The 57,671-nt window shown below is 72.2% G+C and carries 47 protein-coding genes, 1 pseudogene and 2 riboswitches (2 of these 50 cut by a window edge); of the genes and pseudogenes, 35 read left to right on the top strand and 13 right to left on the bottom strand.

Annotated features, from left to right (window positions below; genetic code table 11):
• A protein-coding gene (locus HNR16_RS01745; RefSeq protein WP_158039331.1) for an ATP-dependent helicase crosses the window boundary here: on the top strand, positions 1-1,381 show its 3' portion. The gene continues 1,115 nt to the left of window position 1, outside the view; 1,381 of the gene's 2,496 nt are visible here — the last part of the coding sequence; its start codon lies off the left edge, out of view; its stop codon occupies positions 1,379-1,381.
• Entirely contained in the window at positions 1,378-2,505 is a 1,128-nt protein-coding gene (locus HNR16_RS01750) for a trans-sulfuration enzyme family protein (RefSeq protein ID WP_158039332.1), read from the top strand. The genes HNR16_RS01745 and HNR16_RS01750 overlap by 4 nt, the downstream gene beginning before the upstream one ends.
• A gap of 4 nt (positions 2,506-2,509) precedes the next feature.
• On the opposite strand, the gene HNR16_RS01755 is transcribed toward HNR16_RS01750, so the two are convergent.
• Both HNR16_RS01755 and HNR16_RS01760 read right to left on the bottom strand, forming a co-directional pair.
• Positions 2,510-3,226: a DUF1345 domain-containing protein gene (locus tag HNR16_RS01755; RefSeq protein WP_158039333.1), complete on the bottom strand. Its 717-nt coding sequence runs from the start codon at positions 3,224-3,226 to the stop codon at positions 2,510-2,512.
• A gap of 153 nt (positions 3,227-3,379) precedes the next feature.
• Entirely contained in the window at positions 3,380-3,763 is a 384-nt protein-coding gene (locus HNR16_RS01760) for a hypothetical protein (RefSeq protein WP_158039334.1), read from the bottom strand.
• A gap of 248 nt (positions 3,764-4,011) precedes the next feature.
• Between HNR16_RS01760 and sucC the strand changes: the two genes are divergently transcribed.
• The 6 genes and pseudogenes from sucC (at position 4,012) to HNR16_RS01790 (ending at position 11,926) form a co-directional block, all read left to right on the top strand.
• Positions 4,012-5,184, top strand: coding sequence for an ADP-forming succinate--CoA ligase subunit beta (sucC, locus tag HNR16_RS01765; protein WP_158039335.1), 1,173 nt, complete (start codon positions 4,012-4,014; stop codon positions 5,182-5,184).
• Positions 5,185-5,214: 30 nt separating this feature from the next.
• A complete protein-coding gene (gene sucD, locus HNR16_RS01770; RefSeq protein WP_158039336.1) occupies positions 5,215-6,099 on the top strand; it encodes a succinate--CoA ligase subunit alpha in 885 nt (294 codons plus the stop codon).
• 142 nt (positions 6,100-6,241) lie between these two features.
• Positions 6,242-8,095 carry a cell division protein PerM gene (locus tag HNR16_RS18535; RefSeq protein ID WP_158039337.1) on the top strand — a complete coding sequence of 618 codons (1,854 nt, stop codon included), beginning with the start codon at positions 6,242-6,244 and terminating at the stop codon, positions 8,093-8,095.
• Between the two features lie 40 nt (positions 8,096-8,135).
• Positions 8,136-8,735 (top strand): annotated as a pseudogene (gene purN, locus HNR16_RS01780) (phosphoribosylglycinamide formyltransferase); the annotation flags it as partial.
• A gap of 110 nt (positions 8,736-8,845) precedes the next feature.
• Positions 8,846-10,480, top strand: a complete 1,635-nt coding sequence (purH, locus tag HNR16_RS01785; protein ID WP_158039339.1) for a bifunctional phosphoribosylaminoimidazolecarboxamide formyltransferase/IMP cyclohydrolase — start codon at positions 8,846-8,848, stop codon at positions 10,478-10,480.
• A 102-nt stretch (positions 10,481-10,582) separates the two neighbouring features.
• On the top strand, positions 10,583-11,926 hold the full coding sequence (locus HNR16_RS01790; RefSeq protein ID WP_225737744.1) for a dimethylarginine dimethylaminohydrolase family protein: 1,344 nt from the start codon (positions 10,583-10,585) through the stop codon (positions 11,924-11,926).
• A gap of 114 nt (positions 11,927-12,040) precedes the next feature.
• Here the strand turns inward: HNR16_RS01790 and HNR16_RS01795 are convergent, their stop codons facing one another.
• Positions 12,041-12,496, bottom strand: coding sequence for a GNAT family N-acetyltransferase (locus HNR16_RS01795; RefSeq protein ID WP_158039340.1), 456 nt, complete (start codon positions 12,494-12,496; stop codon positions 12,041-12,043).
• 159 nt (positions 12,497-12,655) lie between these two features.
• On the opposite strand from HNR16_RS01795, the gene HNR16_RS01800 reads away from it, so the two are divergent.
• The 11 genes from HNR16_RS01800 to HNR16_RS01850 all read left to right on the top strand — a co-directional run bounded on the left by HNR16_RS01800 (position 12,656) and on the right by HNR16_RS01850 (position 25,650).
• Positions 12,656-13,648, top strand: coding sequence for a malate dehydrogenase (locus HNR16_RS01800; protein WP_158039341.1), 993 nt, complete (start codon positions 12,656-12,658; stop codon positions 13,646-13,648).
• A 59-nt stretch (positions 13,649-13,707) separates the two neighbouring features.
• Positions 13,708-15,720 carry a chromosome partitioning protein gene (locus tag HNR16_RS01805; protein ID WP_158039342.1) on the top strand — a complete coding sequence of 671 codons (2,013 nt, stop codon included), beginning with the start codon at positions 13,708-13,710 and terminating at the stop codon, positions 15,718-15,720.
• 115 nt (positions 15,721-15,835) lie between these two features.
• A complete protein-coding gene (locus tag HNR16_RS01810; protein ID WP_225737745.1) occupies positions 15,836-16,468 on the top strand; it encodes an RNA polymerase sigma factor in 633 nt (210 codons plus the stop codon).
• A complete protein-coding gene (locus HNR16_RS01815) occupies positions 16,456-16,869 on the top strand; it encodes a hypothetical protein (RefSeq protein ID WP_158039344.1) in 414 nt (137 codons plus the stop codon). The genes HNR16_RS01810 and HNR16_RS01815 overlap by 13 nt, the downstream gene beginning before the upstream one ends.
• 60 nt (positions 16,870-16,929) lie before the next feature.
• Positions 16,930-17,517 carry a hypothetical protein gene (locus HNR16_RS01820; protein ID WP_158039345.1) on the top strand — a complete coding sequence of 196 codons (588 nt, stop codon included), beginning with the start codon at positions 16,930-16,932 and terminating at the stop codon, positions 17,515-17,517.
• A 189-nt stretch (positions 17,518-17,706) separates the two neighbouring features.
• A complete protein-coding gene (locus HNR16_RS01825; RefSeq protein WP_158039346.1) occupies positions 17,707-17,907 on the top strand; it encodes a hypothetical protein in 201 nt (66 codons plus the stop codon).
• Positions 17,908-18,155: 248 nt separating this feature from the next.
• Complete coding sequence (locus HNR16_RS01830) at positions 18,156-19,121, top strand: hypothetical protein (RefSeq protein WP_158039347.1); 966 nt, start codon at positions 18,156-18,158, stop codon at positions 19,119-19,121.
• Positions 19,122-19,445: 324 nt separating this feature from the next.
• Positions 19,446-21,647 carry an anthranilate synthase component I gene (locus HNR16_RS01835; protein ID WP_377700765.1) on the top strand — a complete coding sequence of 734 codons (2,202 nt, stop codon included), beginning with the start codon at positions 19,446-19,448 and terminating at the stop codon, positions 21,645-21,647.
• 76 nt (positions 21,648-21,723) lie between these two features.
• Positions 21,724-22,596, top strand: a complete 873-nt coding sequence (locus HNR16_RS01840) for a LysR family transcriptional regulator (protein WP_179558050.1) — start codon at positions 21,724-21,726, stop codon at positions 22,594-22,596.
• A gap of 128 nt (positions 22,597-22,724) precedes the next feature.
• Entirely contained in the window at positions 22,725-24,266 is a 1,542-nt protein-coding gene (locus HNR16_RS01845; RefSeq protein ID WP_158039350.1) for an Hsp70 family protein, read from the top strand.
• A 37-nt stretch (positions 24,267-24,303) separates the two neighbouring features.
• The gene (locus HNR16_RS01850; RefSeq protein ID WP_158039351.1) at positions 24,304-25,650 is read left to right on the top strand and encodes a tetratricopeptide repeat protein; all 1,347 of its coding nucleotides are present in this window, start codon (positions 24,304-24,306) and stop codon (positions 25,648-25,650) included.
• 60 nt (positions 25,651-25,710) lie between these two features.
• On the opposite strand, the gene purU is transcribed toward HNR16_RS01850, so the two are convergent.
• Positions 25,711-26,604, bottom strand: coding sequence for a formyltetrahydrofolate deformylase (purU, locus tag HNR16_RS01855; protein WP_377700768.1), 894 nt, complete (start codon positions 26,602-26,604; stop codon positions 25,711-25,713).
• Positions 26,605-26,714: 110 nt separating this feature from the next.
• On the opposite strand from purU, the gene HNR16_RS01860 reads away from it, so the two are divergent.
• The gene (locus HNR16_RS01860) at positions 26,715-28,094 is read left to right on the top strand and encodes an MFS transporter (protein ID WP_158039352.1); all 1,380 of its coding nucleotides are present in this window, start codon (positions 26,715-26,717) and stop codon (positions 28,092-28,094) included.
• 160 nt (positions 28,095-28,254) lie between these two features.
• Here HNR16_RS01860 and HNR16_RS01865 read toward each other — a convergent pair whose 3' ends face one another.
• Both HNR16_RS01865 and HNR16_RS01870 read right to left on the bottom strand, forming a co-directional pair.
• Positions 28,255-31,818, bottom strand: a complete 3,564-nt coding sequence (locus tag HNR16_RS01865) for a hypothetical protein (RefSeq protein ID WP_179558051.1) — start codon at positions 31,816-31,818, stop codon at positions 28,255-28,257.
• Positions 31,819-32,141: 323 nt separating this feature from the next.
• Complete coding sequence (locus HNR16_RS01870) at positions 32,142-33,047, bottom strand: LysR family transcriptional regulator (protein WP_158039353.1); 906 nt, start codon at positions 33,045-33,047, stop codon at positions 32,142-32,144.
• Between the two features lie 134 nt (positions 33,048-33,181).
• On the opposite strand from HNR16_RS01870, the gene HNR16_RS01875 reads away from it, so the two are divergent.
• Complete coding sequence (locus HNR16_RS01875) at positions 33,182-36,667, top strand: proline dehydrogenase family protein (RefSeq protein ID WP_158039354.1); 3,486 nt, start codon at positions 33,182-33,184, stop codon at positions 36,665-36,667.
• A gap of 30 nt (positions 36,668-36,697) precedes the next feature.
• Here the strand turns inward: HNR16_RS01875 and HNR16_RS01880 are convergent, their stop codons facing one another.
• Both HNR16_RS01880 and HNR16_RS01885 read right to left on the bottom strand, forming a co-directional pair.
• Positions 36,698-37,765: a hypothetical protein gene (locus tag HNR16_RS01880; RefSeq protein ID WP_158039355.1), complete on the bottom strand. Its 1,068-nt coding sequence runs from the start codon at positions 37,763-37,765 to the stop codon at positions 36,698-36,700.
• Positions 37,766-37,808: 43 nt separating this feature from the next.
• Positions 37,809-38,831 (bottom strand): hypothetical protein, encoded by a 1,023-nt coding sequence (locus HNR16_RS01885; protein WP_158039356.1) that lies wholly within the window; start codon positions 38,829-38,831, stop codon positions 37,809-37,811.
• 112 nt (positions 38,832-38,943) lie between these two features.
• A riboswitch (ZMP/ZTP riboswitch) is annotated at positions 38,944-39,026 on the top strand.
• Positions 39,027-39,065: 39 nt separating this feature from the next.
• Between HNR16_RS01885 and glyA the strand changes: the two genes are divergently transcribed.
• The gene (gene glyA, locus HNR16_RS01890; protein ID WP_158039357.1) at positions 39,066-40,340 is read left to right on the top strand and encodes a serine hydroxymethyltransferase; all 1,275 of its coding nucleotides are present in this window, start codon (positions 39,066-39,068) and stop codon (positions 40,338-40,340) included.
• Positions 40,337-41,227, top strand: a complete 891-nt coding sequence (locus tag HNR16_RS01895; protein ID WP_158039358.1) for a bifunctional methylenetetrahydrofolate dehydrogenase/methenyltetrahydrofolate cyclohydrolase — start codon at positions 40,337-40,339, stop codon at positions 41,225-41,227. Before glyA ends, HNR16_RS01895 begins: the two co-directional genes overlap by 4 nt.
• A 223-nt stretch (positions 41,228-41,450) precedes the next feature.
• On the opposite strand, the gene HNR16_RS01900 is transcribed toward HNR16_RS01895, so the two are convergent.
• The gene (locus HNR16_RS01900) at positions 41,451-42,659 is read right to left on the bottom strand and encodes a galactokinase (protein WP_158039359.1); all 1,209 of its coding nucleotides are present in this window, start codon (positions 42,657-42,659) and stop codon (positions 41,451-41,453) included.
• A gap of 206 nt (positions 42,660-42,865) precedes the next feature.
• Here HNR16_RS01900 and HNR16_RS18705 point away from each other — a divergent pair, with 206 nt between their 5' ends.
• The 3 genes from HNR16_RS18705 (at position 42,866) to HNR16_RS01915 (ending at position 45,846) form a co-directional block, all read left to right on the top strand.
• Positions 42,866-43,555 (top strand): TetR/AcrR family transcriptional regulator, encoded by a 690-nt coding sequence (locus HNR16_RS18705; protein ID WP_158039360.1) that lies wholly within the window; start codon positions 42,866-42,868, stop codon positions 43,553-43,555.
• Entirely contained in the window at positions 43,552-43,974 is a 423-nt protein-coding gene (locus HNR16_RS01910; RefSeq protein ID WP_218868360.1) for a hypothetical protein, read from the top strand. The genes HNR16_RS18705 and HNR16_RS01910 overlap by 4 nt, the downstream gene beginning before the upstream one ends.
• A gap of 216 nt (positions 43,975-44,190) precedes the next feature.
• Positions 44,191-45,846, top strand: coding sequence for a DEAD/DEAH box helicase (locus HNR16_RS01915; protein WP_158039361.1), 1,656 nt, complete (start codon positions 44,191-44,193; stop codon positions 45,844-45,846).
• 105 nt (positions 45,847-45,951) lie between these two features.
• On the opposite strand, the gene HNR16_RS01920 is transcribed toward HNR16_RS01915, so the two are convergent.
• Positions 45,952-47,079 (bottom strand): NUDIX domain-containing protein, encoded by a 1,128-nt coding sequence (locus HNR16_RS01920; RefSeq protein WP_179558052.1) that lies wholly within the window; start codon positions 47,077-47,079, stop codon positions 45,952-45,954.
• 104 nt (positions 47,080-47,183) lie between these two features.
• Positions 47,184-47,498: a hypothetical protein gene (locus HNR16_RS01925; protein ID WP_158039362.1), complete on the bottom strand. Its 315-nt coding sequence runs from the start codon at positions 47,496-47,498 to the stop codon at positions 47,184-47,186.
• Positions 47,499-47,731: 233 nt separating this feature from the next.
• Here HNR16_RS01925 and HNR16_RS01930 point away from each other — a divergent pair, with 233 nt between their 5' ends.
• From HNR16_RS01930 to HNR16_RS01950, 5 genes are all read left to right on the top strand, one after another.
• Positions 47,732-48,265 (top strand): methylated-DNA--[protein]-cysteine S-methyltransferase, encoded by a 534-nt coding sequence (locus tag HNR16_RS01930; RefSeq protein WP_158039363.1) that lies wholly within the window; start codon positions 47,732-47,734, stop codon positions 48,263-48,265.
• Between the two features lie 46 nt (positions 48,266-48,311).
• The gene (locus tag HNR16_RS18000; RefSeq protein ID WP_158039364.1) at positions 48,312-48,992 is read left to right on the top strand and encodes an RNA polymerase sigma factor; all 681 of its coding nucleotides are present in this window, start codon (positions 48,312-48,314) and stop codon (positions 48,990-48,992) included.
• Positions 48,989-49,636, top strand: a complete 648-nt coding sequence (locus HNR16_RS01940) for a methylated-DNA--[protein]-cysteine S-methyltransferase (RefSeq protein ID WP_158039365.1) — start codon at positions 48,989-48,991, stop codon at positions 49,634-49,636. The genes HNR16_RS18000 and HNR16_RS01940 overlap by 4 nt, the downstream gene beginning before the upstream one ends.
• A 127-nt stretch (positions 49,637-49,763) precedes the next feature.
• On the top strand, positions 49,764-50,432 hold the full coding sequence (locus tag HNR16_RS01945) for an alpha-ketoglutarate-dependent dioxygenase AlkB family protein (protein WP_158039366.1): 669 nt from the start codon (positions 49,764-49,766) through the stop codon (positions 50,430-50,432).
• A gap of 83 nt (positions 50,433-50,515) precedes the next feature.
• Complete coding sequence (locus HNR16_RS01950; RefSeq protein WP_158039514.1) at positions 50,516-51,151, top strand: DNA-3-methyladenine glycosylase I; 636 nt, start codon at positions 50,516-50,518, stop codon at positions 51,149-51,151.
• Between the two features lie 28 nt (positions 51,152-51,179).
• On the opposite strand, the gene HNR16_RS01955 is transcribed toward HNR16_RS01950, so the two are convergent.
• The gene (locus HNR16_RS01955) at positions 51,180-52,166 is read right to left on the bottom strand and encodes an iron-siderophore ABC transporter substrate-binding protein (RefSeq protein WP_158039367.1); all 987 of its coding nucleotides are present in this window, start codon (positions 52,164-52,166) and stop codon (positions 51,180-51,182) included.
• Between the two features lie 127 nt (positions 52,167-52,293).
• On the opposite strand from HNR16_RS01955, the gene HNR16_RS01960 reads away from it, so the two are divergent.
• Complete coding sequence (locus HNR16_RS01960) at positions 52,294-52,953, top strand: TetR/AcrR family transcriptional regulator (protein ID WP_158039368.1); 660 nt, start codon at positions 52,294-52,296, stop codon at positions 52,951-52,953.
• A 15-nt stretch (positions 52,954-52,968) separates the two neighbouring features.
• On the opposite strand, the gene HNR16_RS01965 is transcribed toward HNR16_RS01960, so the two are convergent.
• The gene (locus tag HNR16_RS01965) at positions 52,969-54,390 is read right to left on the bottom strand and encodes a dihydrolipoyl dehydrogenase family protein (protein ID WP_158039369.1); all 1,422 of its coding nucleotides are present in this window, start codon (positions 54,388-54,390) and stop codon (positions 52,969-52,971) included.
• A 618-nt stretch (positions 54,391-55,008) separates the two neighbouring features.
• A riboswitch (TPP riboswitch) is annotated at positions 55,009-55,101 on the top strand.
• Between HNR16_RS01965 and thiM the strand changes: the two genes are divergently transcribed.
• The 3 genes from thiM to HNR16_RS01980 form a co-directional block, all read left to right on the top strand.
• A complete protein-coding gene (gene thiM / locus HNR16_RS01970) occupies positions 55,093-55,905 on the top strand; it encodes a hydroxyethylthiazole kinase (RefSeq protein ID WP_158039370.1) in 813 nt (270 codons plus the stop codon). Its footprint overlaps the riboswitch before it by 9 nt.
• Positions 55,902-56,555: a thiamine phosphate synthase gene (gene thiE, locus HNR16_RS01975; RefSeq protein ID WP_158039371.1), complete on the top strand. Its 654-nt coding sequence runs from the start codon at positions 55,902-55,904 to the stop codon at positions 56,553-56,555. Before thiM ends, thiE begins: the two co-directional genes overlap by 4 nt.
• A protein-coding gene (locus HNR16_RS01980; RefSeq protein WP_158039372.1) for a bifunctional hydroxymethylpyrimidine kinase/phosphomethylpyrimidine kinase crosses the window boundary here: on the top strand, positions 56,552-57,671 show its 5' portion. It continues 476 nt past the right edge of the window; the window shows 1,120 of its 1,596 coding nt (coding positions 1-1,120); it begins with the start codon at positions 56,552-56,554; its stop codon lies beyond the right edge, outside the window. The genes thiE and HNR16_RS01980 overlap by 4 nt, the downstream gene beginning before the upstream one ends.

The raw sequence follows: 57,671 nt of genomic DNA on the forward strand, positions 1-57,671 counted from the left end.
GCTGCACGACACGGGCGTCGCGTACGGCGAGATGGCCGTGTTCTACCGCACGAACGCGCAGACGCGCGCACTGGAGGAGATCTTCATCCGCTCCGCCGTGCCGTACCGGCTCATCGGGGGCACGAAGTTCTACGAGCGCGCCGAGATCAAGGACGTCGTCGCGTACCTCATGGCCACCGCGAACCCCGCGGACGAGCTCGCGACGCGGCGCATCCTCAATTCGCCCAAGCGCGGCATCGGCCCGGCGACCGAGACGGCGCTGTGGGACTTCGCGCAGAAGCGCGACGTCCCGTTCCGCGAGGCGATGCGACGCGTCGACGAGATCGGCCTCGGCCCGAAGGTGACGCGCGCGATCGTCGAGCTCACGCGGCTGCTCGACGAGACGGCCGCGGCGCTCGATCCCGATCGCCCCACGGGTGCGGCGACGGTCGGCGAGACCGTGCACGCGCTCGTCGCGGGCTCCCGCTACCTCGAGGTGCTCATGGCGAGCGGCAACCCGCAGGACGAGGCGCGGGCCGAGAACGTCGAGGAGTTCGTGAACGTCGCGAAGGAGTACGACAAGAACAACCCCGACGGTTCGCTCGTCGAGTTCCTCACCGAGGTCGCGCTCGTCGCGGCGGCCGACGAGCTCGACGACGAGTCGGGCTCCGTGTCGCTCATGACGCTCCACACCGCGAAGGGACTCGAGTACGACACCGTGTTCCTCACGGGCATCGAGGAGGACCTGATCCCGCACCGCATGGCGGCCCAGGAGCCGGGCGGAGCGGCCGAGGAGCGACGGCTCTTCTACGTCGGCATCACGCGGGCGCGGCGACGCCTGTACCTGACCCTCGCGATGACCCGCGCGCAGTTCGGGGAGTCGGCGGTCGCGATGCCGAGTCGCTACCTCGACGAGATCCCCACCGAGCTCATCGACTGGCGCGTGTCGCCGCTCGACGCGACCTCGCGGGGTGGCACGCAGCCGCGCGCCCTCAACGCGCGGCGGGGCGAGTGGGAGGGGCGGGGCGGACGACGCCCCGTCGGTTCCGAGGCGTACTCGACCGCGGGCGGCTACGGCCGCGTGGGGCCGGGCGACGCCGAGGCCCGGCCGCAGGGCGAGCGCGGCTACTCGTCGGTGCGGTTCCGCGACGCCGACGCGGGACGCGAGACGCGCAACGCATCGAAGCCGAAACAGAAGTGGATCAACGAGGTCACGGGCCAGGTGCGCGACAACTCGGCGATGGAGCTCGAGCGGGGCGACCGCATCCGCCACGTCGACTTCGGCGAGGGCACGATCCGAGCCGTGACGGGCACGGACGCGAAGCGCATCGCGGAGGTCGATTTCGACACGGCGGGGCGCAAGAAGCTGCTCGTGAAGCTCGCCCCGATCGAGAAGCTGTGACAGGCGCGGAGCGCCCCGCGACGCTCGCGGTGACGGCGGGGCGGCCACCCCGTGCGCCGGGCGCGCCCGTGAACCCGCCGATCGTGCTGTCGAGCACGTTCGTCTCGCAGGGTGAGCCCGGCCCGGGCGATCGCTTCTACGGCCGCGGGGGAACACCCGCGTGGGAGCCGTTCGAGGCGGCGCTCGGCGCGCTCGAGGGTGCGGAGCGTCCGGCGGTCGTGTTCTCGTCGGGCATGGCGGCGATCGCCGCGGTGTTCTCGCTCGTCGAGCCCGGCGCGACGATCGTCGTGCCGCGGCACGCCTACCAGACGACCCTCGGGTTCGTCGACGAGCTCGTGGCGCGGACGAGCGGGCAGCTCGTCCGTGTCGACGTCGCGAACACGGCCGAGGTGCTCGCGGCGCTCGACGGTGCATCGCTCGTGCTGCTCGAGTCACCGACGAACCCGATGCTGGAGGTCGCGGAGCTCCCCGAGATCCTCGCCGCGGCGCGTTCGCTCGGCGTTCGGTCGGTCGTCGACAACACGTTCGCGACGCCGCTCGGGCAGCGGCCCCTCGCGCTCGGCGCGGATCTCGTCGTGCACTCCGTCACGAAGTATCTCGCCGGGCACTCGGACGTCGTGCTCGGGGCCGTCGTCGCTGCGGACGACCAACTGGACGGCCTCGTGCGCGCGCACCGCACGCTGCACGGTGCGATCGCGGGGCCGTTCGAGGTGTGGCTCGCGCTGCGCGGGTTGCGGACGCTCGCGCTGCGCGTCGAACGCTCGCAGGCCAACGCCGCCGAGCTCGAGCGACGCCTCTCGACGCATCCGCTCGTCGCCGGGGTGCGCCACCCGAGCCTGCCGGACGATCCCGGGCACGAGCGCGCGTCGCGGCTCATGAACGGGTTCGGCTCGATCCTGGGCGTGCGACCGGTGGGTGGCGCGGCGGCGGCGGACGCCGTCGTGTCGGCGGTCGGGCTGTGGCTGCCCGCGACGAGCCTCGGTGGCGTCGAGTCGAGCATCGAACGACGTCGGCGGTTCGCGACCGAGACGAGCTCGGTGCCCGACGACCTGCTGCGCCTCTCGGTCGGCATCGAGGACGTCGACGACCTGTGGGACGACCTCGACCGCGCGCTGCACGCGTGACGCGTCACTCCACGAGGCCGCCGAACAGGAGCGACACCATCATCGACACGATGACCGTGTTGACGGCGAACGAGAGGAGCACGTTGACGCGGACGAGCGTCCATGCGCGACGCGAGCGGATCGTGGCGGACACGGTCGCGGCCATCGTCGAGAGCAGGATCGCGAGGGTGAGGTAGTCACCGAATCGCGGCTCGTCGGTGAGGGCGAGTTCGATGTGCACGCCGTCCTCGGCGTCGTCCTGCTGTGCGGCGAGGCGGAGGTACTCGAGCGCGAAGGCGTAGACCATGATCGCCCACGAACTCGCGACCGACAGGAGTCCGAGGATCACGAAGAGCAGGTCGTCGCGGAACTGCGGGGTCTGGGCGATGATGATCGTGAGGACGACGGCGACCGATGCGCCGGTCACGGTCCAGGCGAGTGCATCACCGTGGCCGAGCACGCGGACCCACCAGTTGCGGAGGAAGCGCGACTCGGTGCGCGCGGCGACTCGGAGCTCCTGCGGTGTGCGGTTCGAGTACGCGATGTGCGTCCACACGACGTAGCAGGCCATGTAGCACGGCCACCACATGAGGTAGAAGGTGGCGGCGGCTTCGAGTGGCCGCATGATGCCGGCGCGTCCGCCGACGAGGAGCAGCGCGACGAACGCGGCGAACGCGACGACACCACCGATCACCGCGCTCAGGTTCGTCCGCGTGAAGTCGCTCACGTATCGCACAGGCACGCGGCCATGCTCGCACACACGGCCCGCGCGGCCCCGCGCTGTTCCGGGCGATTTCTGGGGTTCCGGGTGCCCCGGAACCCCGGAAACCGCCCGGAACTCGCCCGAGAACTCGGTGCGGAAATCGGTGGGCGGGTGGGTGGGGTGGGGGCGGGGTCAGTTTCCCGTTCGGACGTCGAGCAGGAGACCGTGGGCGCGGAGCTGCTCGTCGAGGGCGCGCGCCGTGTCGTCGAACGCGTTCGACGTCTTCGCGGCGCCGATCGCGCCGCCCTTGAGCGCCCCGCGCGACATCTCGCGGTGGAGCCGCGCGACGAGCGTCCCGTGCTCGTCGACCGAGAACTCGACGACGAACTTCACGTGGAAGTTCTTGCCCGCGAGGCCCCCGAGCAGGAGCGTGGTGCCGAGGCTGCCGCGCTCGATCGCGAGCCCGCCCGCGGGCGTCGACTCGACGCGGAACCCCTGTTGCTGGAGCGCGGCGGCGACGGCACCCTTGCCCGCCACGTGATCGCCCGAGATGAAGTAGTCGGTGTAGCCGGCCATGGTGCTCGCCTTCCGTGCGAAATGTTGCTGCGCCACAGCGTAGGGGAGCGGAGGGCCGGGCGGTGGACGGTCGCCCTGGCGACCTGCATCCGCCGTTCACCGCGGTGAGAGTAGGCTGACCCCGGACGTGGTGCGCCGGCGCAGGGCAGCACTGCCCGACACGGCCATGCTCCGCCACTCTGCAAGTAGTCGAAGCTCATGACGAGCGAACGAACGCGGCCTGGATGAGGTCGCGGATGGGATGAAACGTGGATCTCTTTGAGTACCAGGCGCGAGACGTGTTCGAAGCGCACGGTGTTCCGGTTCTTCAGGGCATCGTCGCGACGACGCCCGAGGCGGCACGCGAAGCCGCCGAGAAGATCGGCGGCGTGACCGTCGTCAAGGCACAGGTGAAGGTCGGTGGCCGCGGCAAGGCCGGCGGCGTCAAGGTCGCGAAGACGCCCGAGGAGGCGTACGAGGCGGCGAAGGCCATCCTCGGTATGGACATCAAGGGCCACACGGTCGAGAAGGTCATGATCGCGCAGGGCGCCCAGATCGACAAGGAGTTCTACTTCTCGGTCCTGCTCGACCGCGCCAACCGCTCCTACCTCGCCATGGCGAGCGTCGAGGGCGGCATGGAGATCGAGCAGCTCGCGGTCGAGAAGCCCGAGGCGCTCGCGCGCATCGAGGTCGACCCCGCGTACGGCATCGACGAGGGCATCGCCGAGGAGATCGCGAAGGTCGCGAACTTCCCCGACGAGCTCGTCGCAAAGGTCGCTCCCGTCTTCGTGAAGCTCTACGAGGTGTACAACCAGGAGGACGCGACGCTCGTCGAGGTGAACCCCCTCGTCCTCACCGAGCAGGGCGACATCATCGCGCTCGACGGCAAGGTGTCGCTCGACGACAACGCCGAGTTCCGTCACGCCGACCACTCCGCGCTCGCGGAGGCCGCCGGCGGCCTCGATCCGCTCGAGCAGAAGGCGAAGGAGCACGACCTCAACTACGTGAAGCTCGACGGCTCGGTCGGCATCATCGGCAACGGTGCGGGCCTCGTCATGTCGACCCTCGACGTCGTCGCGGGCGCGGGCGAGAAGCACGGCGGCCAGAAGCCCGCCAACTTCCTCGACATCGGCGGCGGCGCCTCGGCCGAGGTCATGGCGGCCGGACTCGACGTCATCCTCGGCGACGAGCAGGTCAAGAGCGTCTTCGTCAACGTGTTCGGCGGCATCACGTCGTGCGACGCGGTCGCGAACGGGATCGTCGGCGCGCTCAAGACGCTCGGCGACACCGCCACGAAGCCCCTCGTCGTGCGCATCGACGGCAACAACGTCGAGGAGGGTCGCAAGATCCTCGCCGACTTCGCCCACCCGCTCGTGACGGTCGTCGCGACCATGGACGAGGCCGCCGACAAGGCCGCCGAGCTCGCCGCGGCCGCCGCCTAAGACACGCAGAAGACAGACAAGGACACAAGAATGTCGATTTTCCTCGACGAGAACTCCAAGATCATCGTCCAGGGCATCACGGGTTCCGAGGGCTCGAAGCACGCGACGCGCATGCTCGAGTCGGGCGCGAACGTCGTGGGCGGCACGAACCCCCGCAAGGCCGGTCAGACGATCGAGCTCGCGGGCAAGGAGCTGCCCATCTTCGGCACCGTGAAAGAGGCCATCGAGGCCACCGGCGCCAACGTCACGGTCATCTTCGTGCCGCCGGCCTTCGCGAAGGACGCGATCATCGAGGCCGTCGACGCCGAGATTCCGCTCGCCGTCGCGATCACCGAGGGCATCCCCGTCAAGGACAGCGCCGAGGCGTGGTCGCACGCCGCGGCGTCGGGTGCGACGCGCCTCGTCGGACCGAACTGCCCCGGCATCATCACGCCGGGCGTCTCGCTCGCGGGCATCACGCCCGCGAACATCACGGGCCCCGGCCCGATCGGCCTCGTCTCGAAGTCGGGCACGCTCACCTACCAGATGATGTACGAGCTGCGCGACATCGGTATCTCGACCGCGATCGGTATCGGCGGCGACCCGATCATCGGCACGACCCACATCGACGCGCTCGCCGCGTTCGAGGCCGACCCGCAGACGAAGGCGATCGTCATGATCGGTGAGATCGGCGGTGACGCCGAGGAGCGTGCGGCCGAGTACATCAAGGCGAACGTCACGAAGCCCGTCGTCGGCTACGTCGCGGGCTTCACGGCCCCCGAGGGCAAGACGATGGGCCACGCGGGCGCGATCGTCTCGGGCTCGGCGGGCACGGCGCAGGCCAAGAAGGAGGCCCTCGAGGCCGCCGGTGTGCGTGTTGGCACGACGCCGACCGAGACGGCGAACATCATGAAGGAGATCTACGCCGGCCTGTAGCCGACGACGACCTCCGCGACGGCGGGGCGGCCACCGGGCCGCCCCGCCGTCGGTGTCCGTGCGGGTGCATCGCCGCGAGCCGGTCGGGTGTGCGGGGTGGCGAGCCCGTCCCGTCGCACAGTCGGGATACGCTCGGGGCCGCATGAAGACCCGCGCCCTCGTCCCGCTCATCGCCGCCGCAGACGCCGTGCTGGCGACGCTCGTCGGCGCCGGGATCCCATTCCTCGCCGCCCTCGTGGTGTGGCTCTCGCAGGGCGCGGTCGGCGACGCGAGCACCGTCCTGCGCGCGGGCGCGGCGGTCTGGGCGCTCTCCCTCGGCGGCAGCGTCGACGTGACGCTCGACCCGGTCTGGCTCGGACTCGGGACCGTCGCACCGGTCGTCTTCGCGATCGCGTTCGCGCCGCTCGGCCTCACACTCGTCACCGTCGTCGCCGGCCTGCTCGCGGGATCCCGCCTCCGGGAGGGGACGGGGGCGTGGCTCGCCGCGCTCGTCGGTGTCGTCGCCTTCGCGATCTCGTCGGCCGTCGTCGCGTCGCTCGCCTCGAGCCCGGTCGGCTCCGTCGACGTCGTGCGCACCGCCGCCCTCGGCACGCTCCTCTACGCGCTCGCCGTGCTCGTGGGGGCGCGCGCGTGGGACTGGGAAGAACTCGATCCGCTCCGGGATGCCCTGCGGCCCGGCGGTGCGGCGGTGCTCGGCGGGGTCGTGCACGGCGCGCTCGTGATGCTCCTCGCGCTCGGCGCACTCGCGGTCGTGGTCCTCGCGATCGCGCTCGTGATCGGTCTCGGTCGCGTGCTCGCGGTGTTCGAATCGTTGCACCTCGATGTCGCGGGCGCGATCACGATGGGGGTCGCCCAGTTCGCGGTGCTGCCGAACGCGATCGTGTGGACGGCCGCGTGGCTGCTCGGGCCCGGCTTCGAGATCGGCACCGGCTCGCACGTCGCGCCGACGGGCACCGCGGTCGCACCGATGCCACTCGTCCCGCTCCTCGGCGCGCTCCCGGAACACGTACCGGGCATCGCGATCGCGGTCGTCGCGCTCCCCGTCGCGTGCGGGGTCGCGGGGGCGATCGCGATGCGTCGGCACCCCGCTGCGTCGGCGTACGCCGACGGTTGGACACGGGCCGTCGTGCCGCTGTTCGCGGCGCTCGTCGCCGCGGTCGCGTGCGCGCTGCTCGCCGTCGCCTCGGGCGGTCCGGTCGGGCCGGGCCGGCTCGTGGCGGTCGGACCGAACGCGGCGTGGGTGCTGCTGCTCGCGTTCGTCACCTTCGGGACGGGGGCGCTCGTGGGCGCGTATCTGCCCCTCGCCGAGGACACCGAGGCGGCTGCCGTGGCCGGACGCCGGACCACCGCCGACCGCTCGGGGGGCACGGCCGACACGAACCGGCGCACGGCGAGGACGCCCGCCGAGAGCGGTTCGGGCCGTCCCCGGTCCGGTGCGAGCGGGCGTGGCGAGGCAACGGGCGACACCGGCGAGGGCGTCCGCCGTGGTGCACCGGATCGCGTCCGCGCCGACGACGGCACGGGCACGGGCGGCCGTACGGGCACGGGCGGCCGCACCACCCCGGGAAGCCGGGGCGGGACGAGCAGTCGGAGCGCACCCGGGGGCCGGACCGGGTCGGGAAGCCGGACCGGCGGAACCGACAGGACCGACAGGACCGACAAGAGCGACAGGACCGACAGGACCGACAGGGCCGACAGGACGGGCCGTGCGGGACGATCCGGCCGCGGCGTGACGGACGACCGGACCGCTTCGGCGCCACGAATCGGCTCGCGTGACGGTGCAGGTGCGGCGGGACGCGCGCGTTCGTCGGAGGCCACTCGTCCGTCGCGCGACGGTGACGAGCGCGGCGGGGGGACACGCGATCTCGGCGCGAGCCGGACGGCGGCCGAGCGCGCCACCTCGACGCGCACGAAGCGCCCCCGCCACACGCCGCTCGACGACGGCGAGCCCGACATCTATGCCGGGATCGACCCGCTCGCCGACGATCCGGATTGACCTCACCGCCGCTCCGCGCGCGCCGCGATAGACTCGTCCGGTGCAGAAGCTCGTCGTCCTGATCTCCGGCGCGGGCTCGAACCTCGAAGCCCTCCTCGAGGAACTCGACGCGTCGCGTCGCTCGTCCGAGCCGATCGACGCCGAGGTCGTCGCGATCGGTGCCGACACGCCGTGCGACGGACTCGCGCTCGCCGAGCGCTTCGGGATCCCGAGTTTCGTCGTCCGTCCCCGCGAGTTCGAGGACCGGGCCGCCTGGGGCGACGCCCTGCTCGAGCGCATCCGCTCGTACGAGCCGGACCTCACGATCCTGTCCGGGTTCATGCGCCTCGTGCCGCCGCGCGTCGTCGCGGCGCTCTCGCCCGCGCTGCTCAACACCCACCCCGCGTACCTGCCCGAGTTCCCCGGAGCCCATGCCGTCCGCGACGCGCTCGCGGCGGGCGCGAGCCGCACGGGCGCGTCGCTCATCGTCGTCGACGACGGCGTCGACACGGGGCCCGTCGTCGCCCGCACGCGCATCGATGTGCGCGCCGACGACACCGAGGCCACGCTGCACGCCCGCATCAAGGTCGCGGAACGGCGCCTGCTCGCGGACGCCGTCCGCCGCATCGCCGCGGGTGACCTCGATCTCGCCACGCTCGCCGCCGAGCCCGCCGACGCCGCCGAGCCCGCCGATCGCGAACCGACCGAGCGGGCCGTCACCGACCACGCCGCCCCCGAACCGACCCCGACCGCCGAGGAGCATCCGACCGCATGAGCGCCCCCGCCGCACGCACACCCGATCACGACCGCGACCGGGTCCGCATCCGTCGTGCCCTCGTCTCCGTGAGCGACAAGACCGGCCTCGTCGAACTCGCGGCGGCACTCGCCGGCGACGGGGTCGAGATCGTCTCGACGGGCTCGACAGCCCAGACCATCCGGGACGCGGGCCTCGACGTGACCGACGTGTCGGCCGTCACGGGCTTCCCCGAGTCGCTCGGTGGCCGCGTCAAGACGCTGCACCCCGCCGTGCACGCCGGCATCCTCGCCGATCTGCGCTTCGACGACCACGTCGCCCAGCTCGACGAGCTCGGCATCGCGCCGTTCGAGCTCGTCGTCGTGAACCTCTACCCGTTCGTCGAGACCGTCGCCTCCGGTGCGGCCGCGCCGGACGTCGTCGAGCAGATCGACATCGGTGGGCCCGCGCTCGTGCGTGCCTCGGCGAAGAACCACGCGAACGTCGCGATCGTCGTCGACCCCGCGCGCTACCCGCAGCTCATCGAGTCGCTCACGGCAGGCGGCACGGTGCTCGCCGAGCGTCGCTCGCTCGCGGCCGAGGCGTTCGCGCACACCGCCGCGTACGACACGGCCGTCGCGGCCTGGTTCGCCGACGCGGAGCGGGACGCCGACGCATCCGGCGCCCCCGACCCCGCGACACCGGACCTGCCCGAGCACCTCGAGGTCGCGTTCGAGCGTCTCGCGCAACTGCGGTACGGCGAGAACTCGCACCAGCGGGCGGCACTCTACGGACGCCCCGAGGGGCGCGGCATCGCGCAGGCGACGCAGCTGCACGGCAAGGAGATGTCGTACAACAACTACGTCGACGCCGACGCCGCCGTGCGCGCCGCATTCGATTTCGACGCACCCGCCGTGGCGGTCATCAAGCACGCGAACCCCTGCGGCATCGCGATCGCGCCCGCGGGCTTCACGGGCGGCGCGGCGATCGCCGAGGCACACCGGCGCGCCCACGCGACCGACCCGACGAGCGCGTACGGCGGCGTCATCGCCGCGAACCGCCCCGTGTCGCTCGAGATGGCCGAGACCGTCGCCGACATCTTCACCGAGGTCGTCGTCGCGCCCGCGTTCGAGCCCGCGGCGCTCGAGGTGCTCTCGCGCAAGAAGAACATCCGCCTCCTGCAGCTTCCCGAGGGCTACGAGCGCGAGGCCACCGAGCTGCGACAGGTGTCGGGCGGTGCGCTCCTGCAGACCGGCGACGCGTTCGCGCGCTCGACGGGCATCTCGACCGACTGGACGCTCGTCGCGGGCGAACCGGCCGACGACGACGTGCTGCGCGACCTCGAGTTCGCGTGGGTCGCGTGCCGGTCCGTGAAGTCGAACGCGATCCTCCTCGCGCACGACGGCGCCGCCGTCGGCGTCGGGATGGGGCAGGTCAACCGCGTCGACTCGTGCCACCTCGCCGTCACGCGCGCGGGTGACCGCGCGGCGGGCTCCGTCGCGGCGTCCGACGCGTTCTTCCCCTTCGCCGACGGGCTCCAGGTGCTGCTCGACGCCGGCGTGCGAGCCGTCGTCCAGCCGGGCGGGTCCGTGCGCGACAGCGAGGTCATCGAGGCCGCACAGGCGGCCGGTGTCACGATGTACACGACCGGCGAGCGCCACTTCGCCCACTGAGGGGGCGCGCGTCACACCACGTCGCGCCCACTCCACCCCGCGCGGCCACACATGCTGCCGCGCCAGCGAACCGCACACGACCTCGAAGCGAGAACGAACCGAATGACGAGCGACCAGTCCGCCGAGCCAGCCGCCACCGAGACGACGGACGCCACGACACGGGCGGCGGACACGGGCGGCGGCGAAACGTGGCGCGAGCGCCTCAACGCGACGCTCGTCGCATCCGTCTCCATCGCGGTGCTGACGCTCGTGCTGACGCTCGTGCGCATGAACGAGCGGGACCTCACGTTCACGCTCTCGGCGCTCGACACGTTCCTGCAGGCGCTCGGCATCTACGCGTTGCCCGCGACCGTGCTCATGCTCGTTCTCATCATCGGCGGCACGCTCGGCGCGTTCCGCAACTGGTTCCTCGCGGGCCTCGCGGGCTTCGTCGGTGGCCTCCTCGGCGGCGTGCTCGGCTACGTCCAGCAGATCGTGTCGCAGGGCGGGATCGAGTTCTCCGGCCAGGTGTGGTCGATCATCTTCCTCGAGTTCTTCGGCAACAACTTCGCGTTCCTCGCGATCGCGACGATCCTGAGCGGCGTGCTCGGCCCGATCCTCACGCGTCAGGCCGTTCGACGACTCCTCGGCGGCGACGGCGGGAGCATCGCGCTCGACGACCCGCGCCGCTTCAGCGAGGCCGTCGACAAGGTCGCGCTCGTGCGGATTCCCGCGGCGAACCTCGACGAGGCGCAGCTCACGCACATCGATCGCGAGCCGGTCGACCGCGATCGGGCCGCCGAGCAGTGGGAGAGCTACGTCGAACTGCTCGAGCAGTACGGCTGGGAGACCCGCGAGGTCGCGGCGGCCGAGACGATGGCGGACTCCGTGTTCACCGAGGACCAGGTCGTCATGATCGGTGAGGTCGCCGTCCTGGCACGCTCCGGCTCACCGGAGCGTCGCGCCGAGCAGCCCGGCGTGCGTGCCGCGCTCGCCGACTCCGGTCTCGTGGTCGAGGAGATCGAGGCGCCCGCGACGCTGGACGGTGGCGATGTGCTCCTCGTCGGCGACACCGTGTACGTGGGGTCGTCGTCCCGCACGAACGGCGACGGGATCGCGGCGCTCCGCCGCATCGTCGGCGCGCTCGGCTACCGCGTGGTCGCCGTCCCGGTCGCGGGTGCCCTGCACCTCAAGACGGTCGCGACCGCGCTCCCGGACGGCACGATCCTCGCATGGACCGACGGGGTGCCCGATCTGTCGCTCCTCGGGCGGGTCATCGCGGTGCCCGAGGCCGCCGGCGCATCGGTCCTGCCGCTCGACGGCGAGACGGTGCTCGTGTCGGCCGCCGCCCCGAAGACGCAGCAGCTCGTCGCCCGCCTCGGCTATCGCGTCGAGAGCCTCGACGTGTCCGAGTTCGAGAAGCTCGAGGGCGGGGTCACCTGCCTCTCGGCGCGCGTGTTCGGCTGACCCGTCGACACGTGCCGACCGTCGACACGTGCCGACCGCCGACACGTGCCGACCGCCGACAGCGGCCGCCCATCGGCGTGGGGGAGCTGCAGGCGGGATCGGCCGCGTCGCGCGTCAGGCGAGCGTGCGGGAGCCGATGACCTCGCCGTACTGCGTCTCGCCGACGAGTTCGAAGCCGACCGCACGGAAGAACTCGCCCGGCCCGAGGTCGCCCTCCTCCCAGATGGCGGTGACGCGCTCGAAGCCTCGAGCACGCGCCTCGGTCGCCACCGACTCCACGGCGAACGCGCCGATGCCCTGGCGCTGGTGGTCGGCGTCGACGTTCATGCGCAGGATCGTGGCGTTGTAGAGCGGGTTCTTCGCGTCGGCGTCGAAGTTCCCCATGATGAATCCCACGACCGTGTCCTCGAGAACGACGACGCGCGGCCACATGGTGTCCTGGTTGACGTACGCCTCGGCGATGGATTCCGAGACGGGGGTCACGAAGGCGTCCTGACCGGGCTTGAGGGTCAGGGTGTTCGCGGCGACCACGTTGTTCGCCGACAGCTCTTCAAGTCGCAGCTCGCTCATGCTCCGCACCATAGCGTCTGAACACGCCCATCGGCTGTGATCGATGTATGCGTCCGTGATGGACGTCCGGCGCCGTCCCGGACGCGTGAGCGGTCGCGCCGGTAGGCTTGGGGGAGATCCTGGCGTCAGGTCGTCGGGCGAGCCCGGAAGGCCACCAGATTGAACACGAGTCCCGTTCGCGTCACCGTCACCGGCGCAGCCGGCAACATCAGCTACGCGCTCCTGTTCCGGATCGCGGCCGGTGAGATGCTCGGCCCCGACGTCCCCGTCGAGCTGCGCCTGCTCGAGATCGAGCAGGCCGTCGCGGCGGCCGAGGGGACGGCGATGGAGCTCGACGACGCCGCGTTCCCCCTCCTGCGCGGCATCGACGTGACGGCCGACGCCGATGCGGCATTCGACGGCACCTCGATCGCGATCCTCGTGGGCGCGATGCCCCGCCGCGAGGGGATGGACCGCGCCGATCTCCTCGAGGCGAACGGGCGCATCTTCGGCCCGCAGGGCCGCGCGATCGCAGCGAACGCGGCACCCGATGTGCGCGTGCTCGTCGTCGGGAACCCCGCGAACACGAACGCGCTCATCGCTCGTGCCGCCGCCCCCGACGTTCCCGCCGACCGCTTCACGGCCATGATGCGCCTCGACCACAACCGCGCCCTCGCGCGGCTCGCCGAGCGCACCGGCGCGGGCGTCGACCGCATCGAGCGCCTGCACGTGTGGGGCAACCACTCCGACTCGCAGGTGCCCGACGTGGACCACGCCCTCGTCGACGGACGCCCGTTGCGTGAGGTCGTCGCGGACGACGCGTGGCTCGACGGTCCGTTCCGGGAGGCCGTCGCGACCCGCGGGGCCGCGATCATCAAGGCCCGCGGTGCGTCCTCGGCCGCGTCGGCGGCCTCGGCGGCCGTCGACCACGTGCGCGACTGGGTCCTGGGGACCCGACCGGGCGACTGGACGACCGCGGCGCTCCCGTCGACGGGCGCCTACGGGATCCCCGAGGGGCTCGTCGCCGGGGTACCCGTCACGAGCGACGGCGGCGCGTGGCACGTCGTGGAGGGACTGTCCCGTTCAGCACTCGTGCAGGAACGGATCGACGCCACAGTCGCAGAACTCACCTCGGAACGAGAAGCCGTCGATACGCTCGGACTGTTGCGCTGAGAGGCGCACGTTCCCTCCAGAACCCGAGGCGCCACGGCGCCGGACACCGTGAGGTCAGCATGAACGAGGAGCCCATCCGCCGAAGCCTGGAGGCGGTGATCCGTGACGACGGCCGCGGCGAGATCCGCGACGAGGCGAGACTCGAGCCGCTCGAGGCCGGCGACGCCGACGAGCTGCGTGCGCTCGTCATCCAGCGCACGATGTCGATCGCCGGCGAGGCGGGCGGTCCGGTCCGCCTCCGGACGGTCGATGTCGACGGGGTGTATCCGCTCATCGTGTTCCCCGACGGGGACATCGCCGAGGAGGGCGGCGTCGAACCGCTCCAGGAGGGCGAGCAGGTGCTCCGTTCGGACACGGCCGCGCTCCAGCAGGTGCCCGCGGCGGCCGACGGTGGGTACGCGAGCGAGTACGGGACGGCACCGGAGTCGGCGGCAGTGGCCACGGAGCGGGTGCACGAGACCATCTCGCTGCCCCGTGAGGGCATGATGAGCGACTTCGTCGTCGACGACGCAGCGGTCGCCGTCGCGGTGCCCGAGCCGACGACGGCTCCCGTCGAGAAGTCGGCCGACGACGTGGACGACTTCCACGACGAGGGACTCGATCACGGCTTCGACGACATCGACGAGTTCGACGGCATCGACGACGCGGCGGATGCGCCGGCCGCACGGGCCGCGAGCGGAGTTCCGGCAGCGGGGTTCGTGCCGCCGACCGGATTCGCCCCACCCGCGGGGTTCGTCCCGCAGCCCGGCGCCGGAGCGCCGGCGCAGTCCGACACCGCCACGGTGGAGGCGCCGACCTTCGCCGGTGCCTCGCGTGGTGACCGGACCGCCGAACCGCTCGCGGATGCGAGCGCCGTCGCGACGGGCCCGACTCCCGTCGTGGCCGGACGCACGCCCGGGGCCGGCGCCGACCAGCACGGCGCACGCCCAGGGGCCCACACGGGCCAGGTGGCCCCGGTCGCGGTCGAACCGGCCGCGGAGCCTCCGGTCGAGTGGGCGCCGAGCTTCCCGCGTGGACGTCGGGGCGCACCGCAGGCCGCCGAGCCCCGGCCCGACGCGGGCACGGGCGTCGCCCCCATGCCGTCGGGCGCGCCCACGCCGGTCGATCCGACCGGTTGCGGTGGGCACCGCCGCGCGGGCGTGCCGACGCTCGACGACTTCCTCGCCGAGAAGACGACGTGCCAGAACGCGCCGGCCGAGTACGGCTGGCGGGGCGCGCTCCGCAGGTCGACGGGCGGGCTCCTGAAGCTCTCGCCGGGTCAGCGCGAGCGCATCGAGCGCGAGGAGGTCGCCCTCATCGCGCGGCCGCTCGACGGCCCGAAGTCGATCGTGGTCGTCAACCCGAAGGGTGGCGCCCACAAGACCACGGCGACGCTCATGATCGCCGCGGCGTTCGGTCTCCACCGCGGCGGTTACACGCTCGCGTGGGACAACAACGAGACCCGCGGGACGCTCGGCTGGCGATCGCACCCCGGTGTGCACTCGCGGACCGCCGTCGACCTGCTCCGCCAGCTCACGCACTTCGAGATCTCGGGCGGCGCGACGATCGCGGACATCGACCGGTTCGTGCGCAACCAGGCGGACGCGAAGTTCGACGTGCTCGCGTCCGACGACGACGCGGCGAGCGCGGCGATCATCGACGCCGAGGCGTTCTCGCGCCTGCATCGCACCCTCTCGCGCTTCTACCGTGTGCTCGTGATCGACACGGGCAACAACATGCGGGCGAGCAACTGGGAGGCGGCGCTCGACGTCGCCGATCAGCTCGTCATCGTGTCGACGGCGCGTGAGGACACGGCGGCCTCGGCCGCGTGGCTCGCGGACGGTCTGCGCGAACGCGGCCACGCCGACAAGCTCGCGAACGCGGTCACGATCCTCTCGAGCCCCTCCACGAAGGAGGACCCGAAGCTCACGGACCGGCTCCGGCAGCACTTCGCGCAGCTCACTCGCGCGGTCGTGGAGGTGCCGTTCGACCAGCAGTTCGTCGGTGGCGGCGAGCTCGACATCCCCAACCTGCGTCCCGAGACGCGCGACGCGTGGCGGCACGCGGCCGCCGTCATCGCCGAAGCCCTCTGACGCGGTGCGCCGCCCAGCCATGGGCGGCCGCCTCGCGGGGAGACGCATCGACGAGCAGCGACACGCCCGGGACTCGTCCCGTGAACCGGAACCCGGGAAACGCGCAACGACGGATGTGACCACCGACAGCGACATCATCAGGCGATCGCTGCAGCACCCGCCGCGGTTCGGCGAGCTGTTCGAACGCCACGCCGAGTCGATCGCGGCGTACGCGACGTCACGTGTCGGTGTCGGCGCGGCGGACGACGTACTGAGCGAGACCTTCCTCGTCGCCTTCGAGCGACGCGAACGCTTCGACCACGCGTGGTCGAGCGCGAGGCCGTGGTTGTTCGGCATCGCGACGCGACTCATCCGCAAGCACCGCGCTCGTGAGGCGCAGCAGTGGCGTGCCTGGGAGGCGGGGGCCGCCGCGGCCGTCGCCGGGGAGTCCGGCATCGAGTCGGTCGGCAGCAGGGTCGATGCCTGGGCACGGGTGCGCGATCTCGCACCCGAGATCGCACGGCTGTCGGCGCGCGACCGCGCCACGCTCCTGCTCTATGCGTGGGGTGATCTCAGCTACCAGGAGGTTGCTGCGGCCGTCGGCGTTCCCGTCGGAACGGTGCGCTCGCGCCTCAATGGTGTCCGCAAACGGCTCGGCGAGGCCGGGCCCGAGTACGACGAGTGGCGCATCGACGGGCCGGGACGGCGAACCGCCGACGCCGAGGGGCCGAGCAGGGACCGAGAGGAACAGGGAACATGGATTCGTTGAACGCACTGCGTGACGTCCGGAACGCCGTCGACGCCGATCCCGAGACGTTGACCATTGCGCGCGCACGCCTCGAGCGGCGCATGGCGTCGGCGGTCCCGGCCCGGGAACGTCGACGTCCGTCGTGGCGTCGTGTCGCGGGTTTCGGGACGGCGGCGCTCGGCGCGGCGGGCGTCGCGACGACGGTCGCGGTTCTCGCCTTCGCCGGAGCAACCGTGCCCCTCCCCGATCCGGTCACGCCCGCCGGAGACGACGTGGAGATCCGTGTCGTCGACATGGCACCCGCGGCCGGGACGTTCCTGAAGGCGGAGGAGCACCTCGAACAATTGCTCGTCGTGCAATCGCCTCCAGACGATCCCGAGGAGCCGTTCGTCGGTGCCGCGACGCGTGCGGACGCGAGGTAGGCGATCCTGACGCGTTGGCCGACCACGAGCTACATTCCGGCCGAGCCTGGTGCCGAGCGCGTGGTGGTGACGACCGCGGGGTTCGAGGGGGTGGAGATCTACGGCGACCGAGCCGCGGCGAGCACGGCCTGGGACGCGAAATACGCATCGCAGGATGCCTACGGACGTGGTGTGTTCGATCCTGCGCCGCTCTCGACCAACCGCTACCCGAATCCGAGCGAACCCGATGCTCCGTCGCTGTACGAGTTGACCCGCGACGAGTTCCCGAGCCACCCGGAGCGCCTTGCCGAACACTGGGCGCAGCAGGCGTCGGCGCGGGGGGACGCGAGTGTGGCGTCGGTTGCGCTGTCGGCGTTGCAGTGGCCGGCGAAGTTCAACCTCGAACCACCCTCGGTGCGCACAACGGTGTTCGACGCGCTGCAGCTCGTCGACGGGATCCAGGTCATGCAGGCGTCGGACGGTTCGGTGCGCATCGAGGGATCGCTCGGCTCGGGTTCCGAGGTGGTCGTTCACGTCGACGCGTCCCGGGGCATCGTCACGATGAGCGAGGAGTTCCTCGGTGAGCGCGGGAGCGGCGGCATCGTGCCGGACGGGGTGCCGGACGTGCGCGTGCGATTCAGCTACGAGACCGTGCTGAGCGCACCGTAGCGCCCAGCGCGTCGTCACGTCGCGAGGGCCGCCGCATCCGAGCGGGTGGTCGCCACACGTGCCCGTTCCGAGGCGGCGCCCACGCTCGCGCGACACACACCGGGGTGCCGTGAACCGGATCGCGGCACGTGAGCGACGTCGCGTGTGCAGCCCCTGCTCGCGTATACCCGAAGCCGACGGAGGCACACGATGACGGACCGGACCGACGAGGCCGACGCGACCATCGGCGAGGACGCCGATGCACCGAGTACGGAATTCGACCGGGATACTGCCGAGCGTGACCGGCTGATCGATCGACGTTCCGTGGTCGTGGTCGCGATCTCGCTCCTACTCGGGGCCGGTGCCGCCGCGATCGTGGGGTTCGCGGGACTCGGGCACGGCCACGGGTAGCCGAGGACGCCTTCACGGCCCGGCCACCGAAGCGCGTGAAGCACCGTGAGTCGTCGTCTCGAGGGCGGTGCGTCCGACGCCGGCACGAGCGAGGTCCTCGTCGCGAGCCCGCTACGGCGGGACCGGTGATGACACGCCGAGGTATGAACGCCGAACCGGGAGGGCCGTCCCCGGCAATACATATCGAGCGCGACGTGGCCGGTCCTCGGCCGGCGCTCGACGAAACCTCACGGAACGAAGGAGTAGCCATGGAATCGACACGTAGCCGCCGGGGCGGCCAGCGCCTCGGTATCGGAATCGGCATCGCGGGCGCCACCGGCCTCGGCACCGCCGCCGCAGTGACGGCGCTCGTTGCCGGGGCCCTCGCGCCCGCGGCCGGGCCTGCTGTCGCCGCCGACGGCGATGCACCGGGCGGGACACCGCGCTCGGTCGAGATCACGGCCGTGGACCTGCGGCCCGGTGCGGGCGAATACCTGAAGATCGACGAGCAGCTCGACCAGGTGCTCATCGTACAGCCGACGCCAGACTTTCCCGACGAGCCGTTCGCTGGGCCCGCGACGCGGGCGGATGCGACGGCTGCGATCCTCACGAGCTGGCAGTCGACGACATATTCGGCCGGAGACGCGGGCGTCGAGAGCGTCGACGTGAGCACGCCCGGCTTCGTCGGTGTCGAGATCTACGGCGATCGCGCGGCCGCGACGGCCGCGTGGGACGCGAAGTACGCGCCCGCCGACGTCTACGGCAGCGGCGTTCTCGACCCCGCGCCGGCCGAGACGGAGCGCTGGATCGACGAGGAGTCCGGGATCGCCGGACTCTTCGAGCTTCCCGCGAGCGAGGTGCCCGGCGACGTCGAGGGAATGATCACGATGTGGGAGAGTCGCGCGGCGGAGCTCGGCCTTTCGAGCGCAGGTGCCTACGCGCTCGGGGCGCTGGATGCCGGCGGTTTCAACCTGAGTGCGCCTGAGGTTCGGCTCGTCGTGTTCGAGGCGCTCCAGCAGGTCGAGGGAGTGGACGTGTCGTCGGACGCGGACGCGCTCGTGTTCACGGGGAGTACGCAGGACGGGACCACGGTCGAACTGCAAGTCGACGCTTCGCGTGGCATCGTCACGAGCGTCGCCGAGTACGAGGGAGCGCGTGCCGGTGGGCTCGTCCCCGACGACGTCCCCGACGTCACGCAGCGTTTCGACGACGAAACGGTCACGAGCGCTCCCTGACCGCAACCACGGACCGGAACGCCGTTCGCGTCATGCGGATGGCGTTCCGCCTGTGCAGACAATGGATGCGCACATCTTGACAGCGGTCATCACACGAGCGAGGCCTGAAGTGTCGTCACGGTGTTCGGTGCGTTCCTCATGCGGCAGCCCTTCCGTGACACCCTGAACGAGCTCGAATCGGGGCGGGACGTCGGGAGGTCGGGGCGTCCGTCCGGCGAGGCCGTCCGCGAGCGCCGCTCGGTCGAGGGAGTACCCTCGACCGAGCGGCGCTTTGTCGATCGCGCTCCCACACGGCCACCGGCCGGGCACACGAAAGGGCACCCCGTGTTCACCACCGCTCACACTTCCCGCGAGGCCGACCCCGCGGAGATGGACGACATCCAGGCCGGTCTCGACGACCGGCACGGCGTGGTCCTCTCCTCCGGCGTCGAGTACCCCGGGCGGTACACGCGATGGGACATCGGGTTCATCGACCCGCCGCTCGTGATCGAGGGGCGGGGCTTCGACCTCGTGGTCCGAGCGCTCAACGAGCGTGGCCGTATCCCGTTGACGGGACTGCGCGAGGTGATCGCCGCGGTCGACGGCGTGCACGTCACGGCGACGATCGAGAACGAGGGCGCGTTCGGCGCCTTCCAGGTGCACGTCGATCCGCAACGCGACGAGGTGCTTCCCGAGGAGGCGCGCACCCGGCGCCGCTCGTCGTTCTCGATCGTGCGCGCCGTCATCGAGGCGCTCCCGGACGACGTTCCGCACCTCGGCCTCTACGGTTCGTTCGGCTACGACCTCGTGCGGCAGATCGAGGCGCTCGATGCGCCCGCGGGTGGCGCGCAGCGAGACCTCGTCGTCTACCTGCCCGATTCGGTGCTCGTCGTCGACCGGCAGCGTGGCGACGCGCAGCGCTTCGACTTCGAGTTCGCGCTCGGCGGCGAGACGACCGAGGGCATCGCCCGCAGTGCGACCCCGAGTCCGTTCGTCGGGCCCTCGGCCGATGCGCGCGACGAACGTGACCACGCGCCGGGCGAGTACGCCGAGCTCGTCGCGAGCGCGAAGTCGTCGTTCGAGCGCGGCGCGCTCTTCGAGGTCGTCCCCGGCCAGGCCTTCCGACGGCCGCTGCGCGCGACGCCGTCGGCGCTCTTCGCGCACCTCCGCGTCTCGAACCCCGCGCCCTACGGCGCGTTCATGAACCTCGGTGACAACGAGTTCCTCGTGTCGGCGAGCCCCGAGATGTTCGTGCGCGTGAGCGGCACCCGGGTCGAGACCGTGCCGATCTCCGGCACCATCCGACGCGGTGCCGACGCGATCGAGGACGCCGACCGCATCCTCGAACTCCTCAACTCGGACAAGGACCGCTCCGAGCTCACGATGTGCACCGACGTCGACCGCAACGACAAGTCGCGCGTGTGCGTTCCCGGCTCAGTGCGCATCATCGGGCGGCGCCAGGTGGAGCTGTACTCGAAGGTCATCCACACGGTCGATCACGTCGAGGGCGAGCTCCGCCCCGGTCTCGACGGGCTCGACGCGTTCGCGACGCACATGTGGGCCGTCACGGTGACGGGCGCCCCGAAGATCTGGGCGATGCGGTTCATCGACGAGTACGAACGCACGCCGCGCACGTGGTACGGCGGCGCGATCGGCGTCGTGTCCGCGAACGGCGACGTGAACACGGGCCTCACGATCCGCACCGCCATGATCCGCGACGGCATCGCCGAGGTGCGTGCCGGTGGCACGCTCCTCATCGACTCCGTCCCCGAGGACGAGGAGCGCGAGACCGAGATGAAGGCGTCCGCGCTGCTCGAGGCGATCGACGCCACGGGCGCGGCCGCGGCCGCCACGGCCGACGTCGACGTGACGACCGCCGAGCTCGTCGGCGCGGCGAACACGGGTGCGGGCACGGGCCGACGCATCCTCCTCCTCGACCACGAGGACTCGTTCGTCCAGATGCTCGCCGGGTACATGGGCGAGTCGGGCGCGGAGGTCCGCACTGTCCGCATCCCGTTCGGCGGCATCGATCGCGACGCGCTCCGTGCACAGCTCGACGACTTCGACCCGGACCTCGTCGTCATGTCGCCCGGGCCGGGCACGCCCGACGACTTCCGTGACGGCGAGGTGCTCGACGAGGTGCTCGGCCGCGGTCTCGCCGTGTTCGGTGTGTGCCTCGGGCAGCAGGCGATCGGCGAGTACTTCGGCGGAGCCCTCGGCCAGCTCGGCTACCCGTTGCACGGACAGGAGCGGTCGGTGACGCGCGTCGCGGACGGCTTCCTCGACACGCTGCCGGAGACGTTCACGACGGGCCGCTACCACTCGCTCTACATCGATCCGGCGACGTTCCCGCACGACGAGCTCGTGCTCGTCGCGAGCGACGGCGACGGCATCCCGATGGCGGTCCAGCACCGGACGAGGCCGGTGTTCGCCGTCCAGTTCCACCCCGAGAGCCTCATGACCCTGCGGGACTCGGCGGGGCACCAGATCATCGACGCGGTCCTCGAGGCCGTCTCCGCACGGAACTTCCAGACGGCCGAGGTCTAGCCGCCGGACGGTCGAGGCCCCGGGGGTGCGAACGGGCGACGCCCGGAGCGACGTCGCCGCTACTATGGTTCCCACGATGCACATCGACAAGCTCACCGCGTTCGTCGCCGTCGCCGACGAACGCTCCTTCAGCGTGGCCGCGGAGGAACTCGACGTCCCTGAGGAAGACCTGCGCGCCGCGGTCGAGGAGTTCGAGCGCGAGCTCGGGCACCGGCTGTTCGCCCAGACGACGGGGACGGTGCGACTCACCCCCGAGGGGGCGGCCGCGCTCGCCCCGACGCGCATCGCGCTCTCGGCGCTCGAAGCGGTCACCGAGGCGGTGTCGTCGATCGGCCTCGGCCGCGAGGTCGTTCGCCTCGGCGTCGTCGTCGGCGCGGTCGTCCCGTCGCTGCCGCACGTCCTCGCGCAGTTCGCGCGCGAGTTCCCGGACGTCCGCCTCGAGATCACCGCCGCATCGGCGACCGCCCTCGAGTCGCGGGTCGCAGACGGCTCGCTCGATCTCGCCTATGTCGTCCACATCGGCACGTCCGCGCGGTTCCACTTCTCGTTCACCGATCCGCTCGTCGTCGTCGGCGGACCGGGCGGCGAAACGATCAGCATCGTCGACCTCGCGGAGCGGCCCGTCATCGCCGTCGACGCCGCGATCGGCGTGCGCGAGGCACTCGAACGCGCCGCATCCCTCGCCGGTGCCCGGATCGACGTCATCGCGCACGTCGCGACGCCGGAGCTCGCCCTCGAGCTCGCCGGCGAACACCTCGGGCGCGCGGTCGTCGCCCGCACGCTCGCGCCCGCCGGCTCGCCGCGGGTGCTCGACGCGGACGGCGCACCGATGGAACTGCGCATCGGGCTCATCGCGCACCCCGAGCACCGCAGCACGGCCGCCGAACGACTGCTCGAGCACCTGTGCGACGCGGTCGCGCTCGTCTACGGCGGGGCACTCGCGAACTGAGACCGGTGCGGTGCGGCGCACGCTCCTGCGTTCCGTGACGCCGAGCCCGTGCGCGCGTCACCGGTGATCACTACGCTGGAACGGCCGCACCCGACATCCGGGTGCGGGGCGAGGTGTCGGAGGCAGGCATGGGACGAGCGATCGGCATCGATCTCGGCACGACGTACTGCGCGGTCGCGGTGCTCGACGCGGACGGGACGCCGAAGATCCTTCCGAACCGCGACGGCGAGGACATCACGCCGTCGGTCGTGCTCTTCCAGGACTTCGGTTCAGGCGACGAGCCGCTCGTCGGGACGCTCGCGAAGCAGGCCGCACCGGATGCTCCGCTCGATGTCGTGCAATACGTGAAGCGGCAGATGGGCGATCCGACGTGGCGTTTCGTCTCGTCGAGCGGTGCGCACTACACGGCGGAGGAGGTCTCCGCGATCATCCTCCGACGGTTGCGCGACGACGCGGAGCTCGCCCTCGGTGAACCCGTCAGCGACGCGGTCATCACCGTGCCCGCCTACTTCGACGACGCGCGGCGCACGGCGACGCGTCAGGCCGGTGCGATCGCCGGGCTCAACGTCCTGCGTGTCCTGAACGAACCGACGGCGGCGGCGCTGTCGTTCGGGGTGGACACGGCGGGCCAGGGCAACGTCCTCGTCTACGACCTCGGGGGCGGCACGTTCGACGTCACGATCATGCGCATCACGGACGGCACCTTCGACGTCCTCGCGACGGACGGCGACCGACAACTCGGCGGCTTCGACTTCGACAACCGGCTCATGCAGTTCGTCGCCGACGAGATCGTCGGACAGGGCGGGCCAGATCTTCTCGACACACCCGAGGACCTCGCGAACCTGCGCGAGAAGATCGAGCACGCGAAGCGCGCGCTCACGACCGTCCCGCAGACGAACGTGTCGATCACGGCGGGTGGTCGCCCGTACCGGGTCGTCGTGAAGCGCACCGACTTCGAGCTGCTCACGAGCGATCTGCTCGGTCGCACGCGCGATCTGGCCCAGCACGTGCTCGACGAGGCCGGGATCGCGTGGACGGACCTCGACCACGTGCTCCTCGTGGGCGGTTCGACGCGGATGCCCATGATCGCCCAACTCGTCGAGGGGCTGACGGGGCGGCCCGTCTCGCGCGACTCGCGTCCCGACGAGTCCGTCGCGCTCGGGGCGGCGGTGCAGGCCGCGATCGAGCAGCGCGACGCCCCGGCGTCGTCGCAGCCCGAGATCGTCGCCGGGATCGCGCTCCCGACCGTCGAGGACGTCACCTCGCAGGCACTCGGCGTGCTCACGGTCGATCCGAGCGATCCGTCGCGCAAGCGCAACAGCGTCGTGATCCCACGCAACGCGAAGATCCCCGCGCGGTTCAGCAGCGAGGTCCGCACGGTCTCCGACGGTCAGACCCGCGTGAGCGTCACCGTGACCCAGGGCGACGACCCCGATCCGCAGTTCGCGGTCGAGATCGGTGTCCGCGAACTGCCCGTGCCCGCCTACCCGGCCGGTGCGCCGCTGCGTCTGACGTACGCGTACGACGTCGACCAGACCGTGTCCGTCGAGCTCGAGGACCTCACGGCCGGCCGGCCGCTCGGTACCTTCGAGATCGAGCGCGTCGCGAACCTCGACGGCGAGGCGGTACGTGCCGCGACCGAGCGCGTCGCGGGGCTCTCACTGCAATGACCGAATCGTCCACGACCGTCCGCACCGGGGGAGCAGCATGAGCGACGTCGACTTCTACGAGATCCTCGAACTCGCACCCGACGCGGACGATGCGGCGGTGACGGCGGCCGTCGCCGCACAGCGTCGCATCTGGCAGGCGCGGACGGGGCATCCGCGACTCGAGACGCGGCAGCTCGCGGAGCAGCGCATGGCAGACGTGTCGGAGGCGGAGCGGGTGCTGCTCGACCCCACGGCGCGCGCCGCGTTCGACCGGGCGCGCGCCGAGATCGGCATCGCGGCGGCAGCGGACGAGGCACCCGAGCCCGAGCGGCGGACGAGCGCGGCGAACGATCGCGCGGCGCACGGCGGAGCGGGGCCACGGACGCGCTACGCGGATCCCGAGGATTCGCGGGCCGGGGAAGACGCCGGCGGCGAGGAGTCCACCCGCGCCGCACGTCCCGTGCGGCAGGTGCCCGCACAGCGCAGCTCGCAGGACTGGACGTCGATCGCCGCCGACTACTACGAGCGTGGCGCGTACGACCACGCCCGGACGGCCGCCCAGCAGGCCGTCGGCGTCGACCAGGAGGACGCGAGCGCCTGGCAGATGCTCGCGCTCGCCTCGTGGCAGACAGGCGATCGCGCGTCGGCGCAGTTCGAGTTCTCCGAGGCGGAGCGACTCGACCCGCACAACGAGTGGACACAGGCGTGCATCGGTGACTTCCACTCCGAGGTCCAGGCCTACGCGGTCGCGATCGTGCACTACCGCCGCGCGCTCGCGATCGACCCGACGAACGCGCCCGTGCGTTCGATGATCGGCGTGTGCCTCATCGAGCAGGGACAGATCGACGCGGGATGCCTCGAACTCGAGCGGGCCCACCGCGACGCCCCCGGCGACGCCGAGATCACCGCACGGTACGCGGGCGCCCTCACGGACCTCATCCGGTCCCGCTGGTCGCGCACCCTCGACGGTACGCCCGTGATCCTCTCGCAGGCGCAGCTCGACTACGCGACGACCTACCTCGCGCAGATCGACGCGCTCCACGTGCAGGACGAGGTGGCGCTCGCCCACGCCGCGCAGGTGCGCGGCATGGTGCAGCACGCATCGACCGTGAAGATCCACTCGTGGAAGGGCATCGGCTGGATCATCTTCCTCGAGCTCGCCCTGCTGTTCGTCGTCCTGCCCCTCCTGGGGCTCGCGGGCGACGCGGCGATCTGGTGGCGCATCCTCGTCGTCGTCGTGTTCGTCCTCGGCGTGCCGGCGCTGTGGGTCTGGTCGCGCATCAAGCCGGGCTGGAAGTGGTACCGCGCGCAGCAGCCCGCGGCCGTGCGGGCGACGGGCCTGCAGGATCCGACGCGCAGCGAACTCCGGCGAGCCGACGAGCCCGCCGTCACCGCCGGGGGGTGAACGCGTGCGGGGCGACACGGCGCATCGTGCGCCGTATCGCCCCGTGGACGTCCGTCGCGATCAGGTGAAGATGATCGTCCGGTTCTCGTCCGGGAGCACCCGGTGCTCGCTGAACCACTTCACGGCCTGGGTGAGCGTGCGGCTCTCCTCGTCCTGACCGATCGCCATGAGCTCCTGTGTCGTGCGCGTGTGGTCGACGCGGACGACGTTCTGCTCGATGATCGGGCCCTCGTCGAGGTCGCTCGTCACGAAGTGGGCGGTCGCGCCGATGAGCTTCACGCCACGCGCGTGCGCTTGCCGGTAGGGGTTCGCCCCCTTGAAGCCGGGCAGGAAGGAGTGGTGGATGTTGATGGCGCGCCCCTCGAGTGCGGCGCACAGCTCGGGCGAGAGGATCTGCATGTAGCGCGCGAGGACGACGAGTTCGATCGACTCCCGCTCGACGACGTCGAGGACGTGGCGCTCGAACGCCGCCTTCTCCTCGGGCCCCGTCACGGGCAGGTGCTCGAACGGCACGCCGTAGAAGGCGGCGAGGTCGCCGAGCACCGCGTGGTTCGCGAGCACGAGCGGGACCTCGATGTTGAGGTGGCCCGATCGGCGACGGAAGAGGAGGTCGTTGACGCAGTGCGCGGCCTTCGACGCGAGCACGAGCGTCCGGACGGGTCGTTCGGCGTCGTCGAGCGTCACCTTCGCGTCGAACCGTTCCACGACGGGCGTGAGGGCCCGCTCGAACGTGAGCCGGTCGGCGGGGGAGGAGATCTCGACCCGCATGAAGAACCGGCCGGTGTCGGCCGAGGAGAACTGCTGCAGCTCCTCGATGTTGCCGCTCGCGGACACGATCGCGCCCGTGACGGCGTGCACGATGCCGGGCCGATCGTCGCTCGTGAGCGTCAGGACCCAGCGGGAACGCGCGCGCTCCGTGGGGATGCCGTCGGTCAGGGGAGCGGGTTCGTTCACCGCTCGGTCGCCTCCCGCGTGGGTGGCGTTCGTGTCGTCGGGTTGGATCACCCGACCAGGGTAGCTGTACCCTGGTCGCGGTTCTTGTCCGCATCCGCGAGACCCCCGTCGTGCCGGAACGCACGAACCCCGCGCCCTCGCCGCTGCCCCACGGGCCCCGGCGCGCGGATCTCGTCTCCGAATCGAGGCTCGTCTTGCCGTTGCGTCTGTCGTCCGAGGCCATCGCCGCGAACGCCGTGTCCGTGTCGCCACGTCTGCCCGTCCTCCCGCTCGTCGCGATCGCGTTCGCGACGTTCATCTCGGTCACGATCGAGATGCTGCCGACCGGACTCATGCACCTCATGGCCCCGGACCTCGGGGTCTCGAACGCCATGATCGGGCTGCTCATGAGCGTGTTCGCGTTCACGGTCGCGCTCACCTCGACGCCCCTGACGCACCTCACGCGGCGGCTGCCCCGCCACACGATGCTCATCGTCGTCCTGGGGTTGTTCGCGCTCGGCTCGATCGGCACCGCGGTCGCGCACACGTATCCGCTCGTGCTCGCGACGCGCATCTTCACCGGCCTCGCGCACGGCCTGTTCTGGGCCGTCGTCGCGAGCTACACGGCGCTCATCGTGCCGAAGCAGCTCCTCACGAAGGGCGTGTCGATCACGCTCGGCGGCGGCTCGGCCGCGTTCGTGCTCGGCGTCCCGATCGGCACGTTCCTCGGGCAACTGTTCGGGTGGCGGCTCACATTCGGCGTGCTCGCGGGATTGACGCTCGCGGTCGTCGTCGTGCTGTGGCTCGTGCTGCCGCGCGTGGACCGGAACGACGTGCGCCTGCAGACGGCGCCGATCGAGGTCCCCACGACGCTCACGGGATCGATCAACGTGGGTGAGGTCATGCGACCGGTCCCGACCGGCCCGAGGCGGAGCTTCGGGGCGGTGCTGCTCGTGTGCGCGCTCGCCTGGGTGACGATGACCGCCCAGTACGCCGCCTACTCCTACATCACGCCGTTCGTGCTCGATGTCGTCCACGTGCCGGAGCAGTACCTGAGCCTCGTGCTGTTCGGCTACGGTGTCGCGAGCGCGGCGGGCACGCTCACGACGGGCATCCTGTTCGGTGGTCGGCCACGGATCGGGATGTCGGTCACGTTCGTGCTCCTGCTGCTCGGGGTCGGGATCATCGCGATCGCGCCCTCCCTGTGGATCGCGATCTCGGCGATCGCCGTCTGGGGCGTCGCGATGGGATTCATGCCGACGCTCATGCAGACGCGCCTCCTGCTCGCCGCACCGCGCAACATCCGCGACGTCTCGGCGGCGCTCTACACGTCGAGCTTCAACCTCGGTATCGGCGGCGGGGCGTTGATCGGTGGCGTCCTGCTCGAGCACTTCGGGATCGGCGTGCTCATGCCGTTCTTCCTCGTCGTCGTCGCGATCGCGTTCGCGGGCTCGCTCGTGATCGATGCGGTGCAGGTGCGGGCCGCGCGAGCGGCCACCCGCGATCACTGAGCGGGTTCGCGCGCGCGATCCGTGGTGGGGCGCGCGCCGCCGGGGCGTCCGGCCGGGTTGCGGCGCGACACGGTCACCGATGTGATGCGACGACGGCCCGGGCCCCCGGAACGACGAGGGGGACGCCGGGCCGCGTCGAATCGCTCGGCGCCGGTTCGCGCTATCCGAGGTCGACGACGATCTTGCCGTCGACGATCTCGTACGTTCCCGCGAAGTCCACGGTCTGATTGCCCGTCTGTGTGCGGTTTCCCGAGGTGGTGTACGAGTAGCCGAAGGAGAGGTCGTCGGCCCTGAACGACGCGCTGCTCGTGATCTCGATCGTCGGGTAGGCCGTGATGCTCCACGTGACCGGATTGCCCGTCCAGATGTAGGCCGCGAACGGGCACCCGTCCGGCGACGACTTCGTCGATGCGGCGCACTCGTCGAGGGCGGCGTCGACGGCCTCCTGGAGCGCGTCCTGCAGCGCCTCGGTCGGCTCCGACACGAGTTCGACGTCGAGTGATCCGTACTCGATCCCCGTCAGGGTCGCCTCGACCGATTCGGGCTCGTACGTGAAGAACTCGTTGTCGGTGCCGACGATCGGGTAGGTCGCCGGGTAGACGTACACGTTCGGTGTCCCGGTCGCCGAGACGTCACCCTGGTAGCCCTCGTTGCCGGCCTCGACGTCGACGGACCCGCCGCCCACGGTCACCGTCGTCGGCTGCGCGGTCACGACCTCGATGGGGACGAGGATCGGCGTCACGACGTCCCACGACTCGAACACGAGTGCCGTGTTCTCGCCCCGTCGCACTTCCAGGGTGCCCGTCTGCTCGACGCCGCCGAGGCGGTAGGACACGCTCACGTAGCGCGTGTCGGAGGACGTGCTCGAGCCCGATGTCGGTTCCGACGTCACCTTCACGTCGCTGATGAGTTCCGTCGCACCGGCCATCGTGGCGTTCGTGAGCAGTGCGCGGTCGCCGGTCGGGATGTTCGGGTCGACGAGTTCGTTCGCACGTTCGGCGTCGCCCGACGCGATCGCCTCGAGGTAGGCGCGAGCCGCCGCCTCGGGTGAATTGGCGCCGTTGACGGCACCGACGCCGATCGAGCCCGCGATGAGCGCCACGACGACCGATCCCGCGACGATGCCACCGATCAGCGCGCCCTTGCGCGCCGAGGGGGAGAGCTTCGGCGGCTCGCCGTTCGCGGCCGCAGCACCGAACGGTGGTTCGGTCGCCGGATACGGCGCGTACGGGGCGGCACCCGGCCAGGCTTCCTGGCCGCTCGTCACCGGCCCGACCGGAACCGGCATGCCGGTGGCCGGGTCGGTGTACGTCGGTCCGCCCACCGGGCCGGGTGCGGCGCCGGCGCCGTGGGGGACGAGCGGCGTCGTCCCCGAGATCCACGCGTTCGCGTTCGCGGGGCCTGCGAGCACCGTCAGGAGGCGGGGCGAGATCGTGTACGCGATGACGGGTGCATAGGGGGCCGCGAACTCGATCGCGACGGCCCAGAGGAGGATGACGAACGGCGTCCACACCGTCGCGCCCACCCGTGTCTCGCTCGAGGCGCTGCCGAGCGCGAACGAACCGGATGCCGTCAGCGACACGGAGGCGAGGAGCACGCCGACGAGGAGCCAGCCGACGAGGACCGCGAGCGGGAAACGCCAGAACGTCCGGGGATCGAAGCCCGAGGGTCGGCCGCGAGCGGCGCCGATGTGCACGGCGGCGACGAATGTCGTCACGATCGCGACGAGGATCAGGAGCAACGCCCACGGTGAGCCCGCGGAGAAGACGGTGATCGCGGCCGGTTCGCTGCCACTCGAGCCCGTCAACCCGCCGATGTTCGTCACGTTGCCGACGGTGACGCCGCCCAGGTGCGCGAGGCCGGCGAGCAGGAGCACGACGTTCAGGAAGAGGGGGAACGAGCCGAGGACGGCGCCGGCTGCTGCCGGGGCGTTGATGACGGAGACGAGCGCGAGCACGAGGGCGGCGGCCGTCGTGGCCGCTGTCGCGATCGTGGCGTACGCGAGCGTCTCCCTGAACCAGCGCGGCGCGCGCCGCAGCAACGCGAACGGCGCAGCGAACGGCGAGACGGCGGGGGTCGCGGCGGCGAGGCGGCCGGCGAACGTCGCGGCCCCGATCAGGACCGTGCCGAACAGGAAGGTCGTGAGTCCACGTGCCGTGACATCCAGGCCGATGCCCATCGACGCGAGCGAGACGGGGAGCACGAGCGAGAACACCATGAGGAGGAGCGAGACGGCCATGCCGGTCACGGCGGAGACGAGGATCCGCGTCCCGAAGGTCGGCAGGGCGGCGCGTCGCTCCGCGCGGACGGCCGTGATGATCGTCGTGGCGAGGACGAGGGCGGTCATGAGCAGCGGCAGGACGGAGAGACTGCCGGAGATGCTGATGCCTGCGGCCATCGGGCCGGTCGACAGGTCCAGGCCGCCGGACACGATGAGCGCGGCGAGTTGGACGACCGTCTGGATGACGTTGCCGCCCGACACCGCACTCGGGACGTCGGGGAGCGACGACGTGATGAGTGCGACGGCGAGCGTCATCAGGACGCCGCCGGCGATGAGTGCGCCGAACACGATGGCGGCGTGGACGCCCGCCGCTGCGGCGACACCGGGTGTGATCCACGTCGCTCGCGTGAGGGCGTTCCCCGGGCCGCCGGGGCCGCCGGGAGCGAATCCTGCCGCGCCGACGCCGCCGGTCGCGTAGGGGTTCCCGTTGGGATCGTGGTTCGGGTACTGCCCGGGGTGCCCGGTGACGGCGGCGGGCGCGTTCGGGTACGGGTTCGCGTTCGGCGGCTGGGGGCCGGGTCCGGCAGCGGAACCGCCCGCGTAGGGGTTCCCGGTCGGGTACGCGGTGCCCGGTTGGGATGTGGTTCCGTGCGGGTAGGCGCTGCCCTGTGGGTAGGCGGTTCCGTTCGGGTCTGCGGTGCCCTGCGGGTATGCGGTTCCGTTCGGGTACGCGGTGCCCTGCGGGTACGCGGTGCCCTGCGGGTACGTGGTTCCGTTCGGGTAGGCGCTGCCCAGTGGGTATGCGGTGCCGGTCGGGGCGTGGGCGCCGATCGGATTCGGGGGACCGGGAACAGGTGCGGGCCCGCCCCCGTACGGGTTGCCGTTCGGGAACGGTGCGGCGCCTCCGGACGTGTTGCCGTTCGGATCCTGCGGCCCGGGGACCGGTACCGGCCCACTCGTGAACGGATTCGCGTGCGGGTCCGTGCGCACGGTGCCCGGCTGCTGCGCGAGCGGCTGGGCACCGACGGCGGGCCCGTCGGGAACGGCGGCCGGGAGCACGGGGCCCGAGTGGTCGGTCGCGGACGGCACCGCGAAGGCCGGCGCGCCCGGCTGCGGGGCCGGGGCGCCGACCCGCTGCTCGGTGGAGCCGGGTTGCAGCGCGTGCGCCTCCTGCGGCGGCACGGTGAACGGATTGGCCTGCACCGGTTGCGACGCGGTCGGCGCGCCCTCACCGGGGGCGTCGATCGCGCCGAACGCATTCGTTCGACCCGGACGGTCGTCCTCGCCGGGGGTCTCCGCTGCCTCGGAGGTCGTCGTGTCGCCCGGAGCGTCGCCCTCGGGGGTTCGTGGTGCGGCGTGTGCGCCCCGCGCGGCATCGTCCGCCGAGGCGTAGGGGTCGGCGATCTGCTCCGCGGACCGCGTCGTCACCGTCTCCGGCTCGGGCTGTTCGCCCGTCGTCGACGGCTCGTCCGTCGATCCGGACGCCGCTTCCTGCTCCGACATGTTCGTCTCCCCCCGGACTCGTTCACGTTTCGGGAGAAGTGTGCTCGAAGTCGTCGTGTCCGTGTGGGCAGTTGTCCCCATGCGCTGTGGACAACTGACGGCTGTGACACCGAAACTGCCGCCGGACGCCCTGAATCGGCCACCCGCAGATGAAGCTGGCCGGTGCGAGCCCCGAGAAGTCGGGACGATGTGTCCGTCTGTGACACGCCGTGGCCACGTCGAACTCCGCCGGGGAATCACCCTGCCGAGCGCGCGGATCGCGTGGTGGGTGGCGTCCGGTGATCCACCGGTCGAGCTCGGCCTCGGTGGCCGGTGTGCGGGGTTCAGGGCTGGTCGTGTGCGGCGGCGAGGTCCTCGGCGACGCGGGCGAGCGTCGCGCGCACGACACGGATCTCGGCGCTGCCGGCGGCGGCGGCCCGCGCCGACGTGAAGATCTCGCGTCGGGGTGAGCCGCGCAGGTCGACGAACTCGACGGCGGGGGCCTCGTGCGCCCAGGTGAGGTCGTTCATGATGCCGACCGCGTGCCCCGTCGTGATGAGCCGTGCCTGTGCCTGCAGATCCGCCGTCTCGTAGCGCACGTCGGGCTCGAAGCCCGCGAGTCGGCACTGTTGTTCGCCCCAGTGCCGCGAGGCGGTCCCGACCGGCTCCATGACCCAGGCACGCTCCGCGCACGCGGCGATCGACCGGAGTCCGCTGCCGTGCGGTACCGCGAGGCGCAGCGTGTCGTGGGTGAGCACGATGCGGTCGAGCCCCTCGTGGTGGGGAGCCGCGTGCCCGGGGTACTGTTCCGCGACGACGAGGTCGAAGTCGCCCGCGAACGTGCGATAGAGCGAGGACTCCGGCTCGTGCTGCACCATCTCGACGCGCAGGCCGGGGTGCTCGGTCGCGAGGATGCGGAGCAGATCCGGTATGAGGGCGAGGGCCGCCGACTGGAACACGGCGAGGCGGACCGATCCGACGGGCCGGTCGAGGGAGCTCGCGAGCTCGAGCTCGGCGAGTTCGAGGCGCTCGAGCACCGCGCCCGTGTGGGCGACGAGGATCTCGGCCTGGGGCGTGAGCTGAACGCGACGTCCCTGTTTCCTCAGGAGTTCGACGCCGAGCTCGGCCTCGAGCGCCGACAATTGCTGCGACACCGCGGACGGTGAGTAGTTGAGCGCCCGCGCGACCTCGGCGAGCGTGCCGCGCAGGTGCAGCTCACGCAGGATGCGGAGCTTCTTGACGTCGAGCATCAGCCACCAGACTCATCAGTACAGCTTCATCTTGTAGATCACAAAGCGTCACTTTACCTGAATGAAAGGGGCGCTCATACTGACTCGGAAGGCCACCCCGAACCACCGCGCCGAGCCGAAGGAACACGAGCGACATGACCGCGACCCTCCCACCGCAGACCGACTCCGCCGCCCCCCTCGACGAGCTGCGGGCACTGGCGCCCGCCGCGATCGCGCAGGTGCGCACGTGGCTGGAGGCCGCTGCCGAGATTCCCGTCGATCCCGCAGCCGCGCAGCTCGCGGGCGTGCTGCGCGACCCGAAGGGCCTCGACTTCACCGTCGGATTCGTCGACGGCGTCGTACGACCCGAGGACCTCGCGGTCGCGGCACGGAACCTCCGGCGGATCGCCGGTGACGCACCGGGCTTCCTGCCCGCGACCCTGCGCGGTGCCGTTCGCCTCGGGGGCGGGATCGCTCCGGTCGCACCGGGTGTCGTCGTCCCGATCGCCCGTCGCGTCCTGCGCGAGATGGTCGGCCACCTCATCATCGACGCGACCGACCGCAAGCTCGGCGCGGCGATCGAGAAGATCCGCGTCCCCGGCGTGCGACTCAACCTCAACCTGCTCGGCGAGGCCGTGCTCGGTCGCGGCGAAGCGAGCCGGCGCCTCGACGGGACCCGCGAACTCCTCGCGCGCGACGACGTCGACTACGTCTCGATCAAGGTGTCCTCGACGGTCGCGCCGCACCAGGCCTGGGCGTTCGACGAGGCGGTCGCGCACGTCGTCGAGGAGCTCACGCCGCTCTACCGCCTCGCCGCGACGAGCCCCACGCCGAAGTTCATCAACCTCGACATGGAGGAGTACAAGGACCTCGAGCTGACGATGGCCGTCTTCACGCGGCTGCTCGACCGCGACGAGTTCCTCGGCCTCGAGGCCGGCATCGTGCTGCAGGCCTACCTGCCCGACGCGCTCGAGGCGATGATCCGCCTGCAGGAATGGTCGGCCGCGCGGGTCGCGCGTGGCGGTGCCCCCGTCAAGGTCCGTCTCGTGAAGGGCGCGAACCTCCCCATGGAGCACGTCGAGGCGTCGCTCCACGGCTGGCCGCTCGCGACGTGGTCGACGAAGCAGGACAGCGACACGAACTACAAGCGCGTCATCGACTACGCGCTGCGCCCCGAGCACGTCGCGAACGTGCGCATCGGTGTCGCCGGACACAACCTCTTCGACGTCGCGTTCTCGTGGCTGCTCGCGAAGCAGCGCGGCGTCACCGAGGGCATCGAGTACGAGATGCTCCTCGGGATGGCGCAGGGCCAGGCCGAGGTCGTGCGCCGCGACGTCGGGAGCCTTCTGCTCTACACGCCCGTCGTGCACCCCCGCGAGTTCGACGTCGCGATCGCGTACCTCATTCGCCGTCTGGAGGAGGGCGCGAGCCAGGAGAACTTCATGTCGGCGGTCTTCGAGCTCGCCGAGAACGAGGACCTCTTCGAGCGCGAGAAGAACCGCTTCCTCGCCTCGCTCGACGCACTCGACCGGGAGGTGCCCGCATCGAAACGTGTGCAGGACCGACGCGAGACGCCCGCACCGCTGCCCGCGGACCGCTTCGAGCCGACGCCCGATTCGGACCCGTCGCTGCCCGGCAACCAGGCGTGGGCGCGCGGCATCCGCGAGCGCGCACGGGCCTCCACGCTCGGGCGCGACACGATCGACGCGAACACCGTCGGCGACGCCGACGAGCTCGAGGCGCGCATCCGCACGGCACTCGACGCGGGCCCGAACTGGCGCGAACTGACGGGCGCCGAGCGCGCCGCGGTCCTCCACCGCGCGGGCGACGAGCTCGAACGCCGCCGCGCCGAGCTCATGGAGGTCGCCGCCGCCGAGGCGGGCAAGACGCTCGACCAGTCCGACCCCGAGGTCTCCGAGGCCGTCGACTTCGCCCACTTCTACGCCGAGCTCGCGCGCGGCCTCGACCACGTCGACGGCGCCGAGTACGACCCCTCGCACCTGATCGTCGTGACGCCGCCGTGGAACTTCCCCGTCGCCATCCCCGCGGGCTCCACGCTCGCGGCGCTCGCCTCGGGCGCGTCGGTGATCATCAAGCCCGCGAAGCAGGCGGCACGCTGCGGCGCGGTCATGGTGGAGGCGCTCTGGGCCGCGGGCGTCCCCCGCGACGCGCTGCAGTACGTGCAGTTCTCCGATCGCGACCTGGGGCGCGCGCTCGTCGCCGATCCCGCCGTCGACCGCGTCATCCTAACGGGCGGCTACGAGACGGCCGAGCGCTTCCGCTCGTTCCGGCCCGAGCTGCAGCTGCTCGCCGAGACGAGCGGCAAGAACGCGATCATCGTCACCCCGAGCGCGGACTACGACCTCGCGGCGAAGGACGTCGTCCAGTCGGCCTTCGGGCACGCGGGGCAGAAGTGCTCGGCCTCCTCGCTCGTGATCCTCGTCGGACAGGCCGCGCGCTCGCGCCGCTTCCGCGAGCAATTGCTCGACGCGGTCCGCTCGCTCGAGGTCGGCTACCCGTGGGACGCGAACGCGATGATGGGGCCCATCATCGGCCCGGCCGAGGGCAAGCTGCTCGACGGCCTCACGACGCTCGGCGAGGGTGAGCGCTGGGCCGTCGAGCCCCGCAAGCTCGACGACTCGGGCACCCTGTGGAGCCCCGGCGTTCGCGTCGGTGTGCGGCGTGGTTCGGAGTACCACCTCGTCGAATACTTCGGCCCGATCCTCGGCGTCATGACCGCCGACACGCTCGAGGACGCGATCGAGCTCGTCAACGAGATCGACTACGGCCTCACCTCGGGCCTGCACTCGCTCGACCGTGACGAGATCGACCGCTGGCAGCGGAGCGTTCAGGCCGGCAACCTCTATGTCAACCGCGGCATCACGGGCGCCATCGTGCAGCGTCAGCCCTTCGGTGGCTGGAAGAAGTCGGTCGTGGGTGCGACGACGAAGGCGGGCGGGCCGAACTACCTCGTCGGGCTCGGCGACTGGCACTCGGCGCCGGCGGTCGAGGGGGACGACGTCCGCCACGACGCGGCGCGCCACCTGCTCGACGCGGCGCGACGCGTCGCGACGGGCCCCGCGACCGACGGCATCGTCGACGCCGAGGAGGCCGACGGCCTCGAGCGCGCGCTGCGGAGCGACGAGATCGCGTGGCGGACGGAGTTCGGGGCCGATCGCGACGTGCAGGGCCTCCTCGCCGAACGGAACGTGTTCCGGTACCGCGCGGCAGCGGGCGACGTGCTCGTGCGCCTCGCCGAGGGAGCTCGTGTCGCGGAACTCGTGCGCGTCGTCGCCGCCGGACTCCGGGCGGGCGCGCGACTGCGGGTGTCGAGCGCGACGGAGCTGCCCTCCGCGCTGAAGGCCGCGATCTCATCCGGTGGCGTGCCCGTCACGGTCGAGGACGACGCCGCGTTCGAGCGCACGGCCGTCGCGTTCGGGAACGGGCGGATCCGCCTCGTCGGCGGCGACCGGGTCGCGCTCGCGGAGGCCGTCGGTGGGCGCCCCGACCTCGCGATCTACGCGAACGAGGTCACGGAGTCCGGTCGCATCGAACTGCTCCCGTTCCTCCGCGAGCAGGCCGTCTCCGTCACGGCCCACCGGTTCGGCACCCCGAACCACCTCACCGACGGCCTGTTCTGACGCGTCGGTGATGCGGGGCGGCGCCGTCGTTCACCGGATGTCGGTGATGCGCACGGCGCCGTTCTCGACCGTGAACGTTCCCTCGGGCGCGAAGTAGTCGACGACGGGATCGCCGACCCGTCCGAGTGGTGCGACGGTCGCGGATCCGCCGGTCGACGTGAACGACCACCCGTCGATCGACGAGATGCGGGGGACGAGCAGACCGCCGATCACCGCCCCCTCGTCGAAGACGCGGGCGCACGCGTCACTCGACGACGGCGTCGGCGCGCAGGCCCGGACGAGGTCCTCGAGCGCCGTCTGCAATGCTGCGACGAGCGTCGGTGTCGGGGATCCCGAGACGTCGATGTCGGTCATCGCGAGCCCGTTCCCGTCGGGTGCGACGACGAGTGGTGCCGTGGGGCGTGTGATCCACTCGTCGCTCGGCCCGCCGGACTCGTAGACGCCCGGATACAGGTACCGGATGGCCGTGGCCGGTCCCTCGCCGATGAGCGCCACGTCGGTCGCCGACACGCGGCCGGTCCCGGACGTGCCCGCGGCGACGAACGAGACGCCGCCGACGAGCGGCGTCAGCACGGTCCACGTGCCGTCGATGCGACCGACGGTCAGGGCCGCCCGGTACTCGCGTCCCGTGAGCAGGTAGCTCGCCCGCGCCTCGGTCACCTCGCTCAGTCCGGCACCGTACCGGGTGCGTTCCTCGTCGAGCGGTGCGCGCGTCGAGGATGCGGTGATGCGCGGATCCGTGATGCGCTCGTCCGCGTTCTTGAGCCCCGCGTCGCCGAGGAACTCGAAGTCGTCCGGTGCGACGGTCACGCCCCAGCGCGAGATGCCCGCGGCCGGATCGCCGAGCTCGCTCGCCGTCGTCGCGTCGCCGGCCGCGATCGCGTCGAGGTATCGCTGTGCGACCCGTTCGCCGCCGGCTCGGAATCCGCCGAGCAGCGTGACGCCCGTGACCGCGACGAGTGCGAGGACGAGCACGACGGCCGCGACGACGAAGCCGACCACACTGCGTCGGCGGTGCTCCGGGCGCGGCCCCGTGTCCTCGTCGAATTCGTCGTGCGCGTCGACGGGTGGCGGGCCTGACGTCGTGGCGGGGATCATGCTGCGTCCATGTGGTGAGCGGGGCGGAGAGGGGAGGGGGAACTCAGAACGGGGTGACGGCGACCGTGTCGCCCGTGATCGTGAACGTCCACGACGCCTGGACCGGAACGGGCGTGAAGGTCGTGCCATCGACCGAGAACTCCGCCGTCCCGCCCGACAGCGTCACCCCACCGGGCGTGCCGTCGGGCGTCGGGAGCGACGTGATCGTGACGGTCGGGTCCGCGGCGAGTCGCCAGGTGACGTTGCCCGTGACGGGCGCCTGGAACGGACAGGCGGGCGTGGACGGGTCGGTCACCGTCGTGCAGAACGCGATCCGCTCGGCGACCGCGGCCTCGAGGGCGGGCGCGAGCTCGGGGGTCGCGGTCCGTGCACCCGATCCGGCATCGACCGCTCCCGCGGCGCCCGCGTCGAGGACGAGCGGGTCCACCGCGACGAGCGAACTCCCGGTGTCGAGGAGCGAGTACCGCGCGGGGTAGAGGGGGAGCGTGACCGAGTCGCGGAGTGCGGAGACCGAGGTGGTGCCGATGCTGAGCGTCGTCCCGGCGTCCGCGGTCACGCTGACCGAGGCGATGAGCGGTTCGGTGATCGACCAGTGCGAACCGAACGATCGATCGGAGCCGAACCAGCCGAGCCGGTCCACGCCGATCGAGAACGGATGACGGATGCCGCCGAGCTCGTAGCTGCCCGTGACGTCGACGCGATCGGCCCCCGGGGCACCGTCGGCGGGGTCGACGACGATCGAGGAGATCCGCTCGTCGGCCGAGGAGAGCACGTCGTCGCTCAGCATCGTGCCGTACGGCGATGCGCCGGGCGGGGCGAGCCGGTTCGCGCTCGTCGCATCGCCGGCCGCGATGGCGTCGAGGTACTCCTGCACGACCTCGTCCGGGCCGGGCGCGGCCGCATCGATCACGAGCCCCGAGCCGATCACGGCGGCGACGAACACGACGAGCGCCGCGACACCGCCGCCCACCCGCACCAGTCGCCGCCGTCGGCGCGTGCGCACGACGGCCCGCTCGGCGTCGCTCATCCGAACGCTCGCCTCGAGCTCCTGCATCGTGTCGGACACCCCGCGTCACCCCCCCCCTGCTCTGCACCGACAGTCTGACACGCCCGAGCGACCCTCGACTTGTCGCGCTCGGGCCCGGCGCTATCGGCACGTCACAGTGCGTGGGTAGGATGACGACAGCCGCGACTGGCGTTCACGTGGACCACCACGGGGAAGCGGCCCACGGGATCCGAGCCGCACGCCTGGGCTCGCCGGCCACCATCCACTGTGCCGAGGTTTCCGGAGGAACCACCTGTGACCGACACCTTCAACGCCCCGCTCCGCGATGTCGACCCCGAGATCGCCGATGTCCTCAACGGCGAACTCACGCGTCAGCGCGACTACCTCGAGATGATCGCGAGCGAGAACTTCGTCCCGCGCGCCGTCCTCGAAGCCGTCGGCTCCGTGCTCACGAACAAGTACGCCGAGGGCTACCCGGGGCGCCGCTACTACGGCGGTTGCGAGGTCGTCGACATCGCCGAGAACCTCGCGATCGAGCGTGCGAAGGCGCTCTTCGGTGCCGAGTACGCGAACGTCCAGCCGCACTCGGGTGCGACCGCGAACGCGGCCGTGCTCCACGCGATCGCGCGCCCCGGTGACACGCTGCTCGGTCTCTCGCTCGACCACGGCGGGCACCTCACGCACGGCATGAAGATCAACTTCTCGGGCCGCCTCTACGACATCGCGGCCTACGGCGTCGACCCCGAGACCTCGCGCATCGACCTCGACGAGGTGCGTCGTCTCGCGCACGAGCACAAGCCGAAGGTCATCATCGCCGGCTGGTCGGCATACCCGCGTCAGCTCGACTTCGCGGCGTTCCGCGAGATCGCGGACGAGGTCGGCGCCTACCTGTGGGTCGACATGGCGCACTTCGCGGGGCTCGTCGCCGCGGGCATCCACCCGAGCCCCGTGCCGCACGCGCACGTCGTGTCCTCGACCGTCCACAAGACGATCGGCGGCCCGCGTTCGGGCTTCATCCTCACGAACGACGCCGACATCGCGAAGAAGATCAACTCAGCGGTCTTCCCCGGCCAGCAGGGCGGCCCGCTCATGCACGTCATCGCGGGCAAGGCCGTCGCGTTCAAGCTCGCGGCGACGCCCGAGTTCGTCGACCGCCAGGAGCGCACCGTCCGCGGTGCCGCGATCCTCGCCGAGCGTCTCCTGCAGGACGACGTGAAGAACGCGGGCATCGCGGTCCGCTCGGGCGGCACCGACGTGCACCTCGTGCTCGTCGACCTGCGCGACGCCGCGATCAACGGCAAGGAGGCGGAGGACCTGCTGCACGAGGTCGGCATCACGGTCAACCGCAACGCGGTCCCGAACGACCCCCGCCCCCCGATGGTCACCTCGGGCCTGCGCATCGGCACGCCGGCGCTCGCGACGCGCGGCTTCGACGACGCCGAGTTCACCGAGGTCGCCGACGTCATCGCGCTCGCGCTCCTGCCCGGCGCCGATCTGCCCGCGCTGCGCGCGCGGGTCGACGCGCTCACCGCGGCCGTGCCGCTCTACCCGACGCTGGAGCAGGTGTGACGGCGCGGGTACTCGACGGTCGCCGGGCGGCGGCCGAGATCAAGTCGGAGCTCGCCGAGCGGGTCGCCGTGCTGCGTGAGGCCGGTGTGCAGCCGGGCCTCGGCACGGTGCTCGTGGGCGAGGACCCGGGCTCGGTCGCGTACGTCGCGGGCAAGCACCGGGACTGCGCCGAGGTCGGCATCGCGTCGATCCGTGTCGATCTGCCGGAGACGGCGAGCGAGCAGGAGGTGTTCGACGCGATCGACCGCCTGAACGCGGACCCCGCCTGCACGGGCTACATCGTGCAGTTGCCGCTGCCGAAGCACATCGACCAGCAGGCGGCCATCGAGCGCATCGATCCGGCGAAGGACGCCGACGGGCTGCACCCGTTCAACCTCGGTTCGCTCGTGCTCAACGTGAACGAGCCGATCACGACGCCGCTGCCGTGTACGCCGCGCGGCGTGATCGAACTCCTCGCCCGCAACGGGCTCGGGGTCGCGGGCAAGCACGTCGTGGTCATCGGTCGCGGTGTGACCGTGGGGCGCTCGATCGGGCTGCTGCTCACGCGTCGCGAGCACAACGCGACCGTCACGCTGTGCCACACGGGCACGCCCGACATCGGTGCGATCGCGCGGACGGCGGACGTGATCGTCGCCGCGGCGGGTGCCGCGCACCTCGTGAAGGCGTCGTGGGTGAAGCCGGGCGCCGCGGTGCTCGACGTCGGCGTGAGCCGGGCCCAGGACGAGGAGACGGGGCGTTCGCGCATCCAGGGCGACGTCGAGCCGGCGGTCGCGGATGTCGCGGGCTGGCTGTCACCGAACCCCGGCGGGGTCGGCCCCATGACGCGCGCGCTGCTGCTGCAGAACGTGGTGGAGTCGGCGGAGCGCGCCCTCGCGGCCAGGCCCTGAGCCGAGCGCTGACCAGCGAACTCGGCCCCGCGAACGCTGACCAGCGAATCCGCACGCACAAAGCCGGGTTGTTGCTACCGGGCCCCGGGCCCGGTAGCAACAACCCGGCTTTTTTGCGGCCCGGCGGGGCCCGCATGACGGGGTCGACGAGGTGCGGGAGCCTGTTCGCATCGACTCGTGGGATCCGCGGGGTGGATCCGGGCGACCTTCGGTCGGTGGGCGGTCAGCGGTCGCGGCGTGCGCCCGCCGACGGTGCGACGCGGACGACGTGCGGGTCCTTCCAACCGTGTTCGCGGTAACCACGTTCGAGCGCCGCGACGATCGCGCCGACGTCGCTTTCGGGCGCGAGCACGAAGACCGAGCCCCCGAGGCCGGCACCCGTGATGCGCGCCCCCAGGGCACCCGCGCCCTGCGCCCATTCCACCGTGCGATCGATGCGCTCCGTCGAGACCTCGAAGTCGTCACGCAGTGAGGCCTGTGAATCGCGAAGGATCGGGCCGATCTCGCGCGGTCCCTCCGTGCGGAGCACGCGCGTGAGTTCGAGGGTCCGCGCGATCTCGCCGACGATGTACCTCGCGCGTCGGTACTGCCGCGGCTCCAGGCGGTCCTTCGCCGCCTCGAGCTCCTCGCTGCGCACCTCGCGCAGCGACTGGCAGCCGAGCTCCTCGGCCACCGTCACGCCGTCCGCGAGGCGCTCGGCGATCGCGCCCGACCAGTTGCGGTGGTGCTCGCCCGTGACGACGACGAGCGGAACGAGCTGGTGTGCGTCGAGTTCGGGCATCTCGATGAGGTCCGCGTCGTCGCCGCGCGCGTCGTAGAACACGGCGCGCTCGGGTTCGGCGAACAGCACGGTCGCGTGGTCCGCGAGGCCGGTCGCTGCGCCCGCGGCGGTCTGCTCGGCGGTCCGCCCCAGTGCCGCGATCTCGCCACGGCTCAGGCCGAGGGCCCAGAGTTCGTCGAGTGCGATGCCGACTGCCGCGCAGACCGAAGCGGACGACGACAGGCCACCCCCGACGGGCAGATCCGTCGAGAGGAAGATGTCGAGACCGGTCGCCGCGACGCGAGCGGGGGAATCGTCGGCGTCCGAGTCGTCGGCCTCGTCGTCGCGACCGTGCTCGAGTGCGGCCCGGATCGTCCCGATCGGGTAGGAGCGCCAATCGGCCGTCGCATCGTGCGACGCGATGGTCGCGAGGTCGGTGTCGGCACGTTCGTCGGTGAGGTCGGTCGCGATGACGACGCGGTCGTCGTCGCGACGCCGGACGGCGACGGCGCTCCGGATGCCGATCGCGAACGCGAGCGAGAGCCCGTCGTGCTCGTCCGTGTGATCGCCCGCCATGCTCACGCGACCGGGGGCCGACCAGACCCCCTCGAGCTCGACGCCGAACGACGTCCGGAAGCCCTCGTGGACGGCACTGGTGAGGTCTCGTGGCATCACGCGCTCCTGGTTCGGCTGCGTTCTCACGCGTCGCCATCCCCGGCGGAGGCCCGCGCACGCGGCAGTCTACGCGTCCCCGGGTATCCGTTTCCGCGAGGGACCTGCACGGCTCCCCGCGTCACCCGCTGACGGCCGCAGGGGGCGTCGGGATACGTCGCGACCGGGGGATGGCGGTCCATGTTTACCATTGGTAAGTTCGTCCTGTGACGAAGCAGTACCACCACGGGGACCTCCGGAGCGCCGTACTCGGACGAGCAGCGGAGGTCATCGAGCGCGACGGCCCGGGGGCGCTCAGCATGCGGGCGATCGCGGCCGATCTGGGCGTGAGCCACAACGCACCCCGCTACCACCTCGGTGGCAAGAACGACGTGCTCGACGCCCTCGCGCTCGACGGATTCACGGAGCTGGGGGAGCGGCTCGACTCCGTCCGCGCGGTGACGGAGGTCGACCGTCTCGTCGAGATGGGCGTCGCGTACGTCGAGTTCGCCCGGGAGCGACCGGCGCACTTCGCGCTCATGTTCGGGCCCGAGCCGCGAGACCGCGAACGTCCGGAGGTGATGCGCGCGGCCGAGGTGTCCCTCGGCATCCTGCGCGCGCAGGTGCGTCGTGCCGGTCTTCGTCCCACCGAACCCTCCGCCGGCGCGTCGACCGACGACGCGACGACGGAGCACCGCGCGGCGGCCGGCGCCGCGGCGGCGGCCTGGGGGCTCGTGCACGGTCTCGCCGTGCTCGCGCACTCAGGGGCACTGCAGAACTCGGCGCTCGTCGAGCCCTTCGGGGGTGACGTCCGCGAGCTCGTGCGCGCCGCGGTCGCCTCGTCGAGGTTCATCGCGCCGACCCCGCGGGACGGCACCGCGTCGTCCCGAACACCGACCGATCGGAGCAACACGTGACCGTGCTCAGCCCCGTCGCCGCGATCGTCTGCGGCGTCGTCCTCATCGCCGTCATCGGGATCGCCTACGGCGGCACCTTCCTGCTGCAGGTCGTCGGGGGCGGATTCGCGTTCACCGACTTCCAGAAGGCCTTCTTCCGCGCCGGCCACGCGCACGCCGGGGTGCTCGTCACCCTCGGCCTCGTCGTCGTGCTGCTCCTCGAGGCCGCCGGTGCGAGCGGCCCGTGGGCGCTCCTCGGGTACGGCGTGCTCGCTTCGGCGATCCTCGTCCCGGGCGGCTTCTTCGCGGCCGCGGGCGGGCACGAACGGACCCGTCCGAACCGGTTCGTGTGGCTCCTCTGGGTGGGGGTCGCGGCGCTCGTCGTCGGACTCGTCGGCGCCGCCGTCGCGCTCATCCAGGTCGGTGTCGCGGGCGCCTGACGGGCGCAGTGCTAGAGTGGGGGTCGCGCGCCGTTCTCGTGCGCGCACCGTCGTGTCTCGACCGAGCGCCCGGCCATCGCCAGGGAAACCCGCTCCGACGTCGTCTGCCGCGGCGACCGGCCCGGCGACCGCCGGTGCCGTCATCGGCCCCGCCGCAACCGTCCACGACGACACGTCGTCTTCGGCGCGTGCGCGGGCCCGCCTGAAAGGCGCCCCATGTCCACTGCGACCACGCAGTCCAACACCACCTTCGCCGACCTCGGCGTCCCGGCCACGCTCGTCGACGTGCTCGTCGCGGCCGACCGGCCCACCCCGTTCCCCATCCAGGAGGCCACCCTCCCGTCGACGCTCCGCGGCCGTGACGTCCTCGGCCGCGGCAAGACCGGATCGGGCAAGACCCTCGCGTTCGCCATTCCGCTCGTCGCGCGCCTCTCGGGCGCGCTCGCCGGCGGGCGGCGTCGTCCCGGCCGCCCGATCGGCCTCGTCCTCGCGCCGACGCGCGAACTCGCGACGCAGATCGCGCACGTCGTCGAGCCGCTCGCGAAGGCGGCCGGCCTCACGGTCACGACCGTCTTCGGCGGCGTCTCCCAGAAGCCGCAGGAGTCGGCCTTCCGGGCGGGCGTCGACATCGTCGTCGCGTGCCCGGGCCGTCTCGACGACCTCATGAAGCAGGGCATCGTCTCGCTCGACGCGATCGAGATCACGGTGCTCGACGAGGCCGACCACATGGCCGACCTCGGGTTCCTCCCGGTCGTCACGCGCATCATGCAGGCGACGCCGTCGGACGGGCAGCGGATGCTGTTCTCGGCGACGCTCGACAACGGCGTGGACAAGCTCGTCAAGCGCTTCCTGCACGACCCCGTGCTGCACTCCGTCGACGAGGCGAACTCGCCCGTCGCCGCGATGACGCACCACGTGTTCGAGGTCGCCACGCCCGAGGCGAAGACCGAGCTCGTCCGCACGCTCGCGTCGGGCACCGGACGTCGAATCCTCTTCACCCGCACGAAGCACCAGGCGAAGAAGCTCGCCAAGCAGCTCACGGCGTCGGGCGTCCCCGCGGTCGACCTGCACGGCAACCTGTCGCAGAACGCGCGTGACCGCAACCTCGCCGACTTCTCGGAGGGCCGCGTGCGCGTGCTCGTCGCGACCGACGTCGCGGCCCGCGGCGTGCACGTCGACGGCATCGAGCTCGTCGTCCACGTCGACCCGCCGGCAGAGCACAAGGCCTACCTGCACCGCTCCGGTCGCACGGCCCGCGCCGGCAGCGACGGCGACGTCGTCACGGTCATGCTGCCCGCGCAGCGCAAGGACACGGAGGCGCTGCTGCGCAAGGCACGCATCACCGTCGCCCCGCAGCGCGTCACCGCGACGAACCCCGCCGTCACGGCGCTCGTGGGTGAGGTCGCGCCGCACGTCACGCCGCGACCCGGTGGCCCGGGCTCGGGCAACGCGGTCGTCGCGTCGGGCGGCGGCACCTCGCAGGGGCAGAACGCCCGTCGGAAGCGTGCGGCCCGCGAGGACCAGGGCGGCAGCACCGGCGGCGGACGTCGCGGTGGCCGTGGTGGCGGTTCGGCGCAGGGGCGCAACGCCTCCGGGCGCGGCACGTCCGCGCAGGGCGACGGTGGCCGGACGGGCGGAGCCCGCGGCGGTGCCGGTCGCGGCGAGAGCGCCGGCCAGGGCGGCGAGGGCCGTGCACCCGGTCGCTCGTCGCGCGGACGCCGTCGCGGCCGTGGCGCCGGCGAGACGGCCGCGGCCCGCAGCTCGCAGGGCGCGGCACCCGCGTCGCGCCGCGTGCACTCGACCTCGACGCCGGCCCCGTCGGCGCGCAGCTCGGCCGCGCCGCGCCGCGCCACGTGGAGCGGCGAGCGCTGATCGCGCGTCGTCGACCGGAACAGGGTACCCGGGAACGGGTGCCCTGTTCCGTCTCGGTACTCCCTCGGACCCGTCGGGCGGGCGCTCGGCGAGCCCCGGGCCGCCTCACCCTTCGGTCGGGACGGGACCCTCGGTCGTGACCGGCCCCGCGGACGTCCGGGCGGCCGGTTCGTGCGGCCCGTCGAGCAACGTCCGGAACGCCTTGGAGCCGAGGCACGGCAGTGCTCCCGCCGCCTCGACGCGTTCGCGCAGGCCGCGATCGCTCGTCACGACGAGGATCGGTCGCTCGGCGTCGAGCGCGCGCAGACGCTCGACCTGCGCGACGATATCGTCGTCGCCCTCGCCGGGCGCCCGCACGATCTCGAGGTGCTCGAGCGATGCGTCGGTGGACGGGTCGGCGGCGGACTTCGCCTGCCCCTCGAGCACGACGACGATCTCGGGCCACAGCAGCTCGGCGTCGATGCCGAACGGTGCCGCGGGGAAACCGCGCCCGATCGCGCCGCACAGCGTGGAGACGAGTCGCGTCGCGGCACCGGCGCGGTCGCGCCACCAGCCGTCCGGACGGGCACCGACGACGTTCGCCGCATCGACGACGAGCGCGGGCCGTGTGCCGATGAGTCGTTGCAGTGTCGGCCAGGCGGCCGCGAACCCGGGGTGCAAGCGCAGGCGGTCGAGTTCGCGCGGGGGCACCCAGGCCATGCCCGCGCTCTCGGCATCGAGGACGCGTGCGGGGATGTGTCGCCGCGCGCGGGCCACGAGGGTCGTGTAGCGCCAGTAGCCGAGATCGACGACGCGCGTCGCGACCGCGTCGAGGGCATCGGCGGGGATGCCCGCCTCCTCGAACGCCTCGCGGAGTGCCCCGTCGACGGGTGGCTCACCGGGGCGGAGCGCTCCGCCCGGGATGCCCCAGGTGCCCCCGTGGTGGTTCCATCTCGCGCGGTGCTGTAGGAGCACGCCGCGCTCGACGTCGGCGACGAGGACGCCCGCCGCACCGTGCGCGCCCCACGAGCGGGTGCCGTCGGGGCCGATCGCCCACTCGTCGCCCGGCTCCTTCGGGGCGTCGCGGACGCGTGCGGGGACCTCGTCGTCGAACGCGTCTGGGGCGCCCGGCCCGTGTTCCGTGAAGACGGGGATCGCGCCCGTGCGGACGCCGAGACGGTCGTGGTCGACTCGGCCGGGAGCGTGCGCGCGGGCGCGGTCGTTCGCGGGATCGAGGAGGTCGTCCGCCGTCATCTCCCGCCTCTCGTCGCTGCAGGCCGTCGGCACGGACGCCGAACCGGTCGCCGTCCGAAGTGTACGGCGACCGGCCGACGAACCGCCCGGGGTGACGGCGTGCGTCAGGCCGAGATGCGCTCCATCGACGAGGTCGCCGTGGAGAGCACGGCGTAGGGGCCGGGCTCCGGCCGTGCCGGGATGGCCTCCTTGGGCTGTCCGCTGATCCACCAGATGGCCGTGATGGCCGTCACGAGCGGGGCGAGCACGACACCGGCCATGACCCATCCGGCGACGATCTCGCGGGCGTGCGGGCCGAAGTCGGTCTCGGCCGCGACGGCCGCGACGATGAACAGGGCGACAGTGATGACGACGGCGACGCCGTGGATGATCGTCATGACGATCCACGGGTTGACCCGTCGAGTGGTGGTGTGGCTCATTTTCCGCCTACTTCCGGTTGTCCTATGGCCCGAGGGCCGTGGTGCTCCGGGATGCGCGCGGCTCGTGACCGTGGAGGCAACCTCGCTCGACGTCGCGTCGTCGCGTCGTCGATTCGCATGATGCTACGCCGAAGAGCATCCGGTTCTCGAGTGTTTCGTGTGAAGCGGCCCCACGCCGCGACGGAACCCCGATTCGCATCTCACGTTGTGGCGGGCAGGGGCGTCTGCAGGGTATGAATCGAATCGTGCACGAGTCGACGAGACGCCACGCGACGGTCGCGACGACGATCGGGGAGCTCCTCGCCGTCGCCGACGGCGACGTGCTCACCGGCCTCTACTTCCCCGCGCACCGCTACCCGCCCGCGCCCGACTCGATCGGTGGCCGCGTCGAGGCATCGGACGACGACGTGTTCTCCCGCCTCGCGAAGCAGCTCGAGGCGTACTTCGACGGGCGGCGCCGGGCGTTCGACATCGCGGTGCACACGTCCGGCGACGAGCTGTCGGAGCGCGTGTGGGCCCTCCTGCGCGAGATCCCCTTCGGCGAGACGACGACGTACGGGGCACTCGCCGCGCGGCTCGGCAACCCGCACCTCGCGCAGCGCGTCGGCCAGTGCGTGGGGCACAATCCGATCAGCATCGTCATCCCGTGTCATCGGGTGCTCGGTGCCGACGGCTCGCTCACGGGATTCGCCGGTGGCCTCGAACGCAAGCGGTTCCTGCTCGACCTGGAGGAGCCGGAGCACGTGCGAGCCGGGCGGTTGTTCTGAGCGTGCGGCACACGTCGACGGGGGCGCGGGCCCGGTGGGGAACGACGTGAGGACACCGTTCGATCGGGCCGTCCGCGCCCACGGCGAGACGGTGCTGCGGGTGTGCCGCGCGAGTCTCGGCGCGACGGCCGATGCCGAGGACGCGTGGTCCGAGACGTTCCTCGCGGCGTTGCGTGCGTGGCCCGAACTGCCGGACGACTCGAACGTCGAGGCGTGGCTCGTGCGCGTCGCGCAGCGCAAGTGCATCGACATCGTGCGCGCTCGGGCCCACGTCGCGATCCCCGTGGCCGAACTCCCCGAGCGGCCGTCGACGATCGGGCGACCGGGGGTGCGGGATCTCGATCTGTGGGACGCGGTCGCGGCGCTGCCCGAGCGGCAGCGCCTCGCGGTCTCGGCCCACCACCTCGCGGGTCTCACACACGCGGAGACCGCGGCGCTCATCGGTGGCACGCCGGACGCGGCGAGGCGCGCGTGCGCGGACGGCATCAGGACGCTGCGGCGTCGCGCGGCGCGAGAGGACCCGCTGGCCGAGGGGACGGGCCACGGGAGTCGGGGGCGTGCGAGTCCGCGCACGAGCACCGGAATGAGCACGACCCCGGGATCGAGGACGACGGTGAACACCAACACGAAGGCGAGCACGGACACGAAGGCGAGCACGAGCAACGCCCCGGCTGTCACCCGCGCCGCGGGCGAGGGCACGACGGGAACGGAGGAGGACGCACGATGACGATCGACGGCACGACCGAGGTGGACGAGGGTGGCGCCGGGCGGACCGACCCGGCGGATCTCCGCTCGGGACTCCCGATTCCCGGCGACGACCTCGCGCGTCTGCGCGTGCGTCTCGCGACGCGGGCGAACGACGAGGCGCTCGTCGACGTCGGGCATCGCACGGTCGATTCACCCCTCGGCCCGCTCCTCGTCGCGGTCACGGAGCGCGGGATCGTCCGCATCGCGTTCGAGCGCCAGGGGTTCGACGCCGCGCTCGAGGAGCTCGCGACCCGCATCGGCGCGCGTGTGCTCGAGGACCCGGCACGAACCGATCCGGTCGCCCGTCAGCTCGACGAGTACTTCGACGGCCGGCGGCGGGCGTTCGAACTGCCCGTCGACCATCGCCTCGCGCACGGGTTCCGCGCTCTCGTGCAGGCCGCGCTGCCCGACATCCCGTTCGGCACCACGACGAGTTACGGCGAGCTCGCGCGCGTCGTCGGCCGGCCCGGTGCGGCCCGGGCCGTGGGAACGGCGTGCGCCACGAATCCCGTGCCGATCGTCGTGCCGTGCCACCGCGTGCTGCGGGCCGACGGCTCGGCAGGCGGCTACGCGGGCGGCGAAGCCGCGAAGCGACTCCTGCTCGCGCTCGAGCGGCGCGCATGAACGGCGGCCGCCGGGACGAGCCCGCGCAGCACGGGGTGACGGGGATGCGCCGCGCGTGCGATGTAGGGCCCTCGTGGGAGCATGGGACCTGGCGTCGGAACCGGCGTCGGCGGTTCGGGAGGGTGCGGTGACCCAGCTCTTCGGCGACGACGCGTTCGAGCGCGTTCCGCGCGTCCTCGCGCCCGGTGCGACCTGGGTGCCGGATTGGCTCGACGTCGAACAGCAGGCCTGGATCGTGCGTCGCTTCGCGGAGTGGGCGGACGGCCCCGTCCCCATCCGGCACCCGCGCGTCGGCGCGCACGAGATGAGCGTCCGCAACGTCTGTCTCGGTAGGCACTGGAGGCCGGGCGGCTACTCGCGTGTCGCGGACGACGTCAACGGCCGCGCGGTCCTGCCGGTGCCCGATTGGCTCGTCCGCCTCGGTCGTCGTGCGATCGCCGCGACGGGCGATGCCGAGACGGCCGCGTCGTACACCCCCGACGCGGTGCTCGCGAACTACTACGACCTCGACGCGCACATGGGCATGCACCAGGACCGCGACGAACCGTCCGGCGCGCCCGTGGTGTCGATCTCCATCGGCGACAGTTGCACCTTCCGGTTCGGCAACACGGCGGGACGCGGACGGCCGTACGAGGACATCCGGCTCGCGTCGGGTGACCTGTTCGTGTTCGGCGGCCCCGCACGGCTCGCGTTCCACGGTGTCGTCCGGATCCACCCGGGCACCGCCCCGAGCGGCATCGGCCTCGCCTCGGGCCGCATCAATCTCACGCTGCGCTCGACGGGCCTCGCACCGTGAGAACGACCGGCCCGCACGTCCGAGGGGCGTGAGACGGTTGACGCAGTCGGGAACGGGCGATGTCGAGCGGAGGGTGGACGACGATGGGTGATGGAGCGACGACGGGAGCGGACGCGGGTTCGGGTGTCGTGGTCGGCGACGACGGGCTCGCGCGTCCGACGTGGGCGGCGAGCGATCCGCTGTTGCGCGAGTACTACGACACCGAGTGGGGCCTGCCCGTGCGCGACGAGACCGGCCTGTTCGAGCGCATCAGTCTCGAGGCGTTCCAGTCCGGGCTGAGCTGGGCGACGATCCTGCGCAAGCGGCCCGCCTTCCGCTCCGCGTTCGGCGGCTTCGTACCCGATACGGTGGCCGACTACGGCGATGCCGACGTCGAGCGGCTGCTGGCCGACGCGGGCATCGTCCGCAATCGGGCCAAGATCGAGGCGACGATCGCGAACGCCCGCGCGACCGTCGCATTGCGTGACGGTGGGGGCCTCGTGGACCTCGTGTGGTCGTTCCGTCCGGCCCGCACGCCGACTCCTCGCACACTCGAGGAGATCCCGACGCGCTCGGCCGAGTCGACGGCGCTCGCGAAGGCCCTCCGCGCGCACGGGTTCCGCTTCGTCGGGCCCACGACGATGCACGCGCTCATGGAGGCGATCGGCATGATCGACACCCACCTCGTCGACTCGCACCGCCGCGGCACGTCGGGGGTGTGGCCCCTCCCGGCGTCCTGAGCCGACGCCGAGCCACGCCCGCACCGGGTCACACCGGGAAGACCGTCGTCTCCAGGTCGTCGAGGATCACGTGGGCCGCCGTGAGCGAGACGCCGAGCCCCCACGCATCCCCCATGACGTGCACCGACCCGGTGCGCACGGCGGGCAGCGCCTGCCACAGCTCATTGCCCTCGAGCGCGGTGAACGGGCTCGCATCGGCGCTCACGCCGTCCGTCTTCTGCTGGTAGCCGACGATCGTCGCCGAGTCCACGACGGAGAGCTCCTCGAGGGACAGCGGCACGACGACGGTCGAGTAGTCGAACATCGTGCAGTCGTCGGGCTGCTGTGAGGACGGTTGGGTCACGCCCGCATCCGTGAGGACGGTGCCGAACCACGTGCACCCGCTGCGGTAGTACAGCGGCGACCCCTCGTAGACGTCGACGCGCGTGAGCGTGAGGTCGCCGCCGCGCGTCCCGAGCGATGACGCGACCTCGGCGGCGCGCGTCTCGTAGGCGGCGATGCCCGAGTCGATCTCGGCCGACTTCCCGACGACGCCGGCGAGGAAGCGGACGTCGTCGAGCCACGCGTCGTTGTAGAACGCGTAGGGCACCGCGACGGTGGGTGCGATCGATTGCATGCGATCGAAGGAGGACGCGCCGTTCGTGGCGTCGAGGATGATGAGATCGGGGTCGAGCGCTGCGATCGCCTCGGGACTCGGATCGAGCATGCCGCCCACGACTTCGATGCCCTCGAGATCCGCCGGATCGAGGTAGTCGGGGAACACCGCGCCGTCCGGGTAGATGCTCGCCGCACCGACGACGGGGACGTCGAGCTCGATGAGGGTGGGCAGCGTCATGAGCGGATCGAGCACGACGACACGCTGCGGGTCGTCGGGGACGCAGGCGGTACCGAGCTCGTGCTCGACGTCGTGGCACGCGGCTTCGGCCGTGTCCTCGCCCGTCGCCGGGGTGCACGCGGTGAGGAGCAGCGCGAGCAGGAGCGGTGGAGCGAGGAGCGAGGTTCGACGCAGTGGCATGGGTTCTCCAGTGGGTGGCGCACGTCCTCGCCGTGTGGCGAGCGTTGGGAACGCGCTTCATATTAGGGCAGCCTAAGTGAATGTGGCAGTCCATGTCAGGGTGTCGTCGCGCTGCTACGCTGTGCCGATGACGCGGAGCCCCGGCTGGCAGATTCGCGCGGCCGAGATGCAGCGACGCATTCGAACGCACGCGATCGCACTCTTCCGGGAGCGCGGCTTCGACGAGGTGACGATCGCCGAGATCGCGCGGGCCGCAGGCGTCGCCGAGCGCACCGTGTACCGCTACGTCGGCAGCAAGGAGGCGATCGTCTTCGAGCACTCGCCGGGCACCTTCGAGCCGTTCCTCGACGCGCTCCGGCGGGAACCGCGCGACCTTCCCGTCACGGCCGCGGTGTCGAACTGTGTGCGCCGGTTCCTGTCGAGCGATGCCGAGCTGCAGACCGATCGCGACCGGGTGTCGCTCCTGCGCGAGACGCCGTCGCTGTACTCGGCCTGGTTGCTCGCGCTCCGTGACCTCGAGGCCGGGCTCGCCGCGTGGCTCGCGGAGCGCACCGGCGCACCGGCCGACGACGTCGGGATCCGCGCCGGGGCGGCCGCGATCACGGCCGCCCATCGCATCGCGAACGAGAGCTGGGACACGGGGGACATGGGCTCGTACCTCGACGGCTTCGAGCGTGCCCTCCGTGTGCTCGGCGCCCGTCTCGACGATCTCGTCGGCGCGCCGACCGCCGATCGGTCCGCGCCGGAACGAGACGACGCCGCGCCGTCCCGCGGTGCGGGCGCGTGATGGTCCAGGGCGGTGTCAGGCCTCCGGACGGCCGAGCGCCTCGAGCAGGCGCAACCAGATCTCGCTGACCGTGGGGTAGGCGGGGACCGCGTGCCAGAGCCGGCCGACGGGCACCTCCCCGACGATCGCGATCGTGGCCGCGTGCACGAGCTCGGCGACGGCCGGACCCACGAAGGTCGCGCCGATCACGACGTCGCGCTCGCGGTCGATCACGAGCCGTGCGGCGCCCTGATCGCGATCGCCCTCGAGTGCGGCGCCCGCGACCGACGAGAACCCGACGTCGACGACTCGGACGGGCCGCCCCTTGTCCGCCGCCGACGCGGCCGTGTGGCCGACGGCGGCGACCTCGGGGTCGGTGAACACGACCTGCGGGACCGCGTCGTGATCCGCCGTCGCGACGCCGAAACCCCACGGCGCGTCGTCGGGTGTGCGGCCCGCCGCCCGCGCGGCGATCGCGTCACCGGCCGCGCGGGCCTGGTACTTCCCCTGGTGGGTGAGCGGCGCGCGGCCGTTCACGTCGCCGACGCCGTAGAGCCAGTCGGTGCCCGGGACGAGCATCGTGTCGTCGACGTCGAGTGCGCCCCCGGGAGCGATGCCGACCGAGTCGAGGCCGACGTCGCCGCTCGCGGGCGCGCGACCTGTCGCGATGAGCACCTCGTCGGACACGATGTCGCCGTCGCCGGTCGTCACGTGCACACCATCGGCGGTGCGAGCGACGTGACGGATGTCGACACCCGTGCGGACGTCGACGCCGGCGGCCCGCAGCCCCTCGGTCACGCGCTCGCGCGCGAACGGCTCGAACGCGCCCAGCACCTCGTGCCGGACGAGCATCGTCACGCGGCTGCCGAGCGAGGCGAACGCGCTCGCGAGTTCGGTCGCGACGACGCCGCCGCCCACGACGGTGAGGCGGCTCGGCACGGTATGGGCGCTCGTCGCCTCCCGACTCGTCCACGGTGCGATGTCGGCGAGTCCGGGGATGTCGGGGACGAGTGCCGTGCTGCCCGTCGCGACGACGACCGCGGCACGCGCCCGCAACGTCGTGACCTCGCCCGTCTCGCCGGTGACCTCGACCGTGCGCTCGCCCGCGATCCGCCCGGTGCCGCGGACGAGCTCGGCGCCGATGCCCTCGACCCAGTCGACCTGGCCAGCGTCGGACCAGTGCGAGGTGAACGCGTCGCGGCGGTCGAGGACCGCGGCGACGTCGAGCCCGCCGCGCACGGCCTCGGCGACGCCGGGGAGCGCGCGCGCCGCGGCGAGCAGGCGGCCGGGACCGAGGAGCGCCTTGGACGGCATGCACGCCCAGTACGAGCATTCGCCGCCGACGAGTTCGCGCTCGACGAGTACCGTCTCGAGCCCGGCGGCGCGCGTGCGATCGGCGACGTTCTCGCCGACGGGTCCCGCGCCGATGATGATGACGTCGACCTCGCGCGCGCTCATGCGGCCCACGCCCCGTCTCGGTCGGCGCACCGACCCGCACAGGCGGCACGCCCCGGCGCGTGCCGCACCACGGCGGACGCACGATCCGACACGGACCGAAGGACGGCGGCGGGGCGCTCCGGCACAGGCTGCGGCGAGTCGGAGATGCGGTCCGGGGTGGACTGCGGTGAATCGGCGGTGGCGTCCGGCGAGGTCCGTGACGAGTCGGTCGCGCGGTCCGGCACGGACCGCGGCGAATCGGCGGTGGTGCCCGGCGCGGGCCGCGAAGTCGCGGACGATAGGAGTCTCGGTCGCATGGGTGCGACGATCCTCCCCGCGCGAGCAAGCGTCAACCGCGTCACCCGATCGCGGCGCCGATTCCCACCATCGCGTCATCGCGCGGAGCGATCCAGCCGGGTTGTTGCTACCGGGCCCGCGGCCCGGAAGCAACAACCCGGCTGGATGCTGTTCGACGGAGCGCGAACGCGAGCGCGGGCGGCGTCGTGGCGCGCGGCGGGGCGAGGACGGTGGTGCGAGGGGCGAGGACGGCGGTGCGAGGGCCGAGGAGTGCGGGGTGCGGTTGCAGGGTGGGTGGCGGTCGCGGTGTCGCCGGGCGCTCGAGTCGGGTAGCCTTCCGCGGAGAGTGACACGGGGTGCCCCACCGGGGCTGAGATCACACCCGTCGAACCTGATCTAGTTCGTACTAGCGAAGGGATGTCGCGCATGACGCGTACGCCATCTGCTGTTCTCACGTCCGCCGCCGAGTTGCTCGGGGAGGTGCGCCGGACGACACCGCTCGTCCAGTGCGTCACGAACGTCGTCACGGTCAATTTCGTGGCGAACACCCTCCTCGCGATCGGTGCGAGCCCCGCCATGGCCGATGTGCCGGGGGAGGCGGAACTGTTCGCTCGCGACATCGCGTCCGCCTCGCTCGTGAACCTCGGCACGCCGAGCGGCGAGCAGCGCCTCGGGATGCTCGAGACCGCGGCGGGCGCCACCGCGGGCGGGACGCCGTGGGTGTTCGACCCCGTGGCGGTGGGTGCCCTGCCGGTCCGGACCGCGCTCGCCGCCGAGCTCCTCGCCGCACGGCCGACCATCATCCGCGGCAACGCCTCCGAGATCAGTGCGCTCGCGGGCGCGACCGCGACGGGGCGCGGCGTCGACTCGCAGCAGGACGTCGATGACGCCCTCGACGCGGCCCGCACACTCGCGAACGCGACGGGTGGCGCCGTCGCGGTCTCCGGCCCCGTCGATCTCGTGACCGACGGCGAGAGCGTCGTCCGGATCGCGAACGGCGATCCGCTCCTCACCCGCGTCACGGGTGGCGGCTGTGCGCTCGGGGGCGTCGTCGCCGCGTTCGCGGCGGTCGCCGAGCGGCCGATCGACGCCGCGGTCGCGGCCTGCACCGCCTACGCGGTCGCCGCCGAGTTCGCGGCCGCGGTCGCGAACGGCCCCGGATCGTTCGCCGTCGCGTTCCTCGATGCACTCGACGCGCTCACGGCGGACGACATCGTCCGGGCGGGACGTGTGTCGTGAGCATCGATCTCGCCGTCTACCTCGTGACCGATCCGGACCAGTGCGCCGCCGCGGGCCGGACGGTGCCGGACACCGTCGCGCTCGCCGTCGCCGGCGGCGTGACGAGCGTGCAGGTGCGCGCCAAGGATCTCGCCGCGCGCGCGTTCGTCGATCTCGCCGTCGCCGTCGCGGCGGCGGTGCCGGCGCACGTGCCCGTGCTCGTGAACGACCGCGTGGACGTCTTTCTCGCGGCGCGAGCCCGCGGTGCGGCGCTCGCGGGCGTGCACCTCGGGCAGGACGATCTGCACCCCCGCGATGCGCGGGCGCTCATCGGGCCCGACGCCGTGCTCGGGCTCAGCGCCGCGACACCCGCCGAGCTCGCCGAGGCGACGTCGCTCGGTGCGCTCGTCGACTACGTCGGTATCGGCGCCGTGCGCGACACGGCGTCGAAGCGCGACGCACCCGCGGGGATCGGGGTCGAGGAGGTCGCACGCCTCGCCCGGGGAACATCGCTGCCGGCCGTCGCGATCGGCGGGATCCGTCCCGGCGACGTCGCGGAGCTCCGCGCGGGCGGGCTCGACGGCGTGGCCGTCGTGTCGTGGATCTGCGCCGCAGCTGACCCGCGGGCCGCCGCCGAGGAGCTGCGTCGGGTCTGGGAGGCGGCGGCATGAGCGACGCGACGACCTCGGCCGTCACGACGGGACGCGATGCCGGTGCACCCCCGCCCCGGGTGCTGAGCATCGCGGGCACCGATCCGACGGGCGGCGCGGGCATCCAGGCCGACCTCAAGAGCATCGCCGCGAACGGCGGGTACGGCATGGCCGTCGTCACGGCACTCGTCGCGCAGAACACCCAGGGCGTGCGCTCGATCCACGTTCCACCGACCGCGTTCCTCGTCGAGCAGCTCGACGCCGTGAGCGACGACGTCGAGATCGACGCCGTCAAGATCGGCATGCTGTTCGACGAGCACATCGTCGCCGCCGTTTCGGCCTGGCTCGCGGCGGTGCGTCCGCCGCTCGTCGTCCTCGACCCGGTGATGATCGCCGCGAGCGGTGACTCGCTCGTCTCGGGTGAGGCCGTCGCGGCGATCCGGGCCCTCCTCGCCGAGGTGGATCTCGTGACGCCCAACGTCCCGGAGCTCGCCGCCCTCGTCGAGGCGCCGCCCGCCTCGGGATGGGACGAACTGCTCGAGCAGGCCCGTCGGCTCGCCACCGACCATGGGGTGCTCGTAGTCGCGAAGGGCGGCCACCTCGAGGGGCCGGCCGCGCGCGACGCGCTCGTCGCGCCCGACGGCGAGATCGTCGAGTTCACCTCCGACCGCGTCGACACGCGGAATTCGCACGGGACGGGATGTTCGCTCTCGTCCGCGATCGCGACGCTTCGCGTGCGGACCGGGTCGTGGCCCGCCGCCGTCGGCGAGGCGAAGCGGTGGCTGACGGCGGCCCTGCGCGACTCGGACTCGCTCGCGGTCGGGCGCGGCAGCGGCCCCGTGTCGCACTTCGTCGGGCTGTGGGACGCCGCGGGGTCGCTCGGACCGCTCGGCGCGCACGTCGATAGGGTGATCCCCGGATCATCCGCGGAGCCCGCATCGTCCGACGGCGACCGCAACACGCCTGGCGCGGCCGAGGTGGAGCGCGCGTGGTGGGCGAGCATCGAACCGATCCGCACGGCGACCGACGAGCTCGCGTTCGTGCGCTACCTCGGTGACGGCACGCTCGATCGCGAGGCGTTCGTGCGCTACCTCGCGCAGGACGCGCTCTACCTGCGCGAGTACGCGCGGGCGCTCG

The organism is Pseudoclavibacter chungangensis (assembly GCF_013410545.1).
Classification (GTDB): domain Bacteria; phylum Actinomycetota; class Actinomycetes; order Actinomycetales; family Microbacteriaceae; genus Pseudoclavibacter; species Pseudoclavibacter chungangensis.

Bases quoted from the DNA above. Each gene is read 5' to 3' on its own strand.
- HNR16_RS01950 (WP_158039514.1), top strand. From the start codon at position 50,516: ATGGGTGATGGAGCGACGACGGGAGCGGACGCGGGTTCGGGTGTCGTG.
- HNR16_RS01760 (WP_158039334.1), bottom strand. From the start codon at position 3,763: ATGGCCGGCTACACCGACTACTTCATCTCGGGCGATCACGTGGCGGGC.
- HNR16_RS01940 (WP_158039365.1), top strand. From the start codon at position 48,989: ATGACGATCGACGGCACGACCGAGGTGGACGAGGGTGGCGCCGGGCGG.
- HNR16_RS01840 (WP_179558050.1), top strand. From the start codon at position 21,724: ATGCACATCGACAAGCTCACCGCGTTCGTCGCCGTCGCCGACGAACGC.
- thiM (WP_158039370.1), top strand. From the start codon at position 55,093: ATGACGCGTACGCCATCTGCTGTTCTCACGTCCGCCGCCGAGTTGCTC.
- HNR16_RS01815 (WP_158039344.1), top strand. From the start codon at position 16,456: ATGGATTCGTTGAACGCACTGCGTGACGTCCGGAACGCCGTCGACGCC.
- HNR16_RS01900 (WP_158039359.1), bottom strand. From the start codon at position 42,659: ATGCCACGAGACCTCACCAGTGCCGTCCACGAGGGCTTCCGGACGTCG.
- HNR16_RS01880 (WP_158039355.1), bottom strand. From the start codon at position 37,765: ATGATCCCCGCCACGACGTCAGGCCCGCCACCCGTCGACGCGCACGAC.
- HNR16_RS01930 (WP_158039363.1), top strand. From the start codon at position 47,732: ATGAATCGAATCGTGCACGAGTCGACGAGACGCCACGCGACGGTCGCG.
- HNR16_RS01830 (WP_158039347.1), top strand. From the start codon at position 18,156: ATGGAATCGACACGTAGCCGCCGGGGCGGCCAGCGCCTCGGTATCGGA.
- HNR16_RS01915 (WP_158039361.1), top strand. From the start codon at position 44,191: ATGTCCACTGCGACCACGCAGTCCAACACCACCTTCGCCGACCTCGGC.
- HNR16_RS01920 (WP_179558052.1), bottom strand. From the start codon at position 47,079: ATGACGGCGGACGACCTCCTCGATCCCGCGAACGACCGCGCCCGCGCG.
- HNR16_RS01960 (WP_158039368.1), top strand. From the start codon at position 52,294: ATGACGCGGAGCCCCGGCTGGCAGATTCGCGCGGCCGAGATGCAGCGA.
- HNR16_RS01875 (WP_158039354.1), top strand. From the start codon at position 33,182: ATGACCGCGACCCTCCCACCGCAGACCGACTCCGCCGCCCCCCTCGAC.
- HNR16_RS01845 (WP_158039350.1), top strand. From the start codon at position 22,725: ATGGGACGAGCGATCGGCATCGATCTCGGCACGACGTACTGCGCGGTC.
- purH (WP_158039339.1), top strand. From the start codon at position 8,846: ATGAGCGCCCCCGCCGCACGCACACCCGATCACGACCGCGACCGGGTC.
- sucD (WP_158039336.1), top strand. From the start codon at position 5,215: ATGTCGATTTTCCTCGACGAGAACTCCAAGATCATCGTCCAGGGCATC.
- HNR16_RS01790 (WP_225737744.1), top strand. From the start codon at position 10,583: ATGACGAGCGACCAGTCCGCCGAGCCAGCCGCCACCGAGACGACGGAC.
- HNR16_RS01870 (WP_158039353.1), bottom strand. From the start codon at position 33,047: ATGCTCGACGTCAAGAAGCTCCGCATCCTGCGTGAGCTGCACCTGCGC.
- HNR16_RS01850 (WP_158039351.1), top strand. From the start codon at position 24,304: ATGAGCGACGTCGACTTCTACGAGATCCTCGAACTCGCACCCGACGCG.
- HNR16_RS01825 (WP_158039346.1), top strand. From the start codon at position 17,707: ATGACGGACCGGACCGACGAGGCCGACGCGACCATCGGCGAGGACGCC.
- HNR16_RS01795 (WP_158039340.1), bottom strand. From the start codon at position 12,496: ATGAGCGAGCTGCGACTTGAAGAGCTGTCGGCGAACAACGTGGTCGCC.
- HNR16_RS01955 (WP_158039367.1), bottom strand. From the start codon at position 52,166: ATGCCACTGCGTCGAACCTCGCTCCTCGCTCCACCGCTCCTGCTCGCG.
- HNR16_RS01965 (WP_158039369.1), bottom strand. From the start codon at position 54,390: ATGAGCGCGCGCGAGGTCGACGTCATCATCATCGGCGCGGGACCCGTC.
- HNR16_RS18535 (WP_158039337.1), top strand. From the start codon at position 6,242: ATGAAGACCCGCGCCCTCGTCCCGCTCATCGCCGCCGCAGACGCCGTG.
- HNR16_RS01805 (WP_158039342.1), top strand. From the start codon at position 13,708: ATGAACGAGGAGCCCATCCGCCGAAGCCTGGAGGCGGTGATCCGTGAC.
- HNR16_RS01865 (WP_179558051.1), bottom strand. From the start codon at position 31,818: ATGTCGGAGCAGGAAGCGGCGTCCGGATCGACGGACGAGCCGTCGACG.
- HNR16_RS01925 (WP_158039362.1), bottom strand. From the start codon at position 47,498: ATGAGCCACACCACCACTCGACGGGTCAACCCGTGGATCGTCATGACG.